This is a genomic window from Pseudomonas cremoris (assembly GCF_014230465.1).
Map to the genome: position 1 here is coordinate 340,082 of NZ_JAAXCY010000006.1, position 55,982 is coordinate 396,063.

The 55,982-nt window shown below is 59.8% G+C and carries 56 protein-coding genes, 1 other RNA gene and 1 pseudogene (2 of these 58 running past the window's edge); 33 read left to right on the top strand and 25 right to left on the bottom strand.

All coding sequences use genetic code 11. The features are described from left to right. Positions 1–931, top strand: partial view of a polyphosphate kinase 1 gene (ppk1, locus tag HF257_RS17575; protein WP_185709813.1) — the end only. 1,292 nt of this gene lie to the left of the window's left edge; only the last 931 of its 2,223 coding nucleotides appear in the window; the start codon falls outside the window, past its left edge; the stop codon is at positions 929–931. 179 nt (positions 932–1,110) lie between these two features. Here ppk1 and ppx read toward each other — a convergent pair whose 3' ends face one another. Further along, the gene (gene ppx / locus HF257_RS17580) at positions 1,111–2,613 is read right to left on the bottom strand and encodes an exopolyphosphatase (RefSeq protein ID WP_185709812.1); all 1,503 of its coding nucleotides are present in this window, start codon (positions 2,611–2,613) and stop codon (positions 1,111–1,113) included. A 498-nt stretch (positions 2,614–3,111) separates the two neighbouring features. Between ppx and HF257_RS17585 the strand changes: the two genes are divergently transcribed. From HF257_RS17585 to HF257_RS17605, 6 genes are all read left to right on the top strand, one after another. After that, positions 3,112–3,774, top strand: coding sequence for a DUF1120 domain-containing protein (locus HF257_RS17585; protein ID WP_185709811.1), 663 nt, complete (start codon positions 3,112–3,114; stop codon positions 3,772–3,774). A gap of 86 nt (positions 3,775–3,860) precedes the next feature. Beyond that, positions 3,861–4,535 (top strand): DUF1120 domain-containing protein, encoded by a 675-nt coding sequence (locus HF257_RS17590; RefSeq protein WP_185709810.1) that lies wholly within the window; start codon positions 3,861–3,863, stop codon positions 4,533–4,535. 85 nt (positions 4,536–4,620) lie between these two features. Further along, positions 4,621–5,337 (top strand): fimbria/pilus chaperone family protein, encoded by a 717-nt coding sequence (locus HF257_RS17595; RefSeq protein WP_185709809.1) that lies wholly within the window; start codon positions 4,621–4,623, stop codon positions 5,335–5,337. A gap of 108 nt (positions 5,338–5,445) precedes the next feature. Next, a complete protein-coding gene (locus HF257_RS17600; RefSeq protein ID WP_269835807.1) occupies positions 5,446–7,083 on the top strand; it encodes a fimbria/pilus outer membrane usher protein in 1,638 nt (545 codons plus the stop codon). Positions 7,084–7,159: 76 nt separating this feature from the next. Continuing rightward, a complete protein-coding gene (locus tag HF257_RS33445) occupies positions 7,160–7,858 on the top strand; it encodes a fimbria/pilus outer membrane usher protein (RefSeq protein ID WP_269836832.1) in 699 nt (232 codons plus the stop codon). Further along, a complete protein-coding gene (locus HF257_RS17605) occupies positions 7,830–8,381 on the top strand; it encodes a DUF1120 domain-containing protein (RefSeq protein WP_233100294.1) in 552 nt (183 codons plus the stop codon). Before HF257_RS33445 ends, HF257_RS17605 begins: the two co-directional genes overlap by 29 nt. A gap of 4 nt (positions 8,382–8,385) precedes the next feature. Here the strand turns inward: HF257_RS17605 and HF257_RS17610 are convergent, their stop codons facing one another. Genes HF257_RS17610 through HF257_RS17625 form a run of 4 tightly spaced genes read right to left on the bottom strand, consistent with a single transcriptional unit; the run spans position 8,386 to position 11,226 of the window. Further along, complete coding sequence (locus HF257_RS17610) at positions 8,386–9,123, bottom strand: amino acid ABC transporter ATP-binding protein (RefSeq protein ID WP_185709808.1); 738 nt, start codon at positions 9,121–9,123, stop codon at positions 8,386–8,388. Then, positions 9,110–9,760 carry an amino acid ABC transporter permease gene (locus tag HF257_RS17615; RefSeq protein WP_185709807.1) on the bottom strand — a complete coding sequence of 217 codons (651 nt, stop codon included), beginning with the start codon at positions 9,758–9,760 and terminating at the stop codon, positions 9,110–9,112. The genes HF257_RS17610 and HF257_RS17615 overlap by 14 nt, the downstream gene beginning before the upstream one ends. After that, positions 9,757–10,425, bottom strand: coding sequence for an amino acid ABC transporter permease (locus tag HF257_RS17620; protein WP_185709806.1), 669 nt, complete (start codon positions 10,423–10,425; stop codon positions 9,757–9,759). The genes HF257_RS17615 and HF257_RS17620 overlap by 4 nt, the downstream gene beginning before the upstream one ends. A 15-nt stretch (positions 10,426–10,440) precedes the next feature. Further along, a complete protein-coding gene (locus HF257_RS17625) occupies positions 10,441–11,226 on the bottom strand; it encodes a transporter substrate-binding domain-containing protein (protein WP_185709805.1) in 786 nt (261 codons plus the stop codon). A gap of 255 nt (positions 11,227–11,481) precedes the next feature. Here HF257_RS17625 and HF257_RS17630 point away from each other — a divergent pair, with 255 nt between their 5' ends. The 5 genes from HF257_RS17630 to HF257_RS17650 all read left to right on the top strand — a co-directional run bounded on the left by HF257_RS17630 (position 11,482) and on the right by HF257_RS17650 (position 16,714). Next, positions 11,482–12,177 (top strand): FadR/GntR family transcriptional regulator, encoded by a 696-nt coding sequence (locus HF257_RS17630; protein ID WP_185709804.1) that lies wholly within the window; start codon positions 11,482–11,484, stop codon positions 12,175–12,177. A gap of 121 nt (positions 12,178–12,298) precedes the next feature. Then, positions 12,299–12,628, top strand: a complete 330-nt coding sequence (trxA, locus tag HF257_RS17635; RefSeq protein ID WP_003213989.1) for a thioredoxin TrxA — start codon at positions 12,299–12,301, stop codon at positions 12,626–12,628. A 235-nt stretch (positions 12,629–12,863) separates the two neighbouring features. Continuing rightward, on the top strand, positions 12,864–14,123 hold the full coding sequence (gene rho / locus HF257_RS17640) for a transcription termination factor Rho (RefSeq protein ID WP_016973082.1): 1,260 nt from the start codon (positions 12,864–12,866) through the stop codon (positions 14,121–14,123). Positions 14,124–14,279: 156 nt separating this feature from the next. Continuing rightward, positions 14,280–15,746 (top strand): 4-hydroxy-3-polyprenylbenzoate decarboxylase, encoded by a 1,467-nt coding sequence (gene ubiD / locus HF257_RS17645; protein ID WP_071490463.1) that lies wholly within the window; start codon positions 14,280–14,282, stop codon positions 15,744–15,746. Continuing rightward, complete coding sequence (locus tag HF257_RS17650; protein WP_185709803.1) at positions 15,746–16,714, top strand: CDP-6-deoxy-delta-3,4-glucoseen reductase; 969 nt, start codon at positions 15,746–15,748, stop codon at positions 16,712–16,714. The genes ubiD and HF257_RS17650 overlap by 1 nt, the downstream gene beginning before the upstream one ends. A gap of 134 nt (positions 16,715–16,848) precedes the next feature. On the opposite strand, the gene HF257_RS17655 is transcribed toward HF257_RS17650, so the two are convergent. Then, positions 16,849–17,331 (bottom strand): sn-glycerol-3-phosphate transporter, encoded by a 483-nt coding sequence (locus tag HF257_RS17655; protein ID WP_185709802.1) that lies wholly within the window; start codon positions 17,329–17,331, stop codon positions 16,849–16,851. Positions 17,332–17,600: 269 nt separating this feature from the next. Here HF257_RS17655 and HF257_RS17660 point away from each other — a divergent pair, with 269 nt between their 5' ends. Beyond that, complete coding sequence (locus tag HF257_RS17660; protein WP_185709801.1) at positions 17,601–18,257, top strand: gamma-glutamylcyclotransferase; 657 nt, start codon at positions 17,601–17,603, stop codon at positions 18,255–18,257. Here HF257_RS17660 and glpT read toward each other — a convergent pair. From glpT to HF257_RS17675, 3 genes are all read right to left on the bottom strand, one after another. Then, the gene (glpT, locus tag HF257_RS17665; protein ID WP_185709800.1) at positions 18,254–19,591 is read right to left on the bottom strand and encodes a glycerol-3-phosphate transporter; all 1,338 of its coding nucleotides are present in this window, start codon (positions 19,589–19,591) and stop codon (positions 18,254–18,256) included. The genes HF257_RS17660 and glpT overlap by 4 nt on opposite strands. A gap of 156 nt (positions 19,592–19,747) precedes the next feature. Continuing rightward, positions 19,748–20,347, bottom strand: coding sequence for a flagellar basal body-associated protein FliL (locus HF257_RS17670; protein WP_185709799.1), 600 nt, complete (start codon positions 20,345–20,347; stop codon positions 19,748–19,750). A gap of 76 nt (positions 20,348–20,423) precedes the next feature. Continuing rightward, complete coding sequence (locus tag HF257_RS17675; protein ID WP_185709798.1) at positions 20,424–21,401, bottom strand: NADPH:quinone oxidoreductase family protein; 978 nt, start codon at positions 21,399–21,401, stop codon at positions 20,424–20,426. A gap of 150 nt (positions 21,402–21,551) precedes the next feature. Here HF257_RS17675 and HF257_RS17680 point away from each other — a divergent pair, with 150 nt between their 5' ends. Next, a complete protein-coding gene (locus tag HF257_RS17680) occupies positions 21,552–21,959 on the top strand; it encodes a flagellar basal body-associated protein FliL (protein ID WP_185709797.1) in 408 nt (135 codons plus the stop codon). Positions 21,960–22,068: 109 nt separating this feature from the next. Here the strand turns inward: HF257_RS17680 and HF257_RS17685 are convergent, their stop codons facing one another. The 4 genes from HF257_RS17685 to HF257_RS17700 form a co-directional block, all read right to left on the bottom strand. Continuing rightward, positions 22,069–23,187 (bottom strand): ABC transporter permease, encoded by a 1,119-nt coding sequence (locus HF257_RS17685; RefSeq protein WP_185709796.1) that lies wholly within the window; start codon positions 23,185–23,187, stop codon positions 22,069–22,071. Then, positions 23,187–25,904: a ribosome-associated ATPase/putative transporter RbbA gene (gene rbbA / locus HF257_RS17690; RefSeq protein ID WP_185709795.1), complete on the bottom strand. Its 2,718-nt coding sequence runs from the start codon at positions 25,902–25,904 to the stop codon at positions 23,187–23,189. Before rbbA ends, HF257_RS17685 begins: the two co-directional genes overlap by 1 nt. After that, positions 25,901–26,866, bottom strand: coding sequence for an HlyD family secretion protein (locus HF257_RS17695; protein WP_185709794.1), 966 nt, complete (start codon positions 26,864–26,866; stop codon positions 25,901–25,903). Before HF257_RS17695 ends, rbbA begins: the two co-directional genes overlap by 4 nt. A 142-nt stretch (positions 26,867–27,008) precedes the next feature. Beyond that, positions 27,009–27,458, bottom strand: a complete 450-nt coding sequence (locus tag HF257_RS17700) for an EVE domain-containing protein (protein ID WP_185709793.1) — start codon at positions 27,456–27,458, stop codon at positions 27,009–27,011. 195 nt (positions 27,459–27,653) lie between these two features. Here HF257_RS17700 and HF257_RS17705 point away from each other — a divergent pair, with 195 nt between their 5' ends. Then, positions 27,654–27,803 carry a hypothetical protein gene (locus tag HF257_RS17705; protein WP_010207387.1) on the top strand — a complete coding sequence of 50 codons (150 nt, stop codon included), beginning with the start codon at positions 27,654–27,656 and terminating at the stop codon, positions 27,801–27,803. A 7-nt stretch (positions 27,804–27,810) separates the two neighbouring features. Here HF257_RS17705 and HF257_RS17710 read toward each other — a convergent pair whose 3' ends face one another. From HF257_RS17710 to HF257_RS17725, 4 genes are all read right to left on the bottom strand, one after another. Continuing rightward, positions 27,811–28,440 (bottom strand): 5-formyltetrahydrofolate cyclo-ligase, encoded by a 630-nt coding sequence (locus HF257_RS17710; RefSeq protein ID WP_185709831.1) that lies wholly within the window; start codon positions 28,438–28,440, stop codon positions 27,811–27,813. A 58-nt stretch (positions 28,441–28,498) separates the two neighbouring features. Then, a non-coding RNA gene (gene ssrS, locus HF257_RS17715) (6S RNA) lies at positions 28,499–28,677 on the bottom strand. A gap of 30 nt (positions 28,678–28,707) precedes the next feature. After that, complete coding sequence (locus tag HF257_RS17720) at positions 28,708–29,025, bottom strand: cell division protein ZapA (protein ID WP_003176812.1); 318 nt, start codon at positions 29,023–29,025, stop codon at positions 28,708–28,710. Further along, positions 29,022–29,231, bottom strand: a complete 210-nt coding sequence (locus HF257_RS17725; protein WP_007982902.1) for a TIGR02449 family protein — start codon at positions 29,229–29,231, stop codon at positions 29,022–29,024. Before HF257_RS17725 ends, HF257_RS17720 begins: the two co-directional genes overlap by 4 nt. 138 nt (positions 29,232–29,369) lie before the next feature. Here HF257_RS17725 and HF257_RS17730 point away from each other — a divergent pair, with 138 nt between their 5' ends. The 9 genes from HF257_RS17730 to gcvH all read left to right on the top strand — a co-directional run bounded on the left by HF257_RS17730 (position 29,370) and on the right by gcvH (position 38,783). Beyond that, the gene (locus tag HF257_RS17730) at positions 29,370–29,927 is read left to right on the top strand and encodes a YecA/YgfB family protein (protein ID WP_105521187.1); all 558 of its coding nucleotides are present in this window, start codon (positions 29,370–29,372) and stop codon (positions 29,925–29,927) included. 20 nt (positions 29,928–29,947) lie between these two features. Further along, positions 29,948–31,270 carry a Xaa-Pro aminopeptidase gene (gene pepP / locus HF257_RS17735; RefSeq protein ID WP_185709792.1) on the top strand — a complete coding sequence of 441 codons (1,323 nt, stop codon included), beginning with the start codon at positions 29,948–29,950 and terminating at the stop codon, positions 31,268–31,270. Then, positions 31,267–32,454 carry a 2-octaprenyl-6-methoxyphenyl hydroxylase gene (gene ubiH, locus HF257_RS17740; RefSeq protein WP_185709791.1) on the top strand — a complete coding sequence of 396 codons (1,188 nt, stop codon included), beginning with the start codon at positions 31,267–31,269 and terminating at the stop codon, positions 32,452–32,454. The genes pepP and ubiH overlap by 4 nt, the downstream gene beginning before the upstream one ends. Next, the gene (locus tag HF257_RS17745; protein ID WP_185709790.1) at positions 32,447–32,932 is read left to right on the top strand and encodes a DUF4442 domain-containing protein; all 486 of its coding nucleotides are present in this window, start codon (positions 32,447–32,449) and stop codon (positions 32,930–32,932) included. The genes ubiH and HF257_RS17745 overlap by 8 nt, the downstream gene beginning before the upstream one ends. Before the next feature lie 9 nt (positions 32,933–32,941). Beyond that, entirely contained in the window at positions 32,942–34,159 is a 1,218-nt protein-coding gene (locus HF257_RS17750; protein ID WP_185709830.1) for a 2-octaprenyl-3-methyl-6-methoxy-1,4-benzoquinol hydroxylase, read from the top strand. Between the two features lie 162 nt (positions 34,160–34,321). Continuing rightward, the gene (locus tag HF257_RS17755; RefSeq protein ID WP_185709789.1) at positions 34,322–35,326 is read left to right on the top strand and encodes an extracellular solute-binding protein; all 1,005 of its coding nucleotides are present in this window, start codon (positions 34,322–34,324) and stop codon (positions 35,324–35,326) included. A 164-nt stretch (positions 35,327–35,490) separates the two neighbouring features. Next, positions 35,491–37,107 carry an ABC transporter permease gene (locus tag HF257_RS17760; protein WP_185709788.1) on the top strand — a complete coding sequence of 539 codons (1,617 nt, stop codon included), beginning with the start codon at positions 35,491–35,493 and terminating at the stop codon, positions 37,105–37,107. Between the two features lie 156 nt (positions 37,108–37,263). After that, entirely contained in the window at positions 37,264–38,346 is a 1,083-nt protein-coding gene (gcvT, locus tag HF257_RS17765) for a glycine cleavage system aminomethyltransferase GcvT (protein ID WP_185709787.1), read from the top strand. Between the two features lie 53 nt (positions 38,347–38,399). Continuing rightward, positions 38,400–38,783 carry a glycine cleavage system protein GcvH gene (gene gcvH / locus HF257_RS17770; RefSeq protein WP_185709786.1) on the top strand — a complete coding sequence of 128 codons (384 nt, stop codon included), beginning with the start codon at positions 38,400–38,402 and terminating at the stop codon, positions 38,781–38,783. Positions 38,784–38,923: 140 nt separating this feature from the next. Here gcvH and HF257_RS17775 read toward each other — a convergent pair whose 3' ends face one another. From HF257_RS17775 to HF257_RS17800, 6 genes and pseudogenes are all read right to left on the bottom strand, one after another. Further along, positions 38,924–40,066 carry a DegT/DnrJ/EryC1/StrS family aminotransferase gene (locus HF257_RS17775; RefSeq protein WP_185709785.1) on the bottom strand — a complete coding sequence of 381 codons (1,143 nt, stop codon included), beginning with the start codon at positions 40,064–40,066 and terminating at the stop codon, positions 38,924–38,926. A gap of 165 nt (positions 40,067–40,231) precedes the next feature. Then, a complete protein-coding gene (locus HF257_RS17780) occupies positions 40,232–40,546 on the bottom strand; it encodes a DUF2388 domain-containing protein (protein ID WP_003176799.1) in 315 nt (104 codons plus the stop codon). A 69-nt stretch (positions 40,547–40,615) separates the two neighbouring features. Continuing rightward, positions 40,616–41,062, bottom strand: a complete 447-nt coding sequence (locus HF257_RS17785; RefSeq protein WP_185709784.1) for an NfeD family protein — start codon at positions 41,060–41,062, stop codon at positions 40,616–40,618. Between the two features lie 4 nt (positions 41,063–41,066). Next, positions 41,067–41,987, bottom strand: a complete 921-nt coding sequence (locus HF257_RS17790; RefSeq protein WP_105521176.1) for an SPFH domain-containing protein — start codon at positions 41,985–41,987, stop codon at positions 41,067–41,069. 76 nt (positions 41,988–42,063) lie between these two features. Next, a pseudogene (locus HF257_RS17795) lies at positions 42,064–43,743 on the bottom strand (GspE/PulE family protein). 81 nt (positions 43,744–43,824) lie between these two features. Next, positions 43,825–44,163 (bottom strand): hypothetical protein, encoded by a 339-nt coding sequence (locus HF257_RS17800; protein WP_185709782.1) that lies wholly within the window; start codon positions 44,161–44,163, stop codon positions 43,825–43,827. A 126-nt stretch (positions 44,164–44,289) separates the two neighbouring features. Here HF257_RS17800 and HF257_RS17805 point away from each other — a divergent pair, with 126 nt between their 5' ends. Next, the gene (locus HF257_RS17805; protein WP_185709781.1) at positions 44,290–44,760 is read left to right on the top strand and encodes an Lrp/AsnC family transcriptional regulator; all 471 of its coding nucleotides are present in this window, start codon (positions 44,290–44,292) and stop codon (positions 44,758–44,760) included. A 47-nt stretch (positions 44,761–44,807) separates the two neighbouring features. Here the strand turns inward: HF257_RS17805 and HF257_RS17810 are convergent, their stop codons facing one another. Next, entirely contained in the window at positions 44,808–46,175 is a 1,368-nt protein-coding gene (locus HF257_RS17810) for a CYTH domain-containing protein (protein ID WP_185709780.1), read from the bottom strand. 158 nt (positions 46,176–46,333) lie between these two features. On the opposite strand from HF257_RS17810, the gene argE reads away from it, so the two are divergent. Both argE and argA read left to right on the top strand, forming a co-directional pair. Further along, positions 46,334–47,482 (top strand): acetylornithine deacetylase, encoded by a 1,149-nt coding sequence (argE, locus tag HF257_RS17815; RefSeq protein ID WP_185709779.1) that lies wholly within the window; start codon positions 46,334–46,336, stop codon positions 47,480–47,482. Positions 47,483–47,617: 135 nt separating this feature from the next. After that, positions 47,618–48,919: an amino-acid N-acetyltransferase gene (gene argA / locus HF257_RS17820; protein WP_185709778.1), complete on the top strand. Its 1,302-nt coding sequence runs from the start codon at positions 47,618–47,620 to the stop codon at positions 48,917–48,919. Between the two features lie 130 nt (positions 48,920–49,049). Here the strand turns inward: argA and tauA are convergent, their stop codons facing one another. After that, a complete protein-coding gene (tauA, locus tag HF257_RS17825) occupies positions 49,050–50,036 on the bottom strand; it encodes a taurine ABC transporter substrate-binding protein (RefSeq protein WP_185709777.1) in 987 nt (328 codons plus the stop codon). A 373-nt stretch (positions 50,037–50,409) separates the two neighbouring features. Between tauA and HF257_RS17830 the strand changes: the two genes are divergently transcribed. From HF257_RS17830 to ssuC, 6 genes are all read left to right on the top strand, one after another. Continuing rightward, positions 50,410–51,771 carry an OprD family porin gene (locus HF257_RS17830; RefSeq protein ID WP_185709776.1) on the top strand — a complete coding sequence of 454 codons (1,362 nt, stop codon included), beginning with the start codon at positions 50,410–50,412 and terminating at the stop codon, positions 51,769–51,771. A 290-nt stretch (positions 51,772–52,061) separates the two neighbouring features. Beyond that, positions 52,062–52,700 (top strand): peroxiredoxin, encoded by a 639-nt coding sequence (locus HF257_RS17835; protein WP_032884255.1) that lies wholly within the window; start codon positions 52,062–52,064, stop codon positions 52,698–52,700. A 238-nt stretch (positions 52,701–52,938) separates the two neighbouring features. Further along, complete coding sequence (gene ssuE / locus HF257_RS17840; RefSeq protein WP_124526829.1) at positions 52,939–53,532, top strand: NADPH-dependent FMN reductase; 594 nt, start codon at positions 52,939–52,941, stop codon at positions 53,530–53,532. A 95-nt stretch (positions 53,533–53,627) separates the two neighbouring features. After that, complete coding sequence (locus tag HF257_RS17845) at positions 53,628–54,596, top strand: sulfonate ABC transporter substrate-binding protein (RefSeq protein WP_185709775.1); 969 nt, start codon at positions 53,628–53,630, stop codon at positions 54,594–54,596. Positions 54,597–54,621: 25 nt separating this feature from the next. Further along, complete coding sequence (gene ssuD / locus HF257_RS17850; RefSeq protein WP_122488699.1) at positions 54,622–55,770, top strand: FMNH2-dependent alkanesulfonate monooxygenase; 1,149 nt, start codon at positions 54,622–54,624, stop codon at positions 55,768–55,770. 8 nt (positions 55,771–55,778) lie between these two features. Beyond that, a protein-coding gene (gene ssuC / locus HF257_RS17855) for an aliphatic sulfonate ABC transporter permease SsuC (RefSeq protein WP_185709774.1) crosses the window boundary here: on the top strand, positions 55,779–55,982 show its 5' portion. Its footprint extends 582 nt past the window's final position; only the first 204 of its 786 coding nucleotides appear in the window; its start codon is at positions 55,779–55,781; its stop codon lies off the right edge, out of view.

Here is a 55,982-nt window from a genome sequence, read left to right on the forward strand (position 1 = left end):
AATCGTCGATGCCTTGGTCGACGCTGCGCGTAACGGCAAGGAAGTCACCGCAGTGATCGAACTGCGTGCACGGTTCGACGAAGAGTCCAACCTGCAACTGGCCAGCCGCCTGCAAGCGGCCGGTGCGGTGGTGATCTACGGCGTGGTCGGCTTCAAGACCCACGCCAAGATGATGCTGATCCTGCGCCGCGAAGCCGGTGAGATCGTGCGCTACGCCCACCTGGGTACCGGTAACTACCACGCCGGCAACGCCAAGCTGTACACCGACTACAGCCTGCTGACTTCCGACGACGCGTTGTGTGAAGACGTCGGCAAGCTGTTCAGCCAGCTGATCGGCATGGGCAAGACCTTGCGCATGAAGAAACTGCTGCACGCGCCGTTCACGCTCAAGAAAGGCATGCTCGACATGATTGCCCGCGAGACCCAGTTCGCCCTCGACGGCAAGCCGGCGCACATCATCGCCAAGTTCAACTCGTTGACCGATCCGAAGATCATCCGCGCGCTGTACAAGGCCAGCCAATCGGGCGTGCGTATCGACCTGGTGGTACGCGGCATGTGCTGCCTGCGTCCGGGCATTGTCGGCGTTTCGCACAATATCCACGTGCGCTCGATCATCGGCCGCTTCCTGGAGCACACGCGGGTGTTCTACTTCCTCAACGGCGGCGAAGAACAGATGTTCCTCTCCAGCGCCGACTGGATGGAGCGCAACCTCGATAAGCGCGTAGAAACCTGCTTCCCGGTTGAAGGCAAGAAGCTGATCATGCGGGTCAAGAAGGAGCTGGAAAGCTACCTCACCGACAACACCCACAGCTGGAGCCTGCAGTCGGACGGCCGCTACGTGCGCAACACGCCAACCGGCAACCAAAACCCGCGCAGCGCGCAGGCGACGTTGTTGGAGCGGTTGGGCAGCCCAATCCTGACGGTGAACTAAACCCGCCTCCGATCCTGTAGTGAGCGGGCTTGCCCCGCGCTGGGTTGCGCAGCAGCCCTAAAACCAAACGCCGCGTTCTGTCTGACAGAACGCGGCGTTTTTATTGGGGCTGCTGCGCAACCCAGCGCGGGGCAAGCCCGCTCACTACAGCACGTGTTTTCTGAGTCCTGTAGATCGAGTCAGCGCACGTTCAGCGTGAACCCCACCCGCGTCAACCATTCCGCTTCCTGGGCAAAATCCGCCTGGGTCAGTTGGTTCTCATCCAGCCAATCTTTCGGGAACACCACGTCCAGGCTTTCGCCGTTGGCGCGCAGGGTCACCTGGGGCATTTCCTGGGTGCCACGGATGTGGTGGAACAGGATCGCAAAGCGCAGCAGCACGCACAGGCGAATCAGCTTGATGCCTTCATCACCGAACTCGGCAAACTTGTCCTTGGGGATATTACGGCGATGGCCGCGCACCAGCAGGGCGAGCATCTGTTGGTCTTCACGAGAGAAACCCGCCAGGTCGGAGTGCTCGATCAGGTAGGCGCCGTGCTTGTGGTAATGGTAGTGGGCGATATCCAGGCCCACCTCATGCACCTTGGCAGCCCAGCCCAACAACTCGCGCCACACGCCGTCTTCCAGGTCCCAGTCCTCGGCCACTTGGTCGAACGCGTGCAGGGCTTTGCGCTCAACGCGCGCCGCTTGTTCCAGGTCAACGTGATAACGCTCCATCAGCGAGCTGAGGGTGCGCTCACGCACGTCTTCGTGGTGATGACGACCCAGCAGGTCATACAGCACGCCTTCGCGCAGGGCGCCATCACAGTGGTCCATGCGTTGCAGTTCGAGGGCATCGAAGATCGCTTCGAGAATCGCCAGGCCCGCCGGGAAGATAGTGCGACGGTCGGGCTTGATGCCGTCGAAGTCGATCTTTTCGGCGTCGCCCAGCTTGAACAGCTTGCGCTTGAGCCATGCCAGGCCTTCGGCATTGACCTCGCCGGTGCCATGGCCGCCGGCCTTGAGCGCCAGGCCGATGGCACGGATGGTGCCGGAAGAGCCAATGGCTTCATCCCAGGTCAGGCGGTGCAGGGCATGCTCGATGCTCATGATCTCCAACCGCGCCGCTGTATAAGCCTGGGCGTAGCGCGCCGGAGTGATCTTGCCGTCCTTGAAATAGCGTTGGGTATAGCTGACGCACCCCATCTGCAGGCTTTCGCGCAGCAATGGCTCGAATCTTTGCCCGATGATGAATTCGGTACTGCCCCCGCCGATGTCGGCGACCAAGCGCTTGCCGGGCGTGTCGGCCAGGGTGTGGGACACGCCGAGGTAGATCAGACGCGCTTCTTCACGGCCGGAGATGACTTCCACCGGGTGCCCGAGGATCTCTTCCGCACGGCGGATGAATTCGCCACGGTTGCGCGCTTCACGCAGGGCGTTGGTACCGACGATTCGTACGGCGCCCAGAGGCATGCCGTTGATCAACTGGGCAAAACGCTTGAGGCAATCGAGGCCGCGCTGCATGGATTCTTCATTGAGCTGACGCTCATCATCGATGCCGGCAGCCAGTTGTACTTTCTCGCCGAGCCGCTCAAGGATGCGGATTTCGCCGTTCTGGGCCTTGGCCACGACCATGTGAAAGCTGTTGGAGCCCAGGTCGATGGCGGCGATCAGGGACAGATTCTTGGCTTGGGATTGCGGCATGGTTTGGGGGTCTCGGTCGATAACCTGACCATCGTGCCACGATCGACCGCTGGCGCCAACGCGTAGTGCTAGAGGATTTCCACTTGGCGATTGAGTGGGAATAGCCGGCGCAGGCTGTAGGAATTTTTTATGACGTTTGTATTACAGCTTCAACAGTTGTTGTAGTCCGCATTTTCGGAAGCCTTTAATTCCGGGGTTGATGGTAATTTCCTACTTCTTTTTGTATTAATCCACTTGGTGCTTATTGTAATTCGTACATCCATTACCTGCATCGGCAGCGGCGGTTGCTGATCGCTCTTACAAAGATTGATATTTTTTCCGGCTTTTTTACTGGGGTGAAGTGTTAATACTTCGGGTCGTCGCTTATGGCGTGGTGTTATTTATTTATCGAATGGGTTCTTAAAGAGCAGGTTTTTTGGCGGATATGCACCAGGCCGACAGTTAATCTCACTCTTTACTGATTATCGGGTACGTGTTTTCTGTGAGAGGTGATGCTTCATGAGAAATAAAATACCTGCGGTGACGTTTTCCGTGCTTGCGGTGTTCTTCTGCTTGAGCGCCCAGGCGGCGGACTTGAATGTTAAAGGCTATATAGCACCGGCTAGTTGCAGCTTTACAATCACCAACTCGGTTATCGACTATGGACGAATCGACCCAAATACCTTGAGCCCTACGAGTTATACCAAACTGGGGAAGAAGAGCACCCCCTATGCGATCCGGTGTGGCAGTACAGCGCACGCTAAAATTGGCGTGAAGGTTGTGGATAACCGTTCGGGCAGTCGAATTGCTGGTCTTATGACTTCGCAGTTCGGCAGTAGTTATAGGGACAACTACAACTATGGACTGGGTGCCACCGCCAAAGGGCAGAAAATCGGCGGGTATGTTGTGCATTTACGAAACTCGGTTGCTGACGGCAAGCCTGCTTATGTCATTACAGACGAAGGTTATGGCGGGACTTGGGACCCACGAAGCAGCGAAGCACTGGGTCATACCGCGAATATATCCAGTTGGCGCACAGGCGCGGCGTTCACACCGGCTCAGGTGAATACCGTGACCGGGAACTTGGAAGTTCAAGCTGTCATTAACAAGACCGCTGAGCTCGATTTAAGTAATCAGGTAAACCTGGATGGTCAGGCAACGCTGGAGCTTCGTTATCTGTAGGGCTTCTCCTCTCGGACTGTTCTCTAGCTGCGCGGGTACAGGCCAGCGCCCGTCGGGCTCAGTCCTTTTTTCTTAAGCAACCAAATATGAGTAAGGGTGAATATATGCGTTATAAATCTTGCGTTATAGCAATGACGGGAGTTTGTGTGGCGCTGTTCGGGGTAACTGCCCAGGCAGCTGATGTTCGTGTGAAAGGAACTATTGCGCCTGCCAGCTGCAGTTTTACTATCACCCAATCTGTTTTTGATTATGGTCGCATTCAACCGAGCTCATTAAGTGCGACGCAGTATACAAAGTTAGAACGCAAGAGTACCCCGTTTGCCGTTAAGTGTGACGCTGCCACCTTGGTCAGTATCAGAACGCAAGATAATAGGGCTTCAAGCAAAGTGCCTGGCATGATGCAGGCGGCTTTTAACTCAACTTATAATGATATGTTCAATTACGGGTTGGGTGTTTCCACTAAGAATGAAAAGATCGGTGGTTATGTCATGCTCATGAGTAACACGGTTGCTGATGGTAAAGCAGTCCGGGTTAATGGGTCGAGCAACAACGGTGCTACTTGGACGGTCGGAGATGGTGCATTGGCACAGCCGCCACACCTAACCAGTTGGGCTTCATCGGCCAGTACAGCGCCAGTAGCGTTAAGCACCGTTTCCGGAAACCTGCTGGTACAGGCCGTCATAAACAAGACGTCTGCCTTCAGCGTGGGCAGTGGTATCAGTTTGGATGGCCACGCAACACTTGAGCTGCGCTATCTCTAAGCAATGATATTGGGTTGGCGCACGTTGATGAATTCGGTTGACGCCTGCGCCGACTTTTTCCAGCTCCGCAACAAAGGAAAACCAGATGGTCGCTTTTTCACGGCTTAAAACTGCGCTGCTGTTGTCAGTGTTCATCAACTTAGTGTGGTGCGGCTTGGCGTCAGCCGACGGTATGGAGCCTGAAACTACTGTCATTGTGCTTAATGAAGCGGATGGCGAAGCGAGTATCAACGTCAAGAACACCGATCCCACCCCGGCGTTACTTCATTCGGCAATCGAAAATATTCCAGAAGACGGTGAAACACTGGTTGTCATCACTCCCCCAGTGGCACGTGTCGATGCTGGCGAGCGGCAAATGGTCCGATTCCTTTTAATTGCCGAGGAACCCCTTAAAACCCAGCGCCTCAAGCGCGTGACATTTGAAGGTATCCCCCAGGCGCGGCCTAGTTCTGGTGCGACGATTGGTATCAGTCTTCGGCAAAACCTGCCGCTGATTCTGCACCCCAAAGACCTTCCGCAGCATAACACGCCCTGGGAATTACTGACGTGGCATCTGCAAGGCACGACCTTGAGCGTGCGTAACGACAGCGCTTATGTCGTCCGATTGGCTGATGAGGTGGTGCTGAGTCCTCAGAAGCAGAAGGTCTACCTCCCCCGCACCTACATACTGCCCGGTGAAGCGCTAAGTGTGCCAATGAGCGCTGCATCGATGAGGGCCACTTCGGTCTCGATTTCTCCCGCGACCGTCTATGGATTCACGGTGGAAAAATACGATGCGCAGATCGTCGCGCACAAGCCGTGACCGACTATGAAAACTATCAATGGAGTCAGGGCTTCCGCTCGCTACGGTGAGGGTTCACCAAAGCCGGAAGAGCTTTTCAGGCGCAGTGGGCTGAGCCTTTCAGTATGCATGGCCATGATCTCGGGCGCCGTTGCGAGCGCGCATGCCGCGCCTGTCACCACCACCATTGTCGGCTTCGACTTGGCAACCTTGCAGGCGCGTGGGATCAGCCCTTCGGTTGCCCAATACTTTCGTAGCGCTCCACGTTTCAGCGAAGGTGCTCGCGTGGTCGACCTCTCGGTCAATGGCGAGCGCATTGGTTTGACGGATGTTCGCTTTGATCACGACGGCGAGCTGTGTTTTACCCGCAGTTTGCTTGAGCGTGCAGGGCTGCGAATGCCGGCCTCGGTGGTCGACAAAAGCGCTGCGCCCGAACAAGCCTGCCATGACCTGCGCGCTGACTACCCCAAGGCGATCATTACATTGCGCCCGGGCAATGAAGAGGTGTCGTTGGTGGTACCCACGGATGCACTGCGCGATCCACAGCGCAGCACAGGCAGTTATGCGCGGGGTGGGACTGCGGCGCTGCTAAATTACGACATCCAGGCTATCAATAGCCATTCGCGGGAGGATACCGGTCGGTATCTCTCGGCCTCGACAGAAGTGGGTTTCAACGTTGGCGATTGGATCGCCCGCAGCCGTCAGCTCTACGTTTCCAATGATGAGCGTTCAACGGCCGAGCATTTGTATGCCTATGCGCAGCGCGACTTCGTGTCTTTGGCCTCGACTTTTCAAATCGGCCAGATCTCTGGAAACAACCCGGTTTTTGGCGGCGTTCAACTGACAGGCGCGCAATTGTTTCCCGATGGCATTGAAAGCACCGTTGCCAACAGCGGCGTGGTTGTCGAGGGGCAAGCCTTGAGCCAGTCACGGGTGGAGGTGAGGCAGTCCGGTGCGTTGATCTACACCACTGTGGTTCCGGAAGGCCCATTTTTCCTGACCAATCTGCCTTTGCTCAATGGTACCAGTGACCTTCAGGTCACGGTTATCGAGACCCGTGGCGGGCAGCGCAGTTTTGTGGTGCCGGCGGCCACGTTTCGTGGGGCGGTGCCGGTGAAGTCCGGCTACACCGCGTCTTTGGGCAAGGTCCGGGACGTAGAACGTCGTGGGGGCGGGGAGCCTTTGCTGGCGATGGGCAGCGGAACGTGGGCAGTAGGCAAGGGCAGTGCACTCAGTGCGGGTGTGCAAGGCACCGATGACTACACCTCGCTGGGACTTGCATTGGATAGCAGTTTTTCCGAGCGCTTTTCCGTTGGTGTGCGAAATAACCTGTCTCGCGATCACGCAAAGAAGGTCCAAGGCGCGCGCAACAGCATTTCCGTCAGCGCAGGGTTACCTGCAAACCTGCAGATGGCGTTGAGCGCGACCACACAGACACCGGGCTACCGTGACGTGCTCGATACGGTAAATCCTGATGTGATAGCGGTACAGAACGCCCGATTCAAAAACCAGTACACCGCAGGATTCAGTTGGGCAGACCCGCAACTGGGTGGATGGTCGATTGGCTACACCCGAGGCGCCCATTTCAACAGCCGTACCAGTCAACATGTCTACGGAGCATGGAACAAGAGTTTCCAGCACGCCAACGTAGGCGTCACGGTTGAGTCCCAGGTAGGCCAGTCGAGCCGTGCCGGTGACAGGGAACGCGACGACGATGGCCTGGGTATTCGATTGCAGGTCAGCGTGCCGTTGGGGGGGGGGACGTAGTCTTGGTTCCTATGCTCGACGCCAGGGCGAGCGTTCCAGTATTGGCGCTACGTATGACGAGCGTATCGACGAAGCGTTGAATTACCAGTTGCGCACCGATCAGGACATGGGGGCGCGACGGGAAAACACAGTAGGCGGCACGCTCAACGCCACTTCCCGTTACGCCCAAGTAGGCTTGGGGCTCAATCGGGATTCGTCCAGCACCAGTTACTCCGGCCAATTGCAAGGCGGGGTCGTCGCCCACGCTAGCGGGGTAACGTTGTCGCCCTACCGGGTAGAGGACACCTTTGGCATTGCCTCGGTCGGCGATATTTCGGGGGCCCGAATCATCACACCTCAAGGGCCGGTTTGGACCGATTTGTGGGGGAACGCGGTGATTGCCAGCCTTCCGGCGTATCAAGCCAGCCTGTTGGAACTGGAAGGTAAAAGCCTGCCACGGCAGGTGGACATCAAAAATGGCACCAAGATGCTGGAGGCCGGGCGCGGCTCATTCAACAAGGTCGACTTCGACGTGATCAAGGTACGTCGTGTATTGCTGCGGGCCACGGATGTGGACGGCAAGCCCTTGCCCCAAGGCGGAGCTGTGCTGGGAGGCGATAACGCATTGCTGACTACGGTGGTGGGGGACGGGATGATTTTCCTGAGCAATGTCGACGCGCCACAAGCCCTGAAAGTGTCGTCATCGAACGCAACGACGTGCGTACTGCAACTCGACCTGCCGGAGCAAACTTACGATGGTCAATTCTATGAAACCGCTGCGGCGATTTGCCGTTAAAAGGGCTGGCGGGTACATCGTGGCGCTGGGCGTGCTGCTGGTCGGCCTGATTCCGGCTGCGCCAGCGGCCAACGCAAGTTGTCGCCTGTTCTTGAGCCAGCCTCTCATCGACTACGGCCAGATGCGTCCGAGCGAGAAGTCAGCAAGCCTGGGCAGGCGCATGGTGCGTTTGAGCGTGGTCTGCCCTGAAAACAGCGTTATTGCACTGCGTTTTCAAGGGGGGGCGGCGGACGGGCAAGGGTATCGATTCGGGCAGCGGGGCTCATTCAGCCTGACGTTCCAGCATCCTCAGTTGGACGGAAAACCCGTCGAGATGGCCCAGTTGCATAACCACGCAGAGCGCAGTGGCCAGTTGCAGCCAGGCCAATCACTGGTGGCGTTGGTGGGGGGATTGCCCGCCAAGGGGCGTACCTTTTCGGCGCAGGTGCATATCGACACCTGGCTGCCGAGCGCGGCGATCGCTGTCCGCGATAAAACCCTGTTGGAAGGCAGCGGGCGTTTCGAGCTGGTGCCCGCTGGCTGAACGGTCAGGCTGTCGCTTCGGTGGTACGGATAAAGTTGGCCAGTTCCGGCGTCTGCGGCTCGGCGAACAGCACCTTTGGATCACCGACTTCATGCACCTTGCCCTGGTGCATGAACACCAGCTTGTCCCCCACCTCCCGGGCAAAGCGCATTTCGTGGGTCACCATGATCAAGGTCATGCCGTCCTTGGCCAATTGGCGCACAACGCTGAGCACTTCGTTGACCAATTCCGGGTCGAGGGCCGAGGTGATTTCATCGCACAGCAGCACCTTGGGTGACATGGCCAGGGCGCGGGCAATCGCGACGCGTTGCTGCTGGCCACCAGACAGACGATCGGGGAAGGCGTCGAATTTCTCTCCTAGCCCGACGCGCTCCAACATTTGCTTGGCCAATTGAGCAGCCTTGGCCTTGGACACTTTTTGCACCACTTGGGGCGCGAGCATCACGTTTTCGCCCACGGTCAGGTGCGGGAACAGGTTGAACTGCTGGAACACCATGCCGACTTTCTGCCGCAGGCTGCGCAGGTCGGCGCGGGCCGCGTCGAGGTATTCGCCGTCGACTTCGATCACGCCGTCATTGATCGACTCTAGGCCATTGAGGGTACGCAGCAAGGTGGATTTGCCCGAGCCGCTGCGGCCGATGATCGCCACCACCTGGCCTTCTTCGACGGTGAGGTCGATGCCCTTGAGGACGTGGTGATCGCCGTAATACTTATGCAGGGCGGAAATTCTAAGCAGAGGCATGCAGTCTCCTTTCCAGGTAGCGCGCACTGAGGGACAAGGGGTAGCAGAGCAAGAAGTAACCAAGGGCTACCAGGCCGTAGACCATGAAGGGCTCGAACGTGGCGTTGGCGAGCATGCCACCGGTCTTGGTCAGTTCGGTAAAACCGATAATCGAGGTCACAGCGGTGCCTTTGACCACTTGCACCGAGAAACCCACCGTCGGCGCCACGGCAATCCGCAGCGCCTGGGGCAGGATCACATAGCGCAGTTGTTCAAGCGGGTTCAGCGCCAGGCTGGCCGAGGCTTCCCACTGCCCATGGGCGATGGAATCGACGCAGCCACGCCAGATCTCGGCGAGGTAGGCGCTGGTAAACAGGGTCAGGGCAATCGCTGCGGCCAGCCACGGCGAGATATCCACACCCAGCAGGGCGATGCCGAAAAACACCAGGAACAGTTGCATCAACAGCGGCGTGCCCTGGAACAGTTCGATATAGGTGCAGGCGACATTACGTGGGAAAGCCTTGCTGCTGATGCGCATCGTCATCACCAGCAAGCCGATCACGCCGCCGCCGATAAACGCCACCAATGACAACAACAGGGTCCATTGCAGGCCGGTGAGCAGGTTGCGCACGATGTCCCAGAACGAAAAATCACTCATCGACTGTTCCTCATCACAAACCGGCGGCCGATCCAGTTGAGCAACTGGCGAATCATCAACGCCATACACAGGTACACCAGAGTGGTCAGGGCATAGGTTTCAAAGGCGCGAAAATTGCGCGATTGGATAAAGTTGGCGGCAAAGCTCAGCTCTTCCGTGGCAATCTGCGAGCACACCGCCGAGCCGAGCATCACGATGATGATCTGGCTGCTCAGCGCCGGCCACACTTTGCCTAGCGCTGGCAGCAGCACCACGTAGCGAAACGCTTCGAAGCGTGTCATTGCCAGCGCCGCAGCGGCTTCCAGTTGCCCACGTGGAATGGCCTGGATGCCGGCGCGGATGATCTCGGTTGAGTAGGCCCCCAGGTTGATCACCATCGCCAGCACAGCGGCTTGCCACTCGGTGATCTTCAAGCCCAACGACGGCAAGCCGAAGAAGATGAAGAACAACTGCACCAGGAACGGTGTGTTGCGAATCAACTCGACATACACGCCGAAGAACCAGGCGAACGGCTGGACCTTCCACGCCCGCACCACGGCGCCGACGGTGCCTAGCGCCACGCCGAGAATCGCGCCGATGGCCGTCAGCTCAAGGGTGAACAGCGCGCCGCGCAGCAGCAGGTCGGTGTTGGCCAGTACCGGTACAAAGTCAAATTGATATGCCATGAATCAGCCCCGCGTTCAGAGATCGGCAGGCAATGGTTCTTTCAGCCATTGCAGCGCGTTCTTTTCCAGGCTGCCGTCCGCCTTTGCCGCGACGAGGATCTGGTTGACCTTCTCCAGCAACGCCGGCTCGTTCTTGTTCACGCCCACGTACACCGGCGAATCCTTGAGTTTCACTTTCAGCGCCGGCACGCGTTTCGGGCTGCGTTCGCTGATCGCCACCATCACCACGTTGCCGCTGGCGATCAGGTCGACCTGGCCTGCCAGGTAGGCCGCGATGGTGGAATTGTTGTCTTCGAAACGCTTGATGGTGGCTTCCTTGGGCGCGACGGCAGTCAGCTCGATGTCTTCGATGGCGCCACGGGTCACGCTGATGGTCTTGCCCTTGAGGTCGTCGAGGTTGGCGATGGCCGCATCAGGCGGGCCGAACACGGCGAGGTAGAAGGGGGCGTAGGCCTTGGAGAAGTCGATGACCTTTTCCCGCTCGGCATTCTTGCCCAGGCTGGAGATCACCAGGTCGACCTTGCCGGTGGTGAGGAACGGGATGCGGTTGGTGCTGTTTACGGGCGTAAGCTCCAGTTTGACCTTGAGCTGGTCGGCCAGCAGTTTGGCGGTGTCGATGTCCAGGCCGCGTGGCTTCATGTCAGGGCCGACTGAGCCGAACGGCGGAAAGTCCTGAGGCACGGCGACCTTGAGGGTGCCACGGGCGACGATATCGTCCAGACCGTTGGCCTGGGCGGGTGCCTGGCTCAGCATCAAGCTGGCAAACAGGGCAGTGAGCAGGGCGCTGTAGCGCTTGGTCATGGCAACTCTCCGAGAAGGGCGAAGGAAATTTCTGATTTTGCTCAGTGCACAGCCCATGCCAGCACCTTCAAGATCGTCTGCAACACAGGGTTTTGTTGAGTTTTGGTGGTCTTACTGGTCTGAACAGTGGTTTGCGTTTTCGCACCCTTTTCGAGCGCCGCTAAAACCGCGCGAGCCCCTTTGGGGCGTGGCTTGCCGCCGACCTCGAATAGCATTACAACTAGCCGCTCAGTTGACTGAAACCTTGAGTTTTTTATGAATTCCATCGCCCAAGCCGTACCGGAAGCGGCCCTGCAGGCCATCCGCAAACTGATCAAGGAGCAAGGCTTTGGGCCGGGTGATGCGCTGCCGTCGCAGCGCGACCTGGCGGTGCAACTGGGTGTGAGCCGGGCGTCGCTGCGCGAAGCGTTGTCCTCCCTGAGTGCCTTGGGTGTGGTCAGTGTGCAGCCGGGCAAGGGCGTATTTGTGCAGGCTGCCGAGGAGTCGCCAGGGTTTGCCTGGCCGTTCGCAGCCCAGGCCACACCCCTGGATATCTTCCAGTTGCGTTATGCCCTTGAAGGTTTCGCGGCGGGGTTGGCGGCGGTGACGCTGACGGTCGATGAGCTGGACAGCCTGCAAGACAATGTCGAAGCGATGCGCCAAGTGCTCAAGGCGGGCGATTTCGAGGCGGCAGCCCGGTTGGACTTCGAATTCCACCAGCGCATCCTGCTGGCCAGCGGTAACCAGGCGATGGTGAGTATCTTGAGTGCCAGTGCCGAGGTGTTCCTGGAGAGCCAGAAGCTACCGTTCATCCGACCGGAGCGGGCCATGGAGACCTGGCAGGAACACCGCAAGATCCTGCGTGCCCTGGCCCGGCGCGCCAGTGGCGCGGCGCAGAAAACCATGCAGGAACACGTACGTAACGCTGCGCTGCGTACCGGCATCGCCTTCGTGACCCCTGTGGCGTCGTGAGCCGGGCGATACCCAAACTCATGCACCACCATAGCAAGACTCAATCAGAGGCGGCTTCCTGAACGGGGGAAGGGCGGCTATGATGGGCCACGTTTTTTTTGCTTACAATCCGGAGACATCCATGAGCAACGATCTTATCAAGCACGTCACCGACGCGACCTTTGAGGCCGAAGTACTCAAGGCTCAAGGCCCGGTGCTGGTTGACTACTGGGCTGAATGGTGTGGCCCTTGCAAAATGATCGCTCCTGTTCTGGACGACATTGCAACCACTTACGAAGGCAAGCTGACCATTGCCAAGCTGAACATCGACGACAACCAGGAAACCCCGGCCAAGCACGGCGTGCGTGGTATCCCGACGCTGATGCTGTTCAAGAACGGCAACGTCGAAGCAACCAAAGTGGGCGCGCTGTCGAAGTCCCAGCTGCAAGCTTTCCTCGACGCGAACATCTAAGCGTCGTTTAAAAAAGCCCCGCAAATAGCGGGGCTTTTTCGTGAAACAGGGCTAGACGCTCCGAAACTCAGGTGGTACATTCGGCCCCGCACTGGTTTCTCCACTGCCCCCTGCAAGCCGTCGCCGACGCATTCCTTTTCGATTAGTACGCGATCCTGTCGCCTTCTCCGCGGCGCGGCCTCATTAAGCCAAAAGCTTAATTTCCCCCCTCCATAAATGATTACGTCATTCCTATATGAATCTGACTGAACTCAAGCAAAAGCCGATTACCGACCTGCTCCAACTGGCCGAAGAAATGGGCATAGAAAATATGGCCCGTTCGCGCAAGCAGGACGTGATTTTCTCCCTGCTCAAGAAGCACGCGAAAAGCGGCGAGGAAATCTCCGGTGATGGCGTGCTGGAGATTCTCCAGGACGGCTTCGGCTTCCTTCGCTCTGCAGACGCTTCCTATCTCGCCGGCCCAGACGATATCTACGTCTCGCCGAGCCAGATCCGTCGCTTCAACTTGCGCACCGGTGACACCATCGTTGGCAAGATCCGTCCTCCGAAGGAAGGCGAGCGTTATTTCGCCCTGCTCAAGGTCGACACGATCAACTTTGATCGTCCCGAGAACGCGAAAAACAAGATTCTCTTCGAGAACCTGACCCCGCTGTTCCCGACCGTGCGCATGAAGATGGAAGCCGGCAACGGTTCCACTGAAGACTTGACCGGTCGTGTTATCGACCTGTGCGCCCCGATCGGCAAAGGCCAGCGTGGCCTGATCGTCGCACCGCCGAAAGCCGGTAAGACCATCATGCTGCAGAACATTGCAGCGAACATCGCGCGTAACAACCCTGAAGTTCACCTGATCGTTCTGCTGATCGATGAGCGTCCGGAAGAAGTAACCGAAATGCAGCGCACCGTGCGCGGCGAAGTGGTTGCCTCGACGTTCGATGAGCCGCCAACCCGTCACGTACAGGTTGCCGAAATGGTGATCGAGAAGGCCAAGCGCCTGGTCGAACACAAGAAAGACGTGGTGATCCTGCTTGACTCCATCACCCGTCTGGCCCGTGCCTACAACACCGTGATCCCGAGCTCCGGCAAGGTATTGACCGGTGGTGTCGATGCCCACGCCCTGGAAAAACCGAAGCGTTTCTTCGGCGCCGCGCGGAACATCGAAGAAGGCGGCTCGCTGACCATTATCGCCACCGCACTGGTTGAAACCGGTTCGAAGATGGACGAAGTGATCTACGAAGAGTTCAAGGGTACCGGCAACATGGAGCTGCCCCTGGACCGTCGCATCGCGGAAAAACGCGTGTTCCCGGCGATCAACATCAACCGTTCCGGTACCCGCCGTGAAGAGTTGCTGACCGCCGACGACGAACTGCAGCGCATGTGGATTCTGCGCAAGCTGCTGCACCCGATGGATGAAGTTGCAGCCATCGAGTTCCTGGTCGACAAGCTGAAAACCACCAAGACCAACGACGAGTTCTTCCTGTCGATGAAGCGTAAGTAATACGACGTTTCAGGTCCGAAAGAATGGCGCCCTCAGGGGCGCCATTTTTTTTCGCCTGTTTTTTAAGCACGTTCGGCAGCCAAATGCGCCGCGATAAGCTGCCAGCCGACGCCAGAGCAGGTAGGATGTACGCCTATTTTACGGGTGGCATGGTTAATGAAATTCAAGGATCTTCGGGATTTCGTGCAGCAGCTTGAGCAGCGCGGAGAGTTGAAACGTATCCAGATGCCGATTTCCCCGGTGCTGGAAATGACTGAGATTTGCGACCGTACCTTGCGCAACAAGGGCCCGGCGCTGCTGTTCGAGAACCCGACCGGCTTTGATATCCCGGTACTCGGCAACCTGTTCGGCACCCCTGAGCGCGTGGCGTTTGGCATGGGCGCCGAGTCGGTCAGCGAGCTGCGTGAAATCGGCAAGCTGCTGGCCTTCCTCAAGGAACCCGAGCCGCCCAAGGGCTTGAAGGACGCCTGGTCGAAACTGCCGATCTTCCGCAAGATCATCGCCATGGCCCCCAAAGTGGTCAAGGACGCGGTGTGCCAGGAAGTGGTCATCGAAGGCGATGATGTCGACCTGGCCATGCTCCCGGTACAAACCTGCTGGCCCGGCGACGTCGGCCCGCTGATCACGTGGGGCCTGACCGTCACCAAGGGCCCGAACAAAGATCGCCAGAACCTGGGTATCTACCGCCAGCAAGTGATCGGCCGTAACAAGGTGATCATGCGCTGGCTGAGCCACCGTGGCGGCGCCCTGGACTACCGTGAGTGGTGCGAAAAGCACCCCGGCAAGCCGTTTCCGGTCTCCGTGGCCCTGGGTGCCGACCCAGCCACCATCCTCGGTGCCGTCACCCCGGTGCCGGACAGCCTGTCCGAATACGCTTTTGCTGGCCTGTTGCGCGGTAACCGCACCGAGCTGGTGAAGTGCCGTGGCAACGACCTGCAAGTGCCGGCCACAGCAGAGATCATCCTGGAAGGCGTGATTCATCCCGGCGAAATGGCTGATGAAGGCCCGTACGGCGATCACACCGGCTACTACAACGAAGTCGACAGCTTCCCGGTGTTCACCGTCGAGCGCATCACCCACCGGATCAAGCCGATTTACCACAGCACCTACACCGGCCGTCCGCCGGATGAGCCGGCCATCCTCGGCGTGGCGCTCAATGAAGTGTTTGTGCCGATCCTGCAAAAGCAATTCCCGGAAATCACCGACTTCTACCTGCCGCCCGAAGGCTGCTCGTACCGAATGGCCATCGTGACCATGAAGAAGTCGTACCCGGGGCACGCCAAGCGGGTAATGCTCGGTGTGTGGTCGTTTTTGCGACAGTTCATGTACACCAAGTTCGTTATTGTCACCGACGACGACATCAATGCCCGCGACTGGAACGACGTGATCTGGGCCATCACCACGCGCATGGACCCCAAGCGCGACACGGTGATGATCGACAACACGCCAATCGACTACCTCGACTTCGCCTCGCCGGTGTCGGGCTTGGGGTCGAAGATGGGCCTGGATGCCACTCACAAATGGCCGGGTGAAACCACCCGCGAGTGGGGCCGGGTGATCGTCAAGGATGAAGCCGTCACTGCCCGTGTCGATGCGATCTGGAAAGAATTGGGAATAGATTGATGCGTGTAACCCTGCAACCTTCCGGCGCCGTGCTGGAGCTGGTCCCTGGCGAGCGAATCCTTGAAGGCGCGCGCCGCCTGGGTTATGAGTGCCCCCAGGCGTGTCGCAACGGTGTGTGCCACGTGTGCGCCGCGCTACTGGTGGAGGGCCGGGTGCAGCAAGCCGGTGAGGTTCGCGACCATGGTGAGTTCTACACCTGCATCGCCGAGCCCCTGGAAGATTGCATTGTGTTGTGGGATGGCGTGTTGGCGCCGGGAGAGTTGCCGTTGCGCAAGTTGTCGTGCCAATTGAGTGAATGCGTGGACGTAGGTGGTGATGTCTGGCGCGTTCGACTGCGGGCTCCGGCCGGCAAGGCAGTGCGTTATCACGCTGGGCAGTACCTGATGATCGAGCGGGAAAATGGCGAGAAGTCGGCATTTTCCCTGGCCTCGGCGCCCCATGCCGGGCGCGAGCTGGAATTACACGTGCTGGTCCGCGAAGACAGCGCACGCAGCCTGCTTGCGCAACTGCAACGTAACCAGATGGCGCGCATCGAGCTGCCCTATGGCGACACGCACCTGGCCGAGCTGCCTGACGGGCCGTTGGTATTGATCGCTGCCGGCACCGGTATGGCTCAGATGCACAGCCTGATCGAACATTGCCGCGCTTCCGGTTTCAAGCACCCGGTGCACCTGTACTGGGGCGTGCGTCGCCCGGAAGACTTCTACGACATCGAGCACTGGGACCAGTGGCAGCAACTGCCTAACCTGTTCCTGCACAAAGTCGTCAGCGATCTGTGCGGTTGGGAAGGGCGCTGCGGGCTATTGCACGAGGCCGTGTGCGAGGACATCAGCGACCTCAAGGCCGTGCACGTCTACGCCAGTGGTTCACCGGCGATGATCTACGGCACCTTGGATGCGCTGGTCGAAGCCGGTATGGATGCGCACCAGATGCGTGCCGACGTATTCGCCTACGCGCCTCGCCCATAAGTCGCTGACGTACGCCGATCAAAATGTGGGGGCGGGCTTGCTCGCGAATGCGGTGATTCAGTCAGCATATGTGTGGCTGACACAACGCTTTCGCGAGCAAGCCCGCTCCCACATTAGACCGCGCTGTGTCAGTGTCAGAACCGCACGCCAGTCGTCACCATCGCCGCATTGAACCCCAACAGCACCACTTCAGCCGCCACCGGCCCGTAGTGGGTGCCCACCGACGGAATGATCACCGGCGCCACGCCGAAACGGTTCAACGGGATCTTGTCGCGGTACTTGCCGCGATAGCCCTGGATCGCCCCGCCCGTCAGTTTCAGATACACCGGGTAGTGCGTCATGTCATAACGCTTGCCCGCATAGGCGTAGTACGAACGCTGCCTGAACGAGTTGCGAAACGTCGCGCCGCCGTACACAAAGCCTGACGCTTCGTTGCGCTCCAGGCCAATCAGGTCCTGGTTGTTGTTGTGGTCCGGGTCAGGTGCAAAGTGACGGGTATAGACACTGGTCTGTGCATACCAGAAGCCTTTGTCGTCCTCGGTAGCCGGCGTTTCGCCCGCCAGCGCGGTGGTGGCCTGGGCCAGGAACAACAGGCTAGGCAGTCGGAATTTTTTCATGGGTGCGACCTCGATAGTCGATTTGATGGGCGGCTAGTTGGGTCGTGATGTGTGCCCCATTTTGAAGGCTCTTGGCGGGCCCAGGCTGAACCAAGGCTGAAATTAGCGGGATTGGCTGGCTCAATCCTGACGAGCGGGCGCCTGGCTTATACTTTTACTTATGCTTTTAAGGTATTTAATTCGGGCACATCAGTGTGTTCCATTGCGCTAAAGTTACTCACAACCCGTAATAACTCCCGCAGACACGAAGGAGACCTCAGCGATCCGCCATGACTGTTATTGAATCCGATCTTATGCAACTGGCTTACCCTCCGCGACTCGATCTGGGGCCGCAACTCACTCACGAACAATTGATGAGCTCGATGCAGGCCACCATGGGTCGGCACAAGGGGGGGCCGGTCTGGCTGTTTGCTTATGGATCGCTCATCTGGCGCCCGGAATGTTCGTCCACCCAGCGCGTGCGGGCGCGGGTGCATGGTTATCACCGGGGCCTGTACCTGTGGTCTCACGAGCACCGGGGCACGCCGGAATTACCGGGGTTGGTCTTCGGCCTGGATCGCGGCGGCTCTTGCAGCGGGTTCGCCTACCGCCTGCCGGAAGATCAATTGGAAGCCTCGCTGTACGCACTGTGGTGCCGCGAAATGCCATATCCCTCCTACCGGCCGCATTGGCTCAGTTGCCGTCTTGAAGATGGCACCCAGGTGCAGGCGTTGGGGTTTGTGTTGGAGCGGCATTTGCCCAGCTACGCGGGTAACTTGCCCGACCAGGTATTGAACCATGTGCTGGAGAGCGCTTGCGGGCGCTACGGCACCACTCGCGATTATGTCGAGCAGACCGTTAACGCCCTGCGTAGCCACGCCATGCCAGATAAAAACCTGGAGGCGCGGCTCAAGCGTTGTGCGAAGGGCTGTTCAGGCGGCGATTAACGCGCCGCGCTGACGCTGTTGGTGTGCCACAGCGTAGGGATCAGGAACGCGATTGCCAGCAGACACGCGCCCACTAGCAGCACAAAGCCGCCGTCCCAGCCAAAGTGGTCCACGGTGTAGCCCATGGCTGCACTCGCCGCCACCGAGCCGCCCAGGTAACCGAACAGGCCAGTAAAACCCGCGGCAGTACCGGCGGCTTTCTTCGGTGCCAGCTCCAATGCCTGCAGGCCGATCAGCATCACCGGGCCGTAGATCAAGAAGCCGATGGAGAACAGCGCGATCATGTCGACCATCGGGTTGCCCGGCGGGTTGAGCCAGTACACCAGGGTCGCCACGGTCACCAGGGCCATGAACACCACGCCGGTCAGGCCGCGGTTGCCACGGAAGATCTTGTCCGACATCCAGCCGCACAGCAGCGTGCCCGGAATGCCTGCCCACTCGTAGAAGAAGTACGCCCACGAGGTTTTATCCACGTCGAAGTGCTTGGCTTCCTTGAGGTAGGTCGGCGCCCAGTCCAGCACGCCGTAGCGCAGCAAGTAGACGAACACGTTCGCGAAGGCGATGTACCACAGCATTTTGTTGCGCAGCACGTACTTGACGAAGATTTCCTTGGCGCTGAACTCTTCTTCGTGGCTGGCGTTGTAGCCTTCTGGGTAGTCGTTCTTGTATTGCTCGATCGGCGGCAGACCCACCGACTGCGGGGTATCGCGCATGGTGATGAAGGCAAACGCCGCCACCAGCAAGGCAACGGTGGCCGGCACGTAGAACGCCGCATGCCAGTCGTTGAACCACGCCATGCCGAGCAAGAACAGCGGGCCGATCAGGCCACCACCGACGTTATGCGCCACGTTCCATACCGACACCACGCCGCCGCGTTCTTTCTGCGACCACCAGTGCACCATGGTCCGCCCGCTTGGCGGCCAGCCCATGCCCTGGGCCCAGCCGTTGATGAACAGCAAAATGAACATCATGGTCACGCTGGACGTTGCCCAAGGTGCGAAACCGAAAATGAACATCACCCCCGCCGACACCAGCAGGCCGAAGGTCAGGAAGTAGCGCGGGTTGGAGCGGTCGGACACCAGGCCCATGAGGAACTTGGACAAGCCGTACGCAATTGCGATGGCCGACATCGCCAGGCCCAGTTCGCCACGGGTATAACCCTCGTCGATCAAGTAGGGCATGGCCAGGGAGAAGTTTTTGCGCAGCAGGTAGTACCCGGCGTAACCAAAGAAAATACCGGCGAAGATCTGCCAGCGCAGGCGTCGGTAGGTACTGTCTATTTTTTCTTCAGGCAGGGGCGCCTGGTGTGCGGCAGGACGAAAGAAAGCAAACATTCAAGAACTCCAAATTTCTTGTTTTGACTGCGGATGCGAATGTTACAGTTTCGTTACCGAAAATAGCATCGCCTCTTATCTGCAAGCACAAGAAATGAGAGCAATCGCATGTTCTTTTACGAACATGTCGCTTAGGGGTAATTCGAGGACGTTTTATTAACGCAGCGAAGCGATATCGCCGGGGAGCAGATGCTCCTGGACTTTCTGGCTGCGGGACTCGATCAGTTGGCCCTGCTCATCAAAGCGCAACACGATCAGCCAGTCATACACGCTTTCCGGCCATTTCGGCAGGCCGGTCAAGGCTGGGCCGTCGCCGCCGAACGCGGCGATCAACTTATCGATATGCCCATGGTGCCAGGCGATCAGCACCGTTTGCGCCTGGTTGGACTTGCGCAACGATTTGACCAGCTTGTCGACTTCATTGTCGGCATACGGCTGCTCGATGGGCAGTTGCAGGCGTTGCGACAGCGGTGTGAGTGTCAGGCGCGGGCGTGAACTGTCCTTGCTGTCGCTGGTTGCGATCAACCGTTGCGGTACCACAGAGACGCCATTGAGCTGCAGCGGGTCGAAATAACTCGCATACGCCGCTGCGCGCTGTTCGCCACGGGCATTGAGCAGCGGGCCTTGGGCGGGTTTTTCGGCGTGGCGCACGATCAACACCGTGACATTGCTGAGGCCGAGGGCTTCGTCCTTTTTATGGGCACATGCTTGTACCGACAGCAGCATCAACATGCCCAACAGCAACGTCTTGACCATAACCCTTCCTGCCTGTGAATAAGTGCCTGGGCGCGATCATGCACCCAGGCACTGCGTGGGCAAAATGAAACTACGGTCAGCGTAGCTGAACCACCACCTTGCCGACGGCTTTGCGTTGGCCGAGGTCGTTGATCGCCTGGGCGGCGTGTTCCAGCGGGTAAACCTGCGACACCAGCGGCTTCAACTTGCCTTCGGCAAACCAGCCAAACAGCTGTGCGAAGTTCGCCGCGTTGTCCTGGGGCTGGCGCTGGGCGAACGAGCCCCAGAACACGCCCACTACCGCCGCACCCTTGAGCAACGCCAGGTTCACGGGCAGCTCCGGGATGCGCCCACTGGCAAACCCGACCACCAGCAAGCGCCCATTCCAGGCGATGCTGCGGATGGCCTGGTCAAACAGGTCGCCACCGACAGGGTCATAGATCACATCGGCACCGTTGCCGTCGGTGAGGCGTTTGATCTCGTCTTTCAGGTTGGTTTCGCTGTAGTTGATCAACTCGTCGGCACCGGCCGCCTTGGCCACTGCGAGTTTGTCGGCACTGCTGGCGGCGGCAATCACGCGGGCGCCCATGGCCTTGCCGATTTCCACGGCAGCCAGGCCCACGCCGCCCGAGGCGCCGAGTACCAGCAGGGTTTCGCCGGGTTGCAGGTTGGCGCGTTGTTTCAGCGCGTGCATGGAGGTGCCGTAGGTCATGCTGAAGGCGGCGGCGGTGTTGAAATCCATGCTGGGCGGGATCGGCAGCACGTTGTAGCCCGGTACTGCAACCTGCTCGGCAAAGCTGCCCCAGCCGGTCAGGGCCATGACCCGGTCACCGACTTTCAGGTGGCTGACCTTTTCGCCCACTTCATGGATGACCCCCGCAGCCTCGCCACCTGGCGAGAACGGGAAAGGGGGCTTGAACTGATACTTGCCTTCGATAATCAGCGTGTCGGGAAAGTTGACCCCGGCGGCATGCACGTCCAGCAGGATTTCGTTCTTCTTGATCGCTGGGCTCTCGATCTCTTCCAGCACCAGGGTTTCGGCGGGGCCGAAGGCTTTGCACAGCACAGCTTTCATCGGACTATTCCTTTTGGCGTCGTGGCCGATAAGTGTAGGAGGGTACGCTCGTGGGTCAACGAGCATGCCCAGGCCTGATAAGCCGCCATAAGCTTGTGCTCAGCCTTGCTAGCGTTATGCTACCGGGCAACCGAATTTGAGGAATGAACTGTGAAAGCGTGGATCCTGTTGATGCTGGCCCTGACCTTGCCGATGGCAGCCCAGGCCGAAGAAGCCAAAGAAGGCGAGGCGCCGAAGATCAGCTATATCAGCCTCAGCCCGCCGTTCGTGGGTAACTACGGCCTGGACGGCACGGCGAAACTCAAGGTGTTCAAAGCCGACATCGCCCTGCGCGTGACCGGCCCCGAAGCAGCCACTGCCGTCAAAGCCAACGACGCGCTGATCCGCAACCAACTGGTGGCGCTGTTCACCCAGCAGACCAACGAGACCATGAGCACGGTGGAAGGCAAGGAGAAACTGCGCCAGGAAGCCCTGAAGCAGACTCAGCAAGTGATGAACGACGAAACCGGCAAGCCGGTGGTGGAAGACCTGCTGTTCAACAACCTGATCATCCAGTAAACCAGCCGCTTCGCGCCATTCGCGAGCAAGCCCGCTCCCACATTTTGATGTGTGAACCCATTCAAAATGTGGGAGCGGGCTTGCTCGCGAAGACGGCCTAACAGGCACCTCAAGACGCCAAGCTCTTCCTGAACCGCCCCAACGCCACCAAGAAAAACACCAACCCAATCCCCGCCAGCGCCAGCAAGTCCGGCCACACCACGCTCACCCCCGCATCCCGAAACAGAATCGCCGCGCTCAGGCTCACAAAGTGCGTCGACGGCGACCCCTGCATCACCCATTGCAACCATTCGGGCATGCTGTCGAGCGGTGTACTGCCGCCTGACAACAGCAGCATCGGGATGATCACCGGGATCGCCAGTAAGCCGAACTGCGGCGTCGAACGCGCCAGCGTCGCGAGGAATATCCCCAAGGCCGTACTGGCAAACAGATACAGCGCTGTCACAAACAGGAACAGACTCAGCGACCCCGCCAGCGGCACGCCAAGCAACCCCTTCACCACCACTTCCAGCGACAGCCAGGTACACAGCACCACCACCAGCATGTTGCTCCAGATTTTCGCCAGCATGATCTCCAGCGCAGTCAGCGGCAGCACCAGCAAGTGATCGAGGGTGCCGTGCTCACGCTCGCGCAGCAGTGCGGTGCCGGTGAGCACGATGGCGAGGATGGTGATGTTGTTGACGATCTGGATCACCGCCAGGAACCAGCCGCCCTCCAGGTTGGTGTTGAACAGTGCGCGGGTGGTGAGCAGGGCGGGCGTGTTGCTGGCGGCGTCAGTTTGCCCGCTGTAGCGGAGTAACTCGCGCTGGAAAATCCGCCCGATATAGCCTGCGCCCATAAACGCTTGGCTCATCGCCGTCGCGTCCACGTTCACCTGCACGTCGGGCTGGCGGCCAGCCAGCAAGTCAGCCTGGAAGTTCGCCGGCACGTTGATCACGAAGGTGTACTCGCCGCTGTCCATGACCTTGTCCAACTGGTCATAGGCCAAGGGCGCTGGCGTTTGAAACTCAGGCGGTTGCAGGGCTTCGGCCATTTGCCGCGAGAGCGCACTGTGGTCTTCATCGACAAACGCCACGCTGGCGTTGTGCACCCCGATCACCGAGCCGGCCGCAGGCATATAGATGGCCACGGTGAATGCGTAGAACAGAAACAGCAGTAGAACGCTGTCGTGGCGAAGGCTGGTCAGTTCCTTGAGACCCAGCCGCAGAATGTGCGCGAACTTATGCATCAGGCCTCCTGCTTCTTGAGCATGATCAGGCTCAAACCGGTAAACCCGACGAAAAACCCGAACAGCGCCAGGCATTGCGGCCACAGTTGGCGTAGGTCCAGGGCCTTGGTGAAGGTGCCCACTGCAATATCCAGGAAGTGCCCCGCCGGAAACAGCGTGCCCATCAATGCGGCTGCGCCTTCCAGTGACGAACGCGGCACGATCAGCCCGGAGAACTGGATGGTCGGCAGGCTGGTGATGATCATGGTGCCGAGGATCGCCGCGATCTGCGTGCGGGTGAACGCGGAAATCAACAGGCCCATGCTGGTCGTGGCCAGTACGTACAGCAGGCCGCCGAACGCCAGCGTCACACCGCTGCCCTTGAACGGCACGCCGAACAGCCAGCGGTTCATCGCCACCAGCAGTGCCAGGTTGACCAGGCTGACGGCTAGATACGGCGCCTGTTTACCCAGCAGGAATTCCAGGCGCGTCAAGGGCGTGGCGTAGAAGTTGGTGATCGACCCCAGCTCCTTCTCACGCACGATGCCCAGCGCGGTGAGCATTGCCGGGATGAACGCCAGGATCAGCGCCATGACCCCCGGGCCGATGGCGTTTACGCTGACCACGTCCTGGTTGTAGCGAAAGCGTGTTTCCAGCTTGGCCGCAGCCTGACTGCTCTGCGGTCGACTGCTCAATTCGGCCAGTTGCTGAAGATTGCCCTGGTGCACGGCTTCCACATAGTTACGGCTGGTCTCTGCGCGAAACGGCATGCCGCCATCGAGCCACGCAGCCACGGTGGGTTGGCGCCCCGCGTACAGATCGCGGCCAAAGCCTGGCGGAATCTCCAGGGCCAGTTTGATCTCCGAGCGTTGCAAGCGCCGGTGCAGTTCGTTGGCGTCGCGGATGGCCGGTTGCTCGGCGAAATAACGTGAGCTGCGAAAGGCTTCCAGGTAGGCGCGGCTTTGCGGGGTCTGGTCCTGGTCGTACACGGCGAAGGCGAGCTTTTCCACATCCAGGGAAATGCCGTAGCCAAAAATCACCATCATGAACAGCGCCCCAAGCAGAGCGAAGGCCATGCGCACTTTGTCCCGCAGCAGTTCCTTGCTTTCGCGGCTGGCCACTGCCAACAAGCGGGCCACGCTGAAACCGCGCTTGCTCTCCGGCGGTGCAGTCACTTCGCTGACGGTAGCCGAAGGCGCGCTGGGCTCGGGCTCGCCTTGGGCCTGTTCCAGGCAGGTCACAAATGCAGCTTCAAGCGTATCGCCATGGAATTGCTGTTGCAGCGCGTCCGGCGTGTCGCACGCCAGCACCTCTCCCGCATGCATCAAGGAGATGCGGTCGCAGCGCTGGGCTTCGTTCATAAAGTGGGTGGACAGAAAGATTGTCACGCCTTGTTCGCGGGACAGCTCGATCAGCAGCCGCCAGAAGTCATCCCGCGCTGCCGGGTCTACGCCCGAGGTGGGCTCATCGAGGATCAGCACTTCCGGGCGATGCAGCACCGCCACGGCCAGTGACAAACGCTGGCGCAGGCCGAGGGGCAACTCGCCAGAGGGTTGTTCGGCGACCTCACCGAGATCGAAGCGCTGGATCAGTTCATCAATGCGCGGGCCGCTGTCGGCCTTGGGCAAGTCGAACAGTTGCGCATGCAGCACCAGGTTCTGGCGCACGCTGAGCTCGCCATACAGCGAGAAGCTTTGCGACATGAAACCCACGCGCTTGCGGGTGGCCAGGTCCTTGGCGTTCACCGGATTGCCCAGCAGCTTCGCACTGCCCTCAGTGGCCGGCATGAGGCCAGTGAGCACCTTCATGGTGGTGGTCTTGCCGCAGCCGTTGGAGCCGAGGAAGCCAAAAATCTCGCCTCGGCCAATGGCGAAGCTGACCTTGTTGACCGCTGTGAAATCGCCAAAGCGCAGGGTCAGGTCGTGGGCTTCGATGGCGATATCGGTGGTGTCGCTTTCACGCGGTGGGATCACCAGCGGCTGGTTGTTGTGGGCGCTGTCGCCCTGGAAGTGGGTGAACGCTTCATCCAGTTTGCCACTGGGTGTTACCGCTGCCAGTTCACTGCTCAAGCCGTCGGCGATCAGTTTGCCGCGGTCGAGCATCAGGCAGTGTTCGAATTGCTCGGCCTCTTCCATGTAGGCCGTCGCCACCAGCAGCGTCAGTTGCGGGCGCTCCTGGCGTACGCTTTCTACCAGCTCCCAGAAGCGCCGGCGTGACAGCGGGTCGACGCCGGTGGTGGGCTCGTCGAGGATCAACAGGTCCGGGTCGTGGATCAGTGCGCAGCACAGGCCGAGTTTTTGTTTCATGCCGCCGGAAAGCTTGCCCGCCGGGCGTTCGGCAAAGCGTGCGAGGTCGGTGGCCAGCAGCAGGTTGTGCATGCGCTGGTCACAGTCGTCCTTTGACAAACCAAACAGCGTGGCGAAGAAGCGGATGTTTTCGCTGATGGACAGTTCGGGGTACAGGTTGCCGCCCAGGCCTTGCGGCATGAAGGCGATGCGCGGGTACAGGCTGTTGCGGTGGCGGCGGTCGTCGATGGCGCCGCCCAGAACATCCAGTTGGCCGTCCTGCAGCTTTTTAACCCCGGCGATCAACCCCAACAGGCTCGACTTGCCCGCGCCATCCGGGCCGATCAACCCGCAGCGCGTGCCGGCCGGCAGGCTGAAGCTGATATCGAGCAGTGCCTGTTGCTTGCCGTAGCGGTGGTTGATCCCGGTGGCGTGCAGCGCCAGGCCGGTCATTGCAGGTTGGCCGGCCAGTCGATGTCAGCCGTGCGCACGTAGCCAGCGCCGGGCATGCCGGGTTTGGCTTGGGGCACGGCGCTGGGTTGGGTCAGCCGCAGTTTGACGCGGAACACCAGTTTCTGGCGTTCGTCGCGGGTTTCCACTTCTTTAGGGGTGAACTGCGATTTGGCAGCGACAAAGCTGATCTTGGCCGGCAGCGGCTGTTGGGGCAGTGCGTCGAGCAGGATGCGCGCGTCGCTGCCAACGGTCAGGCGACCGGTGACGGAAGCGGGCAAGTAGAGGTTCATGTACTGGTCATTGGGGTCGATCAGCAGCAGCACGCGTCCACCGGCGCCGAGTACTTCGCCGGGCTCGGCCAAGCGTAGTTGGATGATCCCGTCGATAGGCGCGCGCAGGCTGCTGTCGTCGATTTCGCTGGTGAGTTGGGCCACTTGGGCCTGGGCCGCACCGATGGCCGCCTTGACCGAGTTGACTTGGGCTTGAGCTGCGATCACGGCGGCGTTGCCGGTGTTCTGCCGAGCCTGCTGCTGGTCGATCAACTGGCTGCTGGCGAAGCCGCGCTTGTACAGCTCCTGGGTGCGCTTGAGTTCCTGGTTGGCCAGCAGTTGCTCACTCTGGCGCAGTTGCACGTTGGCTTCGGCGGCGGCGAAGTTTTCCTTGGCGCGCAGCACTTCGGCTTCGGCCTGGGCGCGCTGGGCTTCCAGGGTGCGGGTGTCCATGCGTGCGAGCAGTTGGCCCTTGAGCACCTTGTCGCCTTCGTCTACGCGCACTTCGGCCAGACGCCCGGGGATCTTGGCGGCGATCTGCACTTCGGTGGATTCCAGGCGGCCATTGCCCATGCTCAGGCCTTCGGGCAGGCGATCCTGGGTGGAGCGCCAGTAACCGAAGCCGCCGGCACCCAACAACAGGGCGATCAATGCGAAGGCGAAAAGGCGTGAGGCGTGGTGGTTCGTCGACATGGCGGCTTCCTGCGGCATTAGCGTCCTAGTTTGACCGGTCAGCGCCCGAAGGCGGTTGATGCCGGTCAAATGAAGCGCAAGCCTAACCCGACTGGCGCACAGATGCATGCGTCAGGCGCGTGACCGCCGGGTTCTGTCGTTATTAACGCAGGGCGAGTACTGCCGCCCACTGCTCTGCGGTCACCGGCATCACCGAGAGTCGGCTGCCTTTTTGCACCAAGGGCAGTTCGGCGAGTGCCGTTTGTTGTTTCAGGTAGCCCAGGCCCAGCACCTTGGGGAAGGTTGCAACGTGGGCCACATCGATGGCGCTCCACGGGTTTTTCTCTGGGCTGGCCTTGGCGTCGAAATAGTGGCTTTGCGGCTCAAGGGCGGTGGGGTCCGGGTACGCTGCCTTGATGATTTTCCCGATGCCGGCGATACCGGGCTCCGGGCAACTGGAGTGGTAGAAGAAAAACTCGTCACCTTCGGCCATGGCCCGCAAAAAGTTGCGCGCCTGATAATTGCGTACGCCGTCCCAACGGGCTTCGCCAAGCTTTTCCAGGCCCTGGATCGAGAGTTCGTCGGGCTCGGATTTCATCAGCCAGTAGGCCATTTTTGGTCTCCTGAAAAAGGCAGTGGGCAAGTTGTCTGGCAATTTTATGACAAACCGACAGTCGGTTGGCGCCAAGGTTTGCGTGTTGGTTCACGTTACCGCAGAATGCCGGCTTTTAAAGCTTGACGCAGCTGCAACGGACTACTTTGGAACGTTGTTGTCATCGTGTACGAGGTGCCTGAAGGGGGGCAATCGATGCAACGTAAACCGGATTTACTATGGATTTTGGTTATTTTGTTTGGTCTGGGCGTCGTGACCACCGGGTATGCGCAAAGCTTGTGGTCGAACAAGACCGATGCGCCGGTCGAACTGGCTCAGCAGCAGCCGCAACCGTTCAAGCGTTAACCCTTCTTCAAGACGCCGCTTTTTCCAGCGGCGTTTGCGCGACATACCACTGCTTATCGGTGACGGTGCCTGCCAACGGCACATCCCAGCTCGCCTGTACCAGCCGTTCGACTTTCTGACATTCATGGGCCAGGCCCAACAGCGTCGGCTTGCGCCAGCTTTGGCGGCGCGCCAGGTAAGCGAGGCTGCGATCGTAGAAACCGCCGCCCATCCCTAAGCGTCCGCCCGCATCATCGAACCCCACCAATGGCAGCAGCACCAGGTCCAGCGCCCACACCTTGCGTTGCTGGCTGATATTGACCCGTGGCTCCAGGATACGAAAACGATTGGGCAGCAGCTTTTCCCCAGGCCGCACGCGTTGGAACACCATCTTGGTCCGTGGCCAGGCGCTGAGCACCGGCAGGTAGGTGGCCTTGCCCCGGCGCTGGGCAGCACGCAGCAGCAGGCGCGGATCGATTTCACCGTCCGTCGGTAGATACAGGGAAATGTGTTTGGCCCGGCGAAACAGCGGGTGCTGTGCCAGTTGCCGATACAGGCCAAGGGCGGCCTGGCGCTGCTCGCTCGGCGTGAGAGCACGGCGGGCTTTGCGCAACATGCGTCGAAGTTGCGGACGGGAAAGCGGCGCAGGTTCGGTCATGGTTTTTCGGCTCATAAAACAATGCCAGTCCTAAGACTGGCATTGAGTTTGGGAATTCAGGCTCCCCGACAGAGCCGCTGTCGACTTAGCCCTTGAACCCGAAAGTTCAAGGTGGAAGAAGCAGTAGGCTTTAAGGCTTTCCGTCTAGCGGACATGCACACCAGCCCAACGTGCAACTTCCAGGGTAGTGCGAATCGGCTCAGGGACATCGCCGACTGGCAAACACGCCAGGGAGTGGGGCGAGTATACCTTAAACAGTCGCGGCAATCAGCCCTTGGGTGCGTCTGAATCGCTGGAAAGCACCAAGTCCACACGTTCCAACAGGTCGCGCACCTGCTCGCGCGTCGAGCCGCTGGCCTGTACGTCAGGGCGTTCCTGCTTATGCAGCAAATCGTGGGTGATATTCAGCGCGGCCATCACGGCGATACGGTCGGCGCCGATCACTTTGCCGCTGCTGCGGATTTCACGCATCTTGCCATCCAGGTAACGGGCGGCGCTCACTAGGTTGTTGCGCTCTTCCTGGGGACAGATGATCGAATACTCTTTGTCGAGGATCTGCACGGTGACGCTATTGCTTGAACTCATGAGTCTTGCTCCAGGGCCTTCAGGCGCGAAATCATCGATTCGACCTTACGCCGGGCGATTTCGTTTTTTTCAATGAGGTGAGCGCGTTCCTCGCGCCAGGTCTTTTCCTGAGCTAATAGGAGTCCGTTTTGACTCTTAAGTTGCTCGACCCGAGTAATTAGCAATTCGAGTCTGGCCATCAGCGCTTGCAGGTCGGTGTCTTCCATTGGGTTCCACTGGATTTGTCTGATGAATGGCAACTTCAGGATAAACGATCTGACGCCCTTGATAGTCTTGGTACGTCTGCCGGTGCTAGGATACAGCGCTCCATTCTAGACATTGCGCCGTCTGGCGCCTAGCTCACCATGCCCATTCAGAACTCCCCGTACGACGCTTTTTCCAAACTGCTGAGCACCAGCGGCCACCCATGCTCGCCTGCCGAACTGCACGGCGTGTTGCTGGGCCGCAGCTGCACCGGCGTTGGCTTTGATGCCGACAACTGGCTGGCCGATGTGGCCGAGCTGCTGGAAAAAGAACCCGAAGACAACGTGCGCAACGCGCTGATCGGCCTGCAGGAAATGGTCAAGGGCGAGCTGACCGGTGATGACGTCACCGTAGTCCTGCTGCTGCCGACCGATGACGCGCCGCTCACCGAGCGTGCCGCCGCCCTGGGCCAGTGGTGCCAGGGTTTCCTCCACGGTTTCGGCGTCAACGCCGGCGGCCTGGAACTGAGCACCGACGCCAAGGAAGTGCTGCAGGACCTGGCAGCCATCTCCCAGGTGCAAGACGCCCTGGAAGAGTCCGAAGACGGTGAAGGCGACTACATGGAAGTCATGGAATACCTGCGCGTTGCGCCGCTGCTACTGTTCACCGAGACGCGCAAGTCCGCTGAACCTGCTGCGCCAAAGCCGTCGCTGCACTAAGTAAGGAAGCCCATCTGCCCATGATTCATATCCCCAGAGCGGAATACACCCGGCGTCGCAAGGCGCTCATGGCGCAGATGGAACCCAACAGCATCGCGATCCTGCCGGCCGCCGCCGTGGCGATCCGCAACCGTGATGTCGAGCACGTGTACCGCCAGGACAGCGACTTCCAGTACCTGAGCGGCTTCCCGGAACCGGAAGCGGTGATCGTGCTGATGCCCGGCCGCCTGCACGGCGAGTACGTGCTGTTCTGCCGCGAGCGCAATGCCGAACGCGAACTGTGGGACGGCTTGCGCGCCGGTACCGAAGGCGCGATCCGCGACTTTGGCGCCGACGACGCATTTCCCATCACCGATATCGACGACATCCTGCCCGGCCTCATCGAAGGCCGCGACCGGGTGTATTCGGCCATGGGCAGCAATGCCGAATTTGACCGTCACCTGATGGAGTGGATCAACGTGATCCGCTCTAAGGCGCACCTTGGCGCCCAGCCACCGAACGAATTCGTTGCCCTGGATCATCTGCTGCACGACATGCGCCTGTATAAATCGGCGGCAGAAGTGAAGGTGATGCGCGAGGCTGCGCGAATCTCCTGTGCCGCCCATGTACGGGCGATGCAGGCCAGTCGTGCGGGGTTGCATGAGTTCAGCCTCGAAGCCGAGCTGGACTACGAATTCCGCAAGGGCGGCGCGAAAATGCCGGCCTACGGCTCCATCGTCGCCGCCGGACGCAACAGCTGCATCCTGCATTACCAGCAGAATGACGCGGTGCTCAAGGACGGTGACCTGGTGCTGATCGACGCCGGTTGCGAGATCGACTGCTATGCCAGCGATATCACCCGCACCTGGCCGGTCAACGGCAGGTTTTCGCCGGAGCAGAAGGCGATCTATGAAATTGTGCTGGCTTCCCAGGAAGCCGCCTTTGCCGAGATCGCCCCGGACAAGCATTGGAACCAGGCTCACGAAGCGACGGTGCAAGTCATCACCGCCGGGCTGGTCAAGCTGGGTTTGTTGCAGGGCGACGTCGACGAGTTGATCGCCAACGAAGCCTACAAAGCCTTCTACATGCACCGCGCCGGCCACTGGCTGGGCATGGATGTGCATGACGTGGGCGAGTACAAGGTGGGCGGTGAATGGCGGGTGCTGGAAGTTGGCATGGCGTTGACCGTGGAGCCGGGCATCTACATCGCACCGGACAACCAGAACGTGGCAAAGAAATGGCGTGGCATTGGCGTACGCATCGAGGACGACGTGGTAGTGACCAAGCAAGGCTGTGAAATCCTGACCGGCGGTGTACCCAAGGCGGTTGCCGAGATCGAAGCGCTGATGGCGGCTGCTCGATGAGCCGCGTCAATCTGGCCATTATCGGTGGTGGCCTGGTAGGCGCCAGCCTGGCGCTGGCGTTGCAGGCCGGGGCCAAGGCCCGGGGCTGGAAGATCGTGCTGATCGAGCCGTTCGCCCCGGGTGACAGCTACCAACCGAGCTACGATGCGCGCTCATCCGCGCTGTCCTACGGCGCCAAGCAGATTTATCAGCGCCTGGGCCTGTGGCAGGCCATCTCCCACCGCGCCGAGCCGATCAAGCAGATTCACGTGTCGGACCGTGGGCGTTTCTCCACCGCACGGTTGTCTGCCATGGAAGAGGGCGTGCCGGCCTTGGGTTATGTGGTGGAAAACGCCTGGCTCGGCCAATGCCTGTGGCAGGGCCTGGACAAGGACGTGGTCAGCTGGCGCTGCCCGGCCGAGGTCACGCGCATGGAACCGCTGCCCGATGGCTATCGCCTGACCCTCAACGATGAAACCGTGCTGGAGTGCGACCTTGCAGTTCTGGCTGACGGCGGCCGCTCCGGCCTGCGCGAGCAACTGGGTATTGGCGTGAAAACCCGCCCGTACAACCAGAGCGCGCTGATCGCCAACATCACCCCGAGCGAAGCCCACAACGGCGAAGCCTTCGAGCGCTTTACCGACGACGGCCCGATGGCGTTGCTGCCGCTGCCGGATAACCGTTGTGCACTGGTGTGGACACGTATCGGCATGGACGCCCAGCGCCTGGCCAACCTTGACGAGCGCGCCTTTCTCAGCGAATTGCAGGGCGTGTTCGGCTACCGCCTGGGCACGCTGAAACAAGTGGGTGCACGTCACCTGTATCCGCTGACCCTGGTGGAAGCCGAAGAACAAGTACGCTCGCACCTGGCGATCCTCGGCAACGCCGCCCACAGCCTGCACCCGATTGCCGGACAGGGTTTCAACCTGTCCCTGCGCGATGCGAATGCCTTGGCCGAGGCCCTGCTGGCCGGGCCTGCGGTGCCCGGCGACTTGGCAACGCTGCAAAGCTATCGCGAGCGCCAGCGCCTCGACCAAAAACTGACCGTAGGCTTTTCCGACCAGGTCACACGGCTGTTTGGCAGCGCCCAACCGTTGGTCGCGCTAGGCCGCAACATGGGCCTGCTGGGGCTGGACTTGTTGCCGCCGGCCAAGCGTTGGTTCGCCCGTCAGGCCATGGGCCTGGGCACGCGCCCCGATGCGTAACTGGCTGACCCAGCGCTTGGGCAAGGCGCGGTTGTTGCGTTGGTTCCTGACCTTGTACCCGCCGTACCTCGGCGCGGGCGTGCGGGTACAGGAACTCAGTGCGGATTTTCGCCATGTGAAAGTGCGCATGGGCCTGGGCTGGTACAACCGCAATTACGTCGGCACGCAGTTTGGCGGCAGCCTGTATTCGATGGTCGACCCGTTCTACATGCTGCTGTTGATGGAGAACCTGGGGCGCGACTACATCGTCTGGGACAAGGCCGCGAGCATTGATTTCATTTCGCCGGGCAGAGGCCCGGTGTACGCCGAATTTTCTATCGACGATGCCTTGCTGGACGAGATTCGCAGACAGACCGAAGGTGGTGACAAGTACCTGCCCCACCTCAAGGTACAGATTCATGACGGCTCCGGCACCCTGGTGGCGCGTGTCGACAAAACCCTTTACGTGCGGCGCAAGCCGCCAGCGAGACAGGCTTAAAGCATGGACATGCGCGCAGATGTGCTGATTGTCGGGGCCGGAATGGTCGGAAGCGCCTTGGCGCTGGCGTTGCAGGGCAGTGGCCTGCAGGTGCTGCTGCTCGACGGCAGCCCGCTGAGCGTCAAGCCGTTCGACCGTGACGCAGCGTTCGAACCCCGCGTAAGCGCCTTGTCGGCCGCCAGCCAGCGCATCCTGGAGCGTCTTGGCGTGTGGGACGGCATCGTCGAACGGCGCGCCAGCCCGTACGGCGAAATGCAGGTGTGGGACGGCAGTGGCACCGGGCAGATCCACTTTTCAGCCGCCAGTGTGCACGCCGAAGTGTTGGGGCATATCGTCGAGAACCGCGTGGTTCAAGACGCCTTGCTTGATCGCCTGCACGACTGCGACCTGGGCCTGCTGGCCAACGCACGCCTGGAGCAGATGCGCCGCTCCGGCGACGACTGGCTGCTGACCCTGGCCGATGGCCGCAAGCTGCGTGCACCGCTGGTGGTGGCGGCCGACGGCGCCAACTCCGCCGTGCGCCGCCTGACCGGCACCGCAACCCGCGAATGGGATTACCTGCATAACGCCATCGTTACTAGCGTACGCAGCAGCCAGCCGCACCAGCGCACGGCGTGGCAGAGGTTTACCGACACCGGCCCGCTGGCGTTTTTGCCGCTGGTGCGCGATGGGCAGGAGGATTGGTGTTCGATCGTCTGGTCGACCACGCCGGCTGAGTCGGAGCGCTTGATGGCGCTGGATGATGAACGCTTCTGCCGTGAACTGGAACGCGCCTTTGAAGGGCGACTGGGGACGGTGATCAGCGCCGATCCACGTGTTTGCGTGCCATTGCGTCAACGTCACGCCAAGCGCTACGTGGCCGAAGGCCTGGCGTTGATCGGCGACGCCGCCCACGTGATTCATCCTTTGGCCGGGCAGGGTGTGAACCTGGGCTTCCTGGATGCGGCGACCTTGGCAGAGGTGCTGTTGTCGGCAGCCGAACGCGGCGAGCGCCTGGCGGATGTGAAAGTACTGAGCCGCTACGAGCGTCGGCGCATGCCCCACAACCTGGCGTTGATGGCGGCGATGGAAGGGTTTGAGCGGTTGTTCCAGGCCGACCAATTGCCGCTGCGCTGGTTGCGCAACGCCGGCTTGAAGCTGGTTGATCAGATGCCCGAAGCCAAGGCGGTGTTCGTGCGACAAGCCCTCGGCCTGTCTGGCGATCTCCCTGACCTGGCAAAACCCTAAGTTTGAAAAGCGTTCACCTGTGGGAGCCGGGCTTGCCCGCGATGGGGCCGTCAGTCCCACCGCAAAAACAGCCCATGCAACATCTGGTAACGCCTCCACCGAGCGTTACCAAATGTGAGTCCTTATCATTTGCTCTCTTTTTGCAAATGAGAGACCGCACCCATGTTGGCACCCAAGCGCCTCCTGACTGCCCTGGCACTCACCCTTATCGGCAGCACCACCGCGCAGGCGGCCGACGAAGTCGTGGTCTACTCATCGCGCATCGACGAACTGATCAAGCCGGTATTCGACGCCTACACCCAGAAGACCGGCGTCCAGATCAAGTTCATCACCGACAAGGAAGCCCCGCTGATGCAGCGCATCAAGGCCGAGGGCGAAAACGCCACCGCTGACCTGTTGCTCACCGTCGATGCTGGCAACCTGTGGCAGGCCGAGCAAATGGGCATCCTGCAACCGTTCACCTCCCCGGTGATCGACAAGAATATTCCCCTGCAATATCGCTCCTCGAGCCACGCCTGGACCGGCTTGAGCCTGCGTGCACGGACCATCGCCTATTCCACCGATCGCGTAAAACCGGGTGACCTCACCACCTACGAAGCGCTGGCCGACAAACAGTGGGAAGGCCGCCTGTGCCTGCGTACCGCGAAGAAGGTCTACAACCAGTCGCTGACCGCCACCCTGATCGAAACCCATGGCGCGGCCAAGACCGAAGAAATCGTCAAGGGATGGGTCAACAACCTGTCTACCGATGTGTTCTCGGATGACATCGCAGTGCTGGAAGCGATCAATGCCGGGCAGTGCGACGTGGGCATCGTCAATACCTACTACTACGGCCGCTTGCACAAGCAGAACCCAAACCTGGCAGTGAAGCTGTTCTGGCCGAACCAGGGCGACCGTGGCGTGCATGTGAACCTGTCGGGCATCGGCCTGACGAAGAATGCGCCGCACCCGGAAGCGGCCAAGGCATTGGTGGAGTGGATGACCACGCCTGAGGCGCAGAAGATCTTTGCCGATGTGAACCAAGAGTTCCCGGCCAACCCTGCCGTACCGCCGTCAGCCGAAGTGGCGACGTGGGGCAAGTTCGTGGCAGACACCCTGCCGGTGGAAGTGGCGGGTAAGCGCCAGGCCGAGGCGATCCGCTTGATGGATCGCGCCGGCTGGAACTAAGTACAATCTACAGGGCGCCGCAGATCTAAATGTGGGAGCGGGCTTGCTCGCGAAGGCGGTGTATCAGTCGATAAATAGGTGACTGATACACCGCCTTCGCGAGCAAGCCCGCTCCCACATTGGTTAGTGGTGACTTCAAGATACCCTTTCACTGAGAACTGACTTTGGCCCACCCCGCTCAACGCCGCTGGTACCTGCCGGTGTTCACCGTCGCCGCCCTGGTGCTACTGCCGCTGAGCGTGCTGCTGCTGTCCTGGCAAAGCATCGATGCGCAAATCTGGTCCCATCTCTGGGAAACCCAGATGCCACGCTTGCTGGGCAACACCCTGACCCTGGTGCTGGGCGTGGGCGTCGGCGTGACCTTGCTCGGCGTGAGCCTGGCCTGGCTTACCAGCCTCTGCGAATTCCCCGGGCGGCGCTGGCTCGATTGGGCGCTGATGCTGCCTTTTGCGATCCCCGCTTATGTACTGGCCTTTGTATTTGTCGGCCTGTTGGACTTTGCGGGCCCGGTGCAAACCCTGCTGCGTGAATGGTTTGGCACAAGCCTGCGTTTGCCACGTGTGCGCTCTACCAGCGGTGTGATCATCGTCTTGGTGCTGGTGTTTTATCCCTACGTCTACCTGCTGGCGCGTACCGCGTTCCTGGCGCAGGGCAAAGGCTTGATGGAAGCTGCACGGGTGCTCGGGCAATCGCCGTGGCAGGCGTTCTGGCGCGTAGCCCTGCCGATGGCGCGGCCGGCGATTGGGGCGGGCGTGGCGCTGGCGTTGATGGAAACCCTGGCGGATTTCGGCGCGGTCTCGGTGTTCAATTTCGACACCTTCACCACCGCCATCTACAAGACCTGGTACGGCTTTTTCAGTCTGTCCAGCGCGGCCCAACTCGCCAGCCTGTTGCTGCTGGTGGTGATGCTGGTGCTGTATGGCGAGCGCCGCGCCCGTGGCGCCAGCCGCCCGAGCAATGAACGGCCACGGGGCAAGGCGCTGTATCACCTGCGCGGTTTCAAGGCGGTAGCGGCCAGCACTTGGTGCGGTTTGGTATTCGCCTGTGCCTTTGTCATCCCGATGCTGCAACTGGTCGCCTGGTTCTGGCAACGTGGTCGCTTCGATCTGGATGAGCGCTATTCGGGCCTGATCCTCCACACCCTCTACCTGGGCGGTATTGCAGCCCTTATCACCGTCAGCGTGGCGCTGGTGCTGGCGTTTGCCAACCGCCTGGCACCCACACGGGCAATCCGCTCTGGCATTAGCCTGGCCAATGTTGGTTACGCTTTGCCGGGCTCAGTGCTGGCTGTGTCGATCATGTTGGCATTCAGCTACCTGGATCGAGAGCTGGTAGTGCCGCTGTCAGGTTGGCTCGGCGGGGCGGGCAAGCCGTTGCTGCTGGGCAGTCTGTCAGCGCTGGTGCTGGCGTATCTGGTGCGCTTCCTGGCGGTGGCCTATGGACCGCTGGAAAACAGCCTGGCGCGAATCCGCCCATCGTTGCCGGAGGCCGCGCGCAGTCTTGGTGTGAGCGGACCGCGACTGTTTTGCAAAGTGTATCTGCCGTTGTTGCTGCCGGGGACGCTGAGCGCAGCGCTGCTAGTCTTTGTCGATGTGCTCAAGGAAATGCCCGCAACCCTGCTGATGCGCCCGTTCGGCTGGGACACCCTGGCGGTTCGCATCTTTGAAATGACCAGTGAAGGCGAGTGGGCGCGGGCCTCATTGCCGGCGTTGACCCTGGTGTTGGTAGGCCTGCTGCCAGTGATCGGGCTGATTCGACGCTCCGCACGGCAAATCGGTTAGGTGCCAGTCCTACGGCTTGCGGCTACAATGCGCGGCATTCGGTGCGCTCCGTCTTTCGGATCGGGTTGCTGCATGTGGCTGCAAGCCTTGTAAATCAAGGCGTCCAGCGCAAACAGCAACGCTGCGCACCTTCGCCAAGCCCGGAAGGAGAAACCCATGGGACAGCGTACGCCTCTGTATGACCTGCATCTCGCCCTCGGCGCGAAAATGGTCGATTTTGGCGGTTGGGATATGCCCCTGCATTACGGCTCTCAAGTTGAAGAACACCATCAGGTGCGACGCGACTGCGGGGTGTTCGATGTATCCCATATGACCGTGATCGATATCACAGGCCACCAGGCCAAGGAATGGCTCCAGCACTTGCTGGCCAATGATGTGGATCGCCTGCACAGCTGCGGCCGTGCGTTGTACAGCGCCATGCTCAACGAAAAGGGCGGCGTCGTGGATGACATGATCGTCTACCGCACCGACGCCGGTTACCGGTTGGTGGTCAATGCCGCCACCCGCGACCAGGACATGGCCTGGATGCAGGCGCAGCTGGGTAACTACCAGGTGCAACTGCACGAGCGACCCGAGTTGGCGATGCTGGCCATTCAGGGGCCCCATGCCCGGCAGAAGATCGCCGAGTTGGTCACCCAATCGCGCAGCACCCTGATTCACCAGCTCAAGCCTTTCGAGGGCCAGGCAGACGGTGACTGGTTTATCGCCCGCACCGGCTATACCGGTGAAGACGGCCTGGAAATTGTCCTTCCGGCCGATCAGGCGCCAGGCTTTTTCAACGATCTGGTGGGCGCGGGTATTTCGCCCATCGGTCTCGGCGCCCGCGACACCTTGCGTCTGGAAGCCGGAATGAACCTGTACGGCCAGGATATCCACCAGGAGGTTTCACCTCTGGCTGCCAATATGGCCTGGAGCATCGCGTGGGAACCTGCTGGGCGCAATTTCATCGGTCGCACTGCACTGGAAGCCGAACTGGCGGCGGGCGTGCAGTTCAAACTGGTAGGGTTGGTGCTGGAAGAGCGTGGGGTTTTACGCGCTCATCAGGTGGTTCGTATCGCCAATGTTGGCGAAGGAGAGATCACCAGTGGTAGTTTCTCTCCCACGCTGAGCAAATCCATTGCCTTGGCGCGCGTTCCGACGGCGACGGCCGACCGGGCCGAAGTGGAAATCCGCGGCAAGTGGTATCCGGTTCGAGTGGTCAAACCGACGTTCGTGCGCCATGGTAAAACCTTGATCTAACCTATTTCCGGCAGGCCAAAGGCCGCTGACATTTCTTCTTGAGGACACAGACTATGAGCGATATCCCTGCCGACCTGCGTTTTGCCGAAAGTCACGAATGGGCTCGTCTGGAAGCTGACGGCACCGTGACCGTCGGTATCTCCGACCATGCCCAGGAAGCGTTGGGTGATGTGGTGTTTGTTGAACTGACCGAAGTCGGCAACGTATTTGCTGCGGCTGATCAGGCCGGTGTGGTTGAGTCGGTGAAGGCTGCTTCGGATATCTACTCGCCAATTGCTGGCGAAGTGATTGCGGTCAACGATGCCCTGAGCGGCGAGCCTGAGCTGTTGAACTCCGACCCTTACGGTGCGTGGATCTTCAAGCTCAAGCCAAGCAACCCGGCTGACCTGGAAAAACTGCTCGATGCTGCTGGCTACAAAGCCGCCATCGGCGAGTAAACGCACGTCCCCTGTGGGAGTGCTTGTGTGGGAGCGGGCTTGCTCGCGAATGCGGAGTGTCAGTCACCGACTTTACTGACTGATCCACCGCATTCGTGAGCAAGCCCTCTCCCACATGTAACTGCACCAGCCTTCAATATTCAGCTCGTTTTCAGCACCGCTTTGACGGCTGCCACCGACCGCTCAACATCCGCCTCAGTCATCGCCGTAAACATCGGCAACGACACGATCAAACGCCCCACCTTCTCCGCAACAGGGAACATGCCTTCCTTGAACCCCTGTGCCCGATAAAGGCTCAGCAGGTGGATCGGCGGGTAGTGATAGCCAATGCCGACGCCATGGGCCTGCATCTGCTCCATGAAAGTAGCGCGGGCGGGCAAGCCGTCCTGACGCTCAGGCAGCACCAGTTGAAAGAGGTGCCAGTTGCTGTTTTCGAAATCCGCCGGCGGCAGTTGTGCGCCGTAGTGTTCTTCAAAATCGGCACCGAAGCATTTGAAGTAGTGACGCGCCAGGTTCTGGCGATGGGCAGTGATCTTCTCGATATGGGCAAACTGCCCTAGGCCGATGGCGGCGGCGATGTCCGTCATGTTGAACTTGCCACCCAGCACATCCACATCCAGGCCGTCGAAACCGGTGCGGGTCACGCCTTGCAGGCGATATTTCTCGGCCAGACGAGCTTCTTCGGCGTTGTTCAATACCAGGCAACCGCCTTCGGAAGAGGTGATGTTCTTGTTGGCCTGGAAACTGAACGACACGAAGTCGCCGGTGGCGCCGATACGCTCGCCATCCCAGCTCGATCCCAATGCCTGGGCGGCGTCTTCGATGATGCGCAGGTTGTACTTGTTGGCCAGCGCGTAAAGCATCGGCATGTCCAGGGGCAGGCCGGCCAGGTACACCGGAATGATCGCCTTGGTCCGTGGGGTGATCGCGGCTTCCACTTGGGCCAGGTCGATATTGCGGGTCACCGGATCGATATCGGCAAACACCGGCGTGGCGCCAACCTCCAGGATCACATTGGCCGTTGCGACCCAGGAGATCGGCGTGGTGATGACTTCATCCCCAGGCCCGATACCTGCGATGCGCAAGGCAATCTCCATGGTGCAGGTGCCCGAGTTGAACGTGCGCACCGGGCGCCCGCCAAAGTATTCCGACAGCTGAGCTTCGAATGCCTGCACTTTTGGCCCGCTGGTAATCCAGCCCGAGCGCAGTACATCGCCGACCGCCGAGATGGTGGCTTCATCGATGGTGGGTTTGGAGAACGGCAGAAAGGGCTGTTGGCTCATGACGACGAAGGCATCCGTTTCAGATTGGCGATGAGTAAAAGACGAATCAGTACCGGCATGGTTGCACGGCACGACTGAATATAGCCTGTCACCCGTGAATGAATCGTCATCGTGCAGACAAAAAAATGCCGCTTGGGAAAGCGGCATTTTTTAGAGCGTGTGGAATCACTCGGTAACAGCGTTTTTCGCGAGGATGGCGTTGGCCAGTTCCATGTCGGTGGCTTGCAGGCCAGGGTTGTCGGCCCGGACTTTCTGCATGGCGGCTTCCAGGTATGGGCCACGGATACCACCGTCGCTGGCAACAAAGCTGCCGGCGTCGTCCTGTGCAGCGACTACCAACTTGTGATCCTTGAAGGTCAGGTACGTCGAGCCAGTTGTGGCACCCGACGAGATGACGTTGCGCCAGAAACTGTCGGCCATCGCTGAACCGACAGGAAGGGAAAGCACAGCAAGGGTTGCGACAGCATATTTAAGACGCATGATGGGTGACTCCGGTTGGGTGATCTGTACTTTATGATTGTAGTTAGCCCAACCGAGTTCCATCGCCGACTAAACAGTTTCAACCTTCAAAACCGCGCCATTCTGACCAATCACCCGTACTTGAGCGCCTACAGGAGTGTCGGGGCCGGTGACGATCCAGACGCCATCACCTACTTTCACTTTGCCTCGGCCTTCGATAATGGCCTGATGCACCACAAAGGTGCGCCCGATCAACTCCGACCCTCGCTCGTTGAGCCCCGGCTGGTCACTGGCCTTGGCACTGCTGCGCTGGCGCTTCCACCAGTACACCGCGGTCAATATCGACAACACGGCGAACAGCAGCAGTTGCCATTCCAGTCCCAGGGGCGGAACCAGAAACTTGATCACGCCCACGGCGGCTGCGGCGATGCCCATCCACAGCAGGTAACCACCGGCGCCGAATACCTCAAGAATCAGCAACACCGTGCCCAGTGCCAGCCAATCCCAGAACGACAGGTGCTGCAGGAAGTCCCACATGGCTTCAGCCTTTCTTGCTGTCGAAGGTGGCCTTGACGATCTCGCCGATGCCGCCAACGGCACCAATCACCTGGCTGGCTTCCAGTGGCATCAGGATGACCTTGCTGTTGTTGGCCGACGCCAGCTTGCCCAGGGCGTCGATGTATTTTTGTGCGACGAAATAATTGACCGCCTGCACGTTGCCCGACGCAATGGCTTCCGACACCACCTGGGTGGCGCGGGCTTCGGCCTCGGCCTGACGCTCACGTGCTTCGGACTCCAGGAACGCAGCCTGACGGCTACCTTCCGCCTCAAGGATCTGCGCCTGTTTCTTACCCTCGGCGGTCAGGATCGCCGACGCGCGCAGGCCTTCTGCTTCGAGGATTTGTGCACGCTTGATCCGTTCGGCTTTCATCTGCCCGGACATGGCGGCCATCAGGTCGGCGGGCGGGCTGATGTCCTTGATCTCGATACGGGTGATCTTGATGCCCCACGGCGCGGTGGCTTCATCGACAGTGCGCAGCAGTTTTTCGTTGATACCGTCACGTTGGCTGAGCATGGCATCCAGTTCCATGGAGCCAAGCACGGTACGGATATTGGTTTGCAGGAGGTTGCGGATGGCGTGCTCGAGGTTGTTGACCTCGTAGGCGGCCTGGGCGGTGTTGACCACCTGGAAGAAGCACACGGCGTCGATCTGTACGGTGGCGTTGTCAGCGGTGATGACTTCCTGCGGCGGGATGTCCAGCACGCTTTCCATCACGTTGATCTTGCGACCGATGCGGTCCATGACCGGGATGATGATGTTCAGGCCGGGCTTGAGGGTGTTGGTATAGCGGCCGAAACGCTCGACGGTCCACTGGTAGCCCTGAGGTACCACCTTGAAGCCCATGAACAGGATGGCCACGGCCAAACCCACGAAAAGAAGCAGTACGGTTCCGATCTGCATAACGATTCCCTATCTAATGGTGTCAGTGAAGCGACGGTCGCCGATTGTAACGGTCTCGTCACGGATAAGAACGGTTTCACGCCCCGGTAATCAAAGCATTTGTTACTGAATCCCCAGGCGTTACTCGCAAGACCTCGGTCATCGTTGTCAGGCCGGCGTCAACCTTTTGTGCGCCGGCCATTCGCAGGCTGCACATGCCTTGCGCAACCGCTGCCTGACGCAGTAACTGCACATCCGTACCGGGGGTGATCAGTGCCTTGAGCGTCTCGTCCATGAGCATTATTTCGTAGACCCCTGCGCGCCCCTGATAACCGCTGTTACGGCACTCCACGCATCCGATGGCTTCATGGGCGGTGCCTGTTGCGCGCTTGCAATGGGGGCACAAGAGCCGCACCAAGCGCTGTGCCATCACTCCTATAAGCGTAGCTTTGATCTAATAATGAGCAATTCCCAGCTCCTGCAAACGGCTGATGGCACTGGGCGCGTCGTTGGTGTGCAGGGTCGAGAGCACCAAGTGCCCCGTCAGCGCGGCCTGAATTGCCATCTCGGCGGTTTCCTGGTCGCGTATTTCGCCGATCATGATGATGTCCGGGTCCTGGCGCAGCAGGGCGCGGATGCCGCTGGCAAAGCTCAGGTCGATATTGTGTTGCACCTGCATCTGGTTGAAGGCGGGCTCCACCATCTCGATAGGGTCCTCCACCGTGCACAGGTTGACCTCCCGGGTCGCCAGTTGCCTGAGCGTGGTGTAGAGGGTGCTGGTCTTGCCCGAACCAGTCGGGCCGGTGACGAGGATGATGCCGTTGGTTTGGCGCGTCATGGCGTGCCAACGCTGCTGGTCTTCACCGGACAAGCCCAACTCGTCGAAGCCCTTGAGCAGCACCTGTGGGTCAAAGATCCGCATCACCAGTTTTTCGCCGAATGCGGTGGGCAAAGTGGAAAGGCGCAATTCCACTTCCGCCCCTGCCGGGCTCTTGGTCTTGACCCGGCCGTCCTGGGGTTTGCGTTTTTCGGCCACGTTCATTCGCCCGAGGCTTTTCAGGCGGCTGACCACTGCCATCGTTACCTGGGGTGGAAACTGATAGACGTCATGCAGCAACCCATCAATCCGAAAGCGCACGCGGCCTTGTTCCCGACACGGTTCTATATGGATATCGCTTGCCCGTTGGCCGAAGGCGTATTGCAGCAACCAGTCGACGATATTGACGATATGCGCGTCGTTGGCATCCGGCTCCTGGTCGCTGGTACCTAAGTTGAGCAGTTCGAAATTGCCGGGCGCGGCGATCTTCTGGTCGGCGCCACTGACCGATTTGGCCAGCCGATAAAACTCGTCGATGTAGCGCCGAATAGCCTGGGGGTTGGCCACTACGCGTTTGATCGAACGCTTGAGCACCTGGGCCAGCCCGGCTTCCCAGGCGCTGACGTAGGGCTGGGCGCTGGCGATGGTAACGGTGTGGGTGTCCAGCGCGACCGCAAGAATGGCATGGCGTTGGGCGAACCCATGGGACATCAGCGGAACCACCGTGGCCACATCGATCTGCAATGGGTCGATACGCAGGTACGGTTGCCCCGCATGCTGGGCAAGCCATTGCGTCAGGGTTTCGAGGCAGACGTTATGGGCGGCGATGCATTCCAGCGGATGCTCAGTGTCCCTCGCCGGCAGCACCGACAAGCGTTTTGCAACATCAGCGGGTACCAGTCCGGCCTCGATCAAGGCGGGTAATAACGCCTGCAGTTCCAATCGTTGATCACTGGGCATCGAGTTTTCCTGGGGGGAGCGGACGTAGTCCCAGGCTAGCCAGCGCTTGGATTTCCTCCTCCCAGCGTGTATTGCAGGCTTTTACCGAGCAACCGCCAACATCTCCTCAGGTCCCACGGAATCAGCCGGCCACATCTCCAGCGAGCACACGCTGATCAGGTTTCTAATCTTTTCACCGATCACCTGGGCGCGGTGCCAACTGAGACCGTCCATCACGATATCGATGTTCATCAGGTCATCTTCCCGGTTCACCGCTACCTGCCGAGGTGTGAGGAATTGCAGGGCGAAATAGTTGAGTACCCGACACAGCACGTCCGGCTCTGCCTCGGCGACGATTTGGTAATGCGCCTGGCAGTGGGCGCTGTTGACGGCCCACGCATCGACGCGGGTCACGGAGAGAGTAGTTTCGACGGCATGCATGGGCGTTCTCCTGATTCGGTGGAGAAATTTTTACATTCGCCACGGGAGATTTCTTATCTAAGATGAGCATTAATAGCAGATGATTGAATCGTTTAATCCAAGTTAAGCAATTTCATAGGTATTTTTATGCATAGCGAGTTGGACGCCTACGACCGCCGCATCCTGGCCCTTTTGCAAGAAGACGCCTCGCTGTCCAGTGCACAGATCGCCGAACAGGTGGGCCTGTCTCAATCGCCATGCTGGCGGCGGATTCAGCGGCTCAAGGAGGAGGGGGTGATTCGAGGCCAGGTCACCCTGCTGGACCGCAAGAAAATTGGCCTGAACACGCAGATTTTCGCCGAGGTCAAACTCAACGCCCACGGGCGTTCCAACTTCACTGAGTTCACCGACGCGATTCGCGGGTTTCCGGAAGTGTTGGAGTGTTATGTGCTGATGGGGGCAGTGGATTTTCTGTTGCGCATCGTGACGGCGGATATTGAGGCGTACGAGCGGTTCTTCTTTGAAAAGTTGTCGATGGTGCCGGGGATTCAGGAGGTCAATTCGATTGTGGCGCTTTCTGAGATCAAGTCGACCACCAGCCTGCCAGTGTTGCGCTGAAACTGTGGGAGCGGGCTTGCTCCCACATTTGACCGAGTTGCCTGATATTACAGACGCAGCAACGTCTTCCAGGCCCGGTTCTGATACACCGCAATCGCCTGATGCATCCGCGCATCCAGCGACTCATCGGTGATCGGCTGGTTGGCCAATTGCGCCAGCTTGTTCAACTCACCGTACAAACGGTCCAGCTCCGGAATGTCCACCACGTGACGCGCATGGTGCAGCCACGCCTGGATACGCTCGATACGCGGCAGTTGCTCAGCCAGGTCTTCCGGCTGTTGCTGGTAGCGCGGCAGTTGCAGGGCGACGGCGTCGTCGGCCAGCAGGCGCGGCAACCAGTTGGTGATTTGCGCGGCGCCCTGGCGGTTGCCACGCACATTGCGGTCGGCGGTCCAGGTGCGGGCCAGCAGCCAACGTGAAGCGTTCAGCGAGAACAGGCCCCAGCGCACATCTTCCAATTCTTCGGCGAATTGCTCCGGTGCGGCTTTGCGGATGTCTTCGTCGTCGTCACCGGCTTGCACCAGTGGACGCCAGTCTTCCAGCAGGGCATCGAGTGCGCTGCGCAGTTCGCTGGTGGATTGACGCGGTGCGGCCTGGCCGAGGCTGCCGACCAGGGCGCGCAGTTCGCCGAGGTTGTCGACCCAGTCTTGCAACAGGCGCCAGTGGCCATTGAAGCGGTATTGCTCGGCGAGGCGCTGGCTGCTGCCCAGCAGGTGCCACATGATCGCGGCGAAAGCATCGTCCAGTGGCATTTCGGCGTGGATCTGCGGCGCTGGCAGGCTCAGTGAATAGCTGCTCGCGTCGTACAGGCGGTAGCCGCGCTCGGCCTTGCTGATATCGCACGGCATCAGCGCCAGGGTGGCGGCCAGTTCGGTGGCCAATTCCAGCAGGGCTGCCGGTTCGCCTTCGCGCAGTTCCAGTTCCAGCTCGCAGATTTCTTCCTTCTGCTTGCCGACCACCACGTGGCCCAGGTCCAGGGCGGCTTCGATCACCACCTTGGCCTTGCCGCGACCCCAGGCGATTTCGGCGCGTTCACGCACGAAGTCGGTGGTGAAGATCGGCTTGAGGGTCTTTTTGTCCAGCTCGGCCAGTTGCTCGGGCCAGCATTCGCCGTCGAGTTTCTTCACGTCGAGCTTGGCTTTGGGCAAGTCCCAGTTGTACTCGTTCCGCTCCGACAAGCCAGCGATGCTTTGGCCGCGGGTCTTGAGGGTCTGGATGATGTCGTCACCGTCCTTGCGCAGGCGCAGGGCGACTTTGGCCTGGGCCAGGTCGCGCTCGGGGGTGTCGAAATACTGGTTCATCAACTCACGGCGTTCCCAGCCACTTTTGTTGCGTTTTTTCAGTAACGGGTGCTCACGCAGCGCGGCGAGTGTTTCGCGGCTGACGCGGAGCTTGATTTCGGTTTCTTTCTGCATGGCCGGAAAATCCAGGATCGGGAGCGCAGCCGGGGAAAAGTGTGGCTGCCAAGGTCGTGCAGTGTACAGGACTGAGCCCGGCAACGTGCCGCAACGGTTTATTGTGTCGTGCAGATGGCTCTATAGTGGGGCTCATCCGGGAAGTTGAGAGACCGCGCATGCCGTTACCGTCCATGAAAGAGCAGTTCGCCGCGCTGATTGCCGCGCCATCGGTCAGTTGCACCCAAGCGTCTCTCGACCAGAGCAACCGCCCGGTGATCGATTTGCTCGCCGGCTGGCTGGGAGATCTGGGTTTCGCCATCGACATCCAGCAAGTCAGCCCCGGCAAGTTCAACCTGTTGGCCAGCTTCGGCAGCGGTCCCGGCGGCTTGGTGCTGGCCGGTCACAGCGACACCGTCCCGTATGATGCGGCGCTGTGGAAGACCGATCCGCTCAAGCTGACGGAAGTCGACGGCCGCTGGGTAGGATTGGGTAGTTGCGACATGAAGGGCTTTTTCGCGCTGGCCATTGAAGCCGTGTTGCCGCTGCTGGACCAGCCGTTCAAGCAGCCGCTGCTGATCCTTGCCACCTGCGATGAAGAAAGCTCCATGTCCGGCGCCCGTGCGCTGGCCGAGGCGGGGCGCCCGCTGGGTCGTGCGGCAGTGATTGGCGAGCCGACGGGCCTCAAGCCGATCCGCCTGCATAAAGGCGTGATGATGGAGCGCATCGATATCCTTGGCCAAAGCGGCCATTCGTCAGACCCAAGCCTGGGCCACAGCGCCCTCGAAGCCATGCACGATGCCATCGGCGAACTGCGTGGCCTGCGCCTGGCTTGGCAGCGCGAATACCGTAACCCGCAATTCAGCGTGCCGCAGCCTACGATGAACTTCGGTTGTATTCATGGCGGCGACAACCCCAACCGCATCTGCGGCCAGTGTTCGCTGGAGTTCGACCTGCGGCCGTTGCCGGGCATGGACCCCCAGGTGCTGCGCGATGCCATTCGGCAGAAGCTGCAACCCTTGGCCGAGCGCCATCAGGTCAAGATCGACTACGCGCCGTTGTTTCCCGAAGTACCGCCGTTTGAGCAGCCCGAAGACGCCGAGTTGGTGAGGGTTGCGGAACGATTGACCGGTCATCGTGCCGAAGCAGTAGCGTTCGGCACCGAAGCGCCTTATCTTCAGCGCCTTGGTTGTGAAACCCTGGTGCTCGGCCCCGGCGATATTGCCTGCGCCCATCAGCCGGGCGAGTACCTCGAAATGTCACGCTTGACGCCTACAGTGCGTCTATTGCGAGAACTGATCGAACATTACTGCCTGAAACCTGCATAAATTAACCCCTGCCTGTTCGTACATAGAAGGAGAGCGAGCGTGTCGCCAAGCCTGTTCCGACGATAACCATCAGCCCGCTGTGCGTTTTCACGATTCATCCTTTTTCGGCTGCTTTTTATTACAGGCCCAGGTGTTATGCCCGAATACGTCAATTGGCTTCGTCACGCTTCCCCTTACATCAACGCTCACCGGGACTGCACCTTCGTGGTCATGCTGCCCGGCGACGGTGTGGAACATCCCAACTTCGGCAATATCGTCCACGACTTGGTGCTGCTCCACAGCCTGGGCGTGCGGCTGGTGCTGGTGCACGGTTCGCGCCCGCAGATCGAAGCGCGTCTTGAAGCGCGTGGCCTGGTCCCGGCTTACCACGAAGGCTTGCGCATCACCGATGCGCCGACCCTTGAATGTGTGATCGATGCGGTGGGCCATCTGCGTATCGCCATCGAAGCGCGCCTGTCCATGGATATGGCCTCGTCGCCGATGCAGGGTTCGCGCCTGCGGGTGGCCAGCGGCAACCTGGTGACTGCGCGCCCGATTGGTGTGCTTGAGGGCGTGGATTATCACCACACCGGCGAAGTGCGCCGTGTCGACCGCAAGGGCATCAACCGCTTGCTGGACGAGCGCTCCATCGTGCTGCTGTCGCCGCTGGGCTACTCGCCGACCGGTGAAATTTTCAACCTGGCCTGCGAAGACGTCGCTACCCGTGCCGCCATCGACCTGGGTGCCGACAAGTTGCTGCTGTTTGGCGCTGACATGGGCCTTATCGATGAGCACGGCCGCCTGGTGCGTGAGTTGCGTCCACAACAAGTGCCGGCGCACCTGCAACGCCTTGGCAAAAGCAACTACCAGGCCGAACTGCTCGATGCGGCCGCCGAGGCCTGCCGTGGCGGAGTAGGGCGCAGTCATATCGTTAGCTACGCCGAAGATGGCGCCTTGCTCACCGAGCTGTTCACCCGGGACGGCGGCGGTACGCTGGTGGCCCAAGAGCAATTCGAGTTGGTGCGCGAAGCGGCGATTGAAGACGTGGGCGGCTTGCTGGACCTGATCAGCCCGTTGGAAGAGCAGGGCATTCTGGTGCGCCGTTCGCGGGAAGTGCTGGAGCGCGAGATCGAGCAGTTCAGCGTGGTAGAGCGCGAAGGCATGATCATCGCCTGTGCGGCGCTGTACCAGATCGCGGATTCGGATGCGGGCGAGCTGGCGTGCCTGGCGGTGAATCCCGAGTACCGCCATGGCGGGCGCGGGGATGAGTTGCTGGAGCGCATCGAAACCCGTGCGCGGGCGCAGGGTTTGAAGACGTTGTTCGTCCTTACCACGCGTACCGCCCATTGGTTCCGCGAACGCGGCTTTGTGCCGAGCAGCGTGGATCGCCTACCGTCGGCGCGGGCGTCGCTATACAACTATCAGCGCAATTCGAAAATTTTCGAGAAGGCCCTGTGAGTCGGGCCTAAAAATACACGCGGTCTAAAATGTGGGAGCGGGCTTGCTCGCGAAGGCGTCGTGTCAGTCAATACATGTGTTACTGACACACCGCCTTCGCGAGCAAGCCCGCTCCCACATTGGATTGCGTTTAGTCTCGGGCAAATTTGTCCGTCACATAAGCCGAATAATCCGGCAGCACCGTTTCAACCTTCCCCTGCTCCTTCAAGAACTTCGCCGTCTCCCCAATCGCCTTCGCGGTGCCCCCTTTAAGCAGCGCATCGGTTTGCTGCGCCTGGGCATCCGGGAACGTGGTGCCAGCCAGCAGTTCGGGAATGTCCGCAGCATTTGAACCTGTCAATTTGGCGATTTTTTGCACCGGTTCAGAATCCACTGTCCAGCCGTCTTTATGGGCGGCGTATTCAGCGAAGGCGTCCAGCGTGACCTTGGCAAACTTGGCCACTACGTCAGGATGTTTTTCCGCGAAGTCCTTGCGTGCCACCCACACCTCGAACGTGGGCGCGCCCCACTGACCCACCTGGGCCGCGTCTGTCAGGGTTTTTCCGGTCTTGCGGATTTCGCCAAGCGCGGGCGACCACACGAACGCGCCGTCGATATCGCCACGTTTCCACGCGGCAGCAATTTCGGCGGGTTGCAGGTTCACCACTTTGACTTTTTTGCTGTCCAGGCCCCAATGCTTCAAGGCGCCGAGCAGGCTGTAATGAGAGGTCGAAACGAAAGGTGTGGCGATGGTCTTGCCAATCAGGTCTTCGGGTTTGTCGATGCCGCTGCCGTTGCGCACCACCAATGCTTCAGAAGCATTGATCTGCGCCGATACGATAAACGCCACGATCGGTAGATTGCGCGAAGCCGCTGCTGCCAGAGGGCTGGAGCCGAGATTGCCGATCTGCACGTCGCCGGAGGCGATAGCCGTTACGACTTCTGGCCCACTGTTGAATCGACGCCAGGCAATTTTCTCGCCAATCGCCTTTTCATAGAGGCCGTCGGCCTGGGGAACCTTGCTTGGATCGATGCCGGTTTGGTAGCCGATAGTTAAATCGGCCGCTTTGACACCAAAAGAAAGTATTAGTGACACAAAAACTGTAACAAATTGACGGGAGGATGTGCCTTTGGCCATGATGGCGTCGCCTTTTTGATCGTGGGTGACGTGTGAAACCCTACGGCCACACTAATCGATCTAAAAAAGCGCTAACAAATACCCTTTAGGCATTAGCTTATGGAGCGGTTTGTCCCCCCCCCGGACCTTCCCGCCTCATGGAAAGTCTTATGCCTAAATCGTATGAAAAAGAATGAAACAATTCTTTTTGGGTGTATGAAAAACTCATTACCCTGCAGGGACCAAATTAACTGCGATTAGACGAAGGTAGTAGACACACAAGGTTACGATTGACTTGGTAGTCACTATCCGGTGCTAATCGCGCATCTGTGGATCAAGGGCGTCAGACCCGAGACCAAAGAAATACAAAAATTAGAAATGAGAGGAGCGGTACATGAAGAAGTCAACATTGGCGCTGGCTGTGGCTGTCGCTGGCATTGCCCAACAGGTCAGCGCTGCTGGTTTTATCGAAGACAGCAAAGCCACCCTGGGTCTGCGTAACTTTTACATCAACACTGATAACCGTGATGGTCACCGCGGCACATCCAACTCGGCTAGCAAAAACGCCGAGTGGGGCCAAGGCTTCGACCTGCGTTTCATCTCGGGTTACACCCAAGGTACTGTCCAGTTTGGTGTTGATGCGATCGGCCTTTACGGCGTACGCCTCGATTCCAGCCATGCAGAACACGGTAACTACACTGGCACCGCTTCCGGTGGCACCGTGTTCCCAAGCGATGGCAACACTGCGGTCAATGATTTCGCCAGCCTGGGCGTGACCGGTAAGGTCAAGATCTCCCAAACCGAACTGAAGCTGGGCACCCTGCAGCCTAAGCTGCCGGTTATCGTGACCAACGATGGTCGTCTGCTGCCACAAACCTTCCAAGGCGGCCAGATCACCACCAACGACATCAAGGATTTGACACTGGTTGCCGGCCAGATCGAAAAAGCCAAGGGTCGTAACTCCAGCAACAACGAAAACCTGTCGATTGCTAGCGCAAACGCCAGCTCGAACTACAGCGCTGGCAAGTTCAGCAACAAGTTCTACTACGCCGGTGGTGACTACAAGCTGACCAAAGACCTGACTGCCCAGTACTACTACGGCAATCTGGAAGACTTCTACAAGCAGCACTTCCTGGGCCTGACCCACAACTGGGCAATCGGCCCAGGTGTATTGAAGTCTGACCTGCGTTATTTCAACAGCTCTGACGACGGTAAAAACGGCAACACCGCTGCTTACTACACCAGTGGTAACTACCAGGGTTTTGCATCAGGCAGGGGTAAGGTTGATAACAACCTGTACAGCGGCCTGTTCCTGTACACCGTTGCCGGTCACACCTTTGGTGGTGGTTACCAGGTGAGCAATGGCAGCAGCGACTTCCCTTGGTTGAACCAGGGCGACGGTTCGTCGGCTTACATCACTACCGACATGCAAATCCAGAAGTTCGCCCGTGCTGGCGAGCGCACCTGGCAAGCACGTTACGCTTACGATTTCGCTAAAGTCGGCGTACCTGGCCTGACTGCCGGTGTTGTTTACCTCAAAGGTACCGACATCGACACCGTCACCTCCACCCGTGCTGAGCTGACCGGTCAATCCGAGTGGGAACGTGACATCACTGTTGCCTACGTAATCCCGGAAGGCCCGCTGAAAAACCTCGGTGTTGCCTGGAAAAACGCTATGTGGCGTACCGACCTGGCGAACACCCGTTCCCAGGACGAAAACCGCCTGATCGTCAGCTACTCGCTGCCACTGTTCTAGTAGCGTGAAGCTGTTGTAAGTCTGTAAAACCTTGCCCGGCCTTTGCCGGGCAAGGTTGCTTTACTTTCAAGTCGGGCTAAACCCCCGCAAGCCCTTCCTGAATCCCTCTTGTACAGCGTCTCAAGGCCTTCTCGAACCTTGAAGCGGATGTTGCTCCTCGCCCGCTGCGGCGTCCAATGAACAGATTTTTAATATTCCTTTATAGTCTAGATAAATCGATATTTATTCTTTTTAAATAAACTCCAATGCATGCACAGTAGGCTCCATAAGCACTCACCAGGAGCCACACCATGAGCCTAAGACTGGGCGACATCGCCCCCGACTTCGAACAGGATTCCAGCGCCGGCAAGATTCGTTTCCACGAATGGTTGGGCGATAGCTGGGGTGTGTTGTTTTCTCACCCGGCGGACTTCACCCCGGTGTGCACCACGGAGCTGGGTTTTACCGCCAAGCTCAAGGACGAATTCGCCCAGCGCGGCGTCAAGGCCATCGCGCTGTCGGTAGACCCCGTGGACTCGCACCACAAGTGGATCGAAGACATCAACGAAACCCAGAACACAATCGTCAACTTCCCGATCCTGGCCGATGCCGATCGTAAAGTGTCGGACCTCTACGACCTGATCCACCCGAACGCCAATGACACCCTCACCGTGCGCTCGTTGTTCGTGATCGACCCGAACAAAAAGATTCGCCTGACCATCACCTACCCGGCCAGCACCGGCCGTAACTTCCACGAAATCCTGCGTGTGATTGATTCGTTGCAGTTGACCGACAACTACAAAGTCGCCACGCCCGCCAACTGGCAGGACGGTGATGAAGTGGTGATCGTGCCGTCGCTCAAGGACGAGGAAGAGATCAAGAAGCGCTTTCCCAAAGGTTACCGCGCAGTGAAGCCGTACCTGCGCCTGACCCCGCAGCCAAACCGCTGATACCGTCATTACAGGCAACACAAAATTTGAGTAGGACCCGTCTCACAATGCAGGGGTTTTCAGGCCGTTTTCACGGCCTTTTTTTTCGCCTGGCGATTAATAAGCCTTATATGCATTTAAAGAATAAACACATGAAAAAATGAGATTTAAAGATATATAAATCAACTGATATGGTCTGTTCCATCTTGGCGCCATCGCCACACAGCGAACCGCCGGCACTTGCTCAAGGAATTCCTGCATGTTGGTCGTAACACTTGGAGGCAGTCCCAGCCAGCGCTCCCGCTCCGGGGTCCTGCTGGAAAAAACCCGTCAGTGGCTGCAAGACAAAGGTGTGGAAGTGGTGAGTTACCAGATACGGGACTTCCCGGCTGAAGACTTGCTGCATGCACGCTTTGACAGCCCCAAGGTCATTGACCTGTTGCAGCAAGTGGCCAACGCCGATGGCCTGGTGATCGCTACGCCGGTGTACAAGGCCTCGTTCTCCGGTGCACTGAAGACCGTGCTGGACCTGCTGCCCGAACGCGCCCTGGCCCACAAGATCGTCTTGCCGATGGCCACTGGCGGCAGCATCGCCCACATGCTGGCGGTGGACTACGCCTTGAAACCGGTGTTGTCGGCCTTGAAAGCCCAGGAATTGCTCCACGGCATCTTTGCCGAAGACAGCCAGATCGCTTACGCCGAAGGCAGTGCCCAGGCGCAATTGGTGCCGGTACTTGAACACCGTTTACACGAGGCCCTGGAGACGCTGTACGGCGCCATGGCCCGCCGTCCTAAACCGCTGGACCCCCATGTGTTGAATGAACGTTTGTTGAGTGCTCGCTGGAGCATTTGAGCCTTACCGTTTTGTAGAAGCACTCACCTTACTCAGCCGCCAACGGCCAAGCAGGTGCAGCCAACCCCCTTATCGCACTATGTGGAGAGAGCGCCATGCGCACTGTCATCTTGCGTCGTGGTCTGGTCGCACTGTTTGCTGCGGCTGTGTCCTTCGGCGCCATTGTTCAAGCCCAAGCCGCCGAGACCCTGCGGATCGGTTATCAGAAATACGGCACCCTGGTGCTGCTCAAGGCCAAGGGCACGCTTGAAAAGCGCCTGGCCGCCCAAGGCGTGAACGTGCAGTGGACCGAGTTCCCTGGCGGCCCGCAATTGCTTGAAGGCCTGAACGTCGGCTCCATCGACTTCGGTGTCACCGGCGAGACGCCACCTGTGTTCGCCCAGGCTGCCGGCGCCGATCTGCTCTACGTCGCCTACGAGCCGCCGGCACCCACCAGCGAAGCGATCCTGGTGCCGAAAGACTCGCCGATCAAATCCGTGGCCGAGCTCAAGGGCAAGAAAGTCGTGCTCAACAAAGGCTCCAACGTTCACTACCTGCTGGTGCGTGCGCTGGAAGATGCCGGCCTGAAATACACCGACATCCAGACGGTGTTCCTGCCGCCCGCCGATGCCCGTGCCGCGTTTGAACGTGGCAGCGTGGACGCGTGGGTGATCTGGGACCCGTACCAGGCCGCCGCCGAGAAACAACTGCAAGCCCGCACCCTGCGTGACGGTACTGGTATCGCCGACAACCATCAGTTCTACCTGGCCACCAAGCCCTACGCCGAAAAACACCCGGAAGTGATCAAGGCGCTGGTGGAAGAAGTGCGCGCTGTGGGCGAGTGGTCCAAGGCCAACCCCCAGGAAGTCACCGAACAAGTTGCTCCGCTGCTCGGCCTGCCAGCTGACATCACCCTGACCTCGGTGAAACGCCAAGGCTACGGCGCGCTGTTCCTGACCCCGGAAGTGATCGCCGCCCAGCAAAAAATCGCTGACACCTTCTACCAACTCAAATTGATCCCCAAACCCTTGAGCATCAGGGACGTGATCTGGACTCCACCCGCCGCCGTTGCCAAAGCGCCGTAATCCGACTTCTTCAGGAGACAACTCCATGAGCCTCAATATTTTCTGGTTCCTGCCTACCCACGGCGACGGCCATTACCTTGGCACCGCCGAAGGCGCTCGCGCCGTTGATCACGGTTATTTGCAGCAAGTGGCCCAGGCCGCTGATCGCCTGGGCTTTGGCGGGGTGCTGATTCCCACCGGTCGCTCCTGCGAAGACTCGTGGTTGGTGGCTGCGTCGCTGATCCCGGTGACCCAGCGTTTGAAATTCCTTGTCGCCCTGCGCCCCGGGATCATTTCCCCGACGGTAGCGGCGCGTCAGGCTGCGACCCTGGACCGTTTGTCCGGCGGTCGTGCGCTATTCAACCTGGTAACCGGTGGTGACCCAGAAGAATTGGCCGGCGATGGATTGTTCCTGAGCCACGAGGAGCGCTATCAAGCCTCGGTGGAATTCACCCGCATCTGGCGCCGTGTGCTGGAAGGCGAAACCGTGGACTACGACGGCGAGCACATCAGCGTCAAAGGCGCCAAGTTGCTCTATCCACCGATCCAGCAGCCGCGTCCGCCGCTGTACTTCGGCGGCTCCTCCGACGCGGCGCAGGACCTGGCAGCCGAGCAGGTGGAAATGGTACTGACTTGGGGCGAGCCTCCGGCCGCTGTGGCGGAAAAAATTGCACAAGTGCGGGCCAAGGCTGAAAAGCTCGGGCGCACCCTGCGCTTTGGTATTCGCCTGCATGTGATCGTGCGCGAAACCAACGAAGAGGCATGGAAAGCCGCCGACAAACTGATCTCCCATGTGGACGACGACACCATCGCCCGTGCCCAAGCCTCGCTGTCGCGCTTTGACTCAGTGGGCCAGCAACGCATGGCTGCCTTGCACGGCGGTAGCCGCGACAACCTTGAAGTCAGTCCAAACCTCTGGGCTGGCGTAGGCTTGGTGCGTGGCGGGGCCGGTACTGCGTTGGTAGGCGATGGCCCGACCGTTGCGGCACGGGTCAAGGAATACGCCGACCTGGGTATCGACACGTTTATCTTCTCCGGTTATCCCCACCTGGAAGAGTCGTATCGGGTCGCTGAGTTGCTGTTCCCCCACCTGGATATCGAGCGTCCCGAGCTACCCAAAGGCGCTGGGTATGTGAGCCCGTTCGGCGAAATGGTCGCCAACGATATCCTTCCCAAAGCTGCGTCGGCGAGCTGAGGCAGCCCATGAACTATGAAAAATTGAGCCATCGCGTGGCGCCCTGGGTGCTGCCGATCTTATTGCTGGCGATATGGCAGTTGTCGGTGTCGGCGGGTTGGTTGTCGACGCGCATTCTGCCAGCGCCCAGCGCTGTGATTGCAGCCGGGGTTCATCTGGTGGCCAGCGGCGAGATCTGGACTCACCTGGCCATCAGCGGTTGGCGTGCGGGC

Bases quoted from the DNA above. Each gene is read 5' to 3' on its own strand.
- HF257_RS17730 (WP_105521187.1), top strand. From the start codon at position 29,370: ATGCCCATTCAGAACTCCCCGTACGACGCTTTTTCCAAACTGCTGAGC.
- rbbA (WP_185709795.1), bottom strand. From the start codon at position 25,904: ATGACCGGCCTGGCGCTGCACGCCACCGGGATCAACCACCGCTACGGC.
- argE (WP_185709779.1), top strand. From the start codon at position 46,334: ATGCCGTTACCGTCCATGAAAGAGCAGTTCGCCGCGCTGATTGCCGCG.
- HF257_RS17615 (WP_185709807.1), bottom strand. From the start codon at position 9,760: ATGAGTGATTTTTCGTTCTGGGACATCGTGCGCAACCTGCTCACCGGC.
- ssuD (WP_122488699.1), top strand. From the start codon at position 54,622: ATGAGCCTCAATATTTTCTGGTTCCTGCCTACCCACGGCGACGGCCAT.
- HF257_RS17800 (WP_185709782.1), bottom strand. From the start codon at position 44,163: ATGCATGCCGTCGAAACTACTCTCTCCGTGACCCGCGTCGATGCGTGG.
- gcvH (WP_185709786.1), top strand. From the start codon at position 38,400: ATGAGCGATATCCCTGCCGACCTGCGTTTTGCCGAAAGTCACGAATGG.
- HF257_RS17830 (WP_185709776.1), top strand. From the start codon at position 50,410: ATGAAGAAGTCAACATTGGCGCTGGCTGTGGCTGTCGCTGGCATTGCC.
- HF257_RS17755 (WP_185709789.1), top strand. From the start codon at position 34,322: ATGTTGGCACCCAAGCGCCTCCTGACTGCCCTGGCACTCACCCTTATC.
- rho (WP_016973082.1), top strand. From the start codon at position 12,864: ATGAATCTGACTGAACTCAAGCAAAAGCCGATTACCGACCTGCTCCAA.
- HF257_RS17605 (WP_233100294.1), top strand. From the start codon at position 7,830: ATGAAACCGCTGCGGCGATTTGCCGTTAAAAGGGCTGGCGGGTACATC.
- HF257_RS17610 (WP_185709808.1), bottom strand. From the start codon at position 9,123: ATGCCTCTGCTTAGAATTTCCGCCCTGCATAAGTATTACGGCGATCAC.
- HF257_RS17845 (WP_185709775.1), top strand. From the start codon at position 53,628: ATGCGCACTGTCATCTTGCGTCGTGGTCTGGTCGCACTGTTTGCTGCG.
- tauA (WP_185709777.1), bottom strand. From the start codon at position 50,036: ATGGCCAAAGGCACATCCTCCCGTCAATTTGTTACAGTTTTTGTGTCA.
- HF257_RS17705 (WP_010207387.1), top strand. From the start codon at position 27,654: ATGCAACGTAAACCGGATTTACTATGGATTTTGGTTATTTTGTTTGGT.
- HF257_RS17745 (WP_185709790.1), top strand. From the start codon at position 32,447: ATGCGTAACTGGCTGACCCAGCGCTTGGGCAAGGCGCGGTTGTTGCGT.
- ubiH (WP_185709791.1), top strand. From the start codon at position 31,267: ATGAGCCGCGTCAATCTGGCCATTATCGGTGGTGGCCTGGTAGGCGCC.
- HF257_RS17585 (WP_185709811.1), top strand. From the start codon at position 3,112: ATGAGAAATAAAATACCTGCGGTGACGTTTTCCGTGCTTGCGGTGTTC.
- HF257_RS17625 (WP_185709805.1), bottom strand. From the start codon at position 11,226: ATGACCAAGCGCTACAGCGCCCTGCTCACTGCCCTGTTTGCCAGCTTG.
- HF257_RS17790 (WP_105521176.1), bottom strand. From the start codon at position 41,987: ATGCAGATCGGAACCGTACTGCTTCTTTTCGTGGGTTTGGCCGTGGCC.
- trxA (WP_003213989.1), top strand. From the start codon at position 12,299: ATGAGCAACGATCTTATCAAGCACGTCACCGACGCGACCTTTGAGGCC.
- pepP (WP_185709792.1), top strand. From the start codon at position 29,948: ATGATTCATATCCCCAGAGCGGAATACACCCGGCGTCGCAAGGCGCTC.
- glpT (WP_185709800.1), bottom strand. From the start codon at position 19,591: ATGTTTGCTTTCTTTCGTCCTGCCGCACACCAGGCGCCCCTGCCTGAA.
- argA (WP_185709778.1), top strand. From the start codon at position 47,618: ATGCCCGAATACGTCAATTGGCTTCGTCACGCTTCCCCTTACATCAAC.
- HF257_RS17810 (WP_185709780.1), bottom strand. From the start codon at position 46,175: ATGCAGAAAGAAACCGAAATCAAGCTCCGCGTCAGCCGCGAAACACTC.
- HF257_RS17630 (WP_185709804.1), top strand. From the start codon at position 11,482: ATGAATTCCATCGCCCAAGCCGTACCGGAAGCGGCCCTGCAGGCCATC.
- HF257_RS17780 (WP_003176799.1), bottom strand. From the start codon at position 40,546: ATGCGTCTTAAATATGCTGTCGCAACCCTTGCTGTGCTTTCCCTTCCT.
- HF257_RS17750 (WP_185709830.1), top strand. From the start codon at position 32,942: ATGCGCGCAGATGTGCTGATTGTCGGGGCCGGAATGGTCGGAAGCGCC.
- HF257_RS17835 (WP_032884255.1), top strand. From the start codon at position 52,062: ATGAGCCTAAGACTGGGCGACATCGCCCCCGACTTCGAACAGGATTCC.
- ppx (WP_185709812.1), bottom strand. From the start codon at position 2,613: ATGCCGCAATCCCAAGCCAAGAATCTGTCCCTGATCGCCGCCATCGAC.
- HF257_RS17805 (WP_185709781.1), top strand. From the start codon at position 44,290: ATGCATAGCGAGTTGGACGCCTACGACCGCCGCATCCTGGCCCTTTTG.
- ubiD (WP_071490463.1), top strand. From the start codon at position 14,280: ATGAAATTCAAGGATCTTCGGGATTTCGTGCAGCAGCTTGAGCAGCGC.
- HF257_RS17695 (WP_185709794.1), bottom strand. From the start codon at position 26,866: ATGTCGACGAACCACCACGCCTCACGCCTTTTCGCCTTCGCATTGATC.
- HF257_RS17700 (WP_185709793.1), bottom strand. From the start codon at position 27,458: ATGGCCTACTGGCTGATGAAATCCGAGCCCGACGAACTCTCGATCCAG.
- HF257_RS17710 (WP_185709831.1), bottom strand. From the start codon at position 28,440: ATGACCGAACCTGCGCCGCTTTCCCGTCCGCAACTTCGACGCATGTTG.
- HF257_RS17590 (WP_185709810.1), top strand. From the start codon at position 3,861: ATGAGTAAGGGTGAATATATGCGTTATAAATCTTGCGTTATAGCAATG.
- HF257_RS17685 (WP_185709796.1), bottom strand. From the start codon at position 23,187: ATGCATAAGTTCGCGCACATTCTGCGGCTGGGTCTCAAGGAACTGACC.
- HF257_RS17600 (WP_269835807.1), top strand. From the start codon at position 5,446: ATGGCCATGATCTCGGGCGCCGTTGCGAGCGCGCATGCCGCGCCTGTC.
- ssuE (WP_124526829.1), top strand. From the start codon at position 52,939: ATGTTGGTCGTAACACTTGGAGGCAGTCCCAGCCAGCGCTCCCGCTCC.
- HF257_RS17785 (WP_185709784.1), bottom strand. From the start codon at position 41,062: ATGTGGGACTTCCTGCAGCACCTGTCGTTCTGGGATTGGCTGGCACTG.
- HF257_RS17620 (WP_185709806.1), bottom strand. From the start codon at position 10,425: ATGGCATATCAATTTGACTTTGTACCGGTACTGGCCAACACCGACCTG.
- gcvT (WP_185709787.1), top strand. From the start codon at position 37,264: ATGGGACAGCGTACGCCTCTGTATGACCTGCATCTCGCCCTCGGCGCG.
- HF257_RS17675 (WP_185709798.1), bottom strand. From the start codon at position 21,401: ATGAAAGCTGTGCTGTGCAAAGCCTTCGGCCCCGCCGAAACCCTGGTG.
- HF257_RS17720 (WP_003176812.1), bottom strand. From the start codon at position 29,025: ATGAGTTCAAGCAATAGCGTCACCGTGCAGATCCTCGACAAAGAGTAT.
- HF257_RS17650 (WP_185709803.1), top strand. From the start codon at position 15,746: ATGCGTGTAACCCTGCAACCTTCCGGCGCCGTGCTGGAGCTGGTCCCT.
- HF257_RS17595 (WP_185709809.1), top strand. From the start codon at position 4,621: ATGGTCGCTTTTTCACGGCTTAAAACTGCGCTGCTGTTGTCAGTGTTC.
- HF257_RS17775 (WP_185709785.1), bottom strand. From the start codon at position 40,066: ATGAGCCAACAGCCCTTTCTGCCGTTCTCCAAACCCACCATCGATGAA.
- HF257_RS17670 (WP_185709799.1), bottom strand. From the start codon at position 20,347: ATGGTCAAGACGTTGCTGTTGGGCATGTTGATGCTGCTGTCGGTACAA.
- HF257_RS17655 (WP_185709802.1), bottom strand. From the start codon at position 17,331: ATGAAAAAATTCCGACTGCCTAGCCTGTTGTTCCTGGCCCAGGCCACC.
- HF257_RS17725 (WP_007982902.1), bottom strand. From the start codon at position 29,231: ATGGAAGACACCGACCTGCAAGCGCTGATGGCCAGACTCGAATTGCTA.
- HF257_RS17660 (WP_185709801.1), top strand. From the start codon at position 17,601: ATGACTGTTATTGAATCCGATCTTATGCAACTGGCTTACCCTCCGCGA.